Raw genomic sequence first — 55,745 nt, 5'->3', positions numbered from 1 at the left:
CATCGTGAGTCTGGCGTGGCGTACGCCAAGACCATGGCGCTGTGCCTGGGGGGCGGCATTACCGAGGCGGTGGCGCCCGATGCAATGCCTGCGGCTGGTACCAGTGAAACGCTCTGGCTGAAATGGCTGCAAGACCCCGATAGCCCCCCTTATCGCGCGTTGCTGATGCGCGACCGCGCGTTGCTGGCCGGGCTGCTCCCCAGCTTCTCCGCTGCCGACCCGATCAACTGGAACGACAGCGACAAACTCTACGCCATGCTGAGCAAGATCATCGCCAGCGACGACGCCGGCTTGCGCATGCGCAACACACTCAAGCAGGCCATCGCTGAAACCCAGGGTGCCCTCAACGCCGCCAGCCAGCGCCTGGCACCTCGCTTGCCAGCGGGCATCCAGAACGCTGTGCGGCACCTGAACAGCGCGACGCAGTATCTCTACAACGGCGTGCACCTGATCGAACTGGAAGTGAAGATGAAGCTGGGCGAGTACTACGCCCTGCAAAGTGCGCACTTGCGCGAGTTGCAGCACAAGGCCAATGCCTCGATTGCCGAAGCGCGGGACCGGATGCATCGCAATATCGATGACATAGACATTCATTCAACGAAGGCCTGGAACAAGGTACGGCCGATCATGCAGCACGGGCTGATGAGCCTGGCCGTGCTTGATCCGCGGTTTACCAACACCATGATCAGTGTGTCGGTGTGGGTCGAGGGCACAGCTGAGGAGGTGCGTGGCCGTTTGCTGGATGAAGCCAGTATCAAGGTGACCCAAGCGAGCAGCCTGGCGCAGCGGACCTTGGTGGATATCTCGGTGGCGGCGGGGACGCTGGAGGCGGATGCGCGAAAAGTGTTGAAGGACATGCGCATTACTTTGCAGCAGGCGGCGCAGTTGGTGCGAACCGGCTTTGGCGGGTTGCGAGGTGTGGCGGGAAGTTGGGAAGTATTGCTGGCGATTGGAGGGTTGTACTTGCAATCCGACAGCCTGGCCAGGAATCAGGAAAAAGCGGAAGTGGAAATTGGGCCCAAGGCACATGAGGCCAAGCTGGCGTTGCAAGGTTCGTTGTTGGGGATACTGGGCGGGCAGATTGAGTTGGTCGGACTGGCAATGCGATCCGGCGCCAAGTATACAAAGGCTCCTTGGACCCAGGGTGCGGCAGCAGTTGGAACAGCACTGGTTAAATTCGGCGCCTTATTCAGTGCAATAGCCGGAATTTTTGATACCGCACAAGCGATATCTGCTGCTAAGCGAGCTTCTGCTGGGGGAGATACTACAGCGTGGGTTTTTCACGTTACATCTGCAGTCTTTTACGGAGTAGGTGCTGCAGCGTTTGCTGGCGCTGTTTTCAAATCAATGATTTTAGGACCATTAGGCTTGGCTGTATTATTGAGCCTGACGGCGTATGCATTGAGCAAGCACGCTGAAAATAATGAGTCTTCAGCGTTAGAACGCTGGGTAAGGCGATGTTTTTTTGGAAGGGCCAATGAAACACCGGCAGTGCATTGGAATGCTCCTGAATACTCTGATATAGCGTTTGCAGAGCTGAATGCGGCAGTCCTTGGCGTTCAAGCAAAGTTCAATTTTGAGTCAAGCATCGTGACAGACCCGGCAGCGCCGAGGATTGGAGGACTAGTCGGTGTGATGACAGAACAGAAGCTAAGATTTCATGTGGCTTTGCCAAGTTATAGGGATGACACTTCTGCTTTTCGCTGGGAACTGACTCTTCATCGCTTCGGCGATGGAGAGTTTCCTGAGTACGAGGGTGGCGAGACCATTATTGTCGATGATTTTCACGCTATTACTGCAAGCGCTTTGTCGAATTCAGCTAGGTTTTCTAGTTTCGCCCCACCACGGATACCCGACTATAAAACTGACTTTACAATCTTAAAAAGCCGAAAAGAAGGAAGTCAGGAAGGTGTTAGTTGGTTGGATATCTCTGGAGTAGTAGAACTCATGCCTGCTATCGGCAGGCACTCCATAGTCGGAGCAACGCTGTTGGTTATGTATTGGCCAGATCGGACAGTTCCGAGTGCATATGTAGAGGTGTTAGAGCGAGGAAATAATGAATAAACGTGAATCAAAAGCCCAGTGGCAGCGAGGGCTCGGGTGGAGCTACGACTTGCCACATGTTAGCGAAAGGCCTGATCTCTGGTGTGGGGTGGGAACTGTAAAGCCTTCGCCAAATTATTACGACGACGTGTATCTAGAGTTGCCAAGGTCAACGTTCCTCTTAAGAGGAACGACGGCTTTGCTGATTGCCCCGATTTTGCTTTTTTGCGCTGGGCTAGTAGTGTGGCTATATTGGATATTATTTGTTGAGGGATTGTTGCGGGATTGGCTGATGAACGTGTTTTTGATACTAGGACCTCCGGCGGCTATCTGGTCTGTTCTTTCTTATGTGAAGTTAGACTTAGTAACCCCTAGAGACGAGCCAATCCGCTTTAATCGCCTGCGTCGAAAAATCTACATCTACGAGTTCAGGTACGACCGCATCTTCATTTTCAGCCGCAAACGCTGGGGCGTTAGGCCCGTCGCCTATAACTGGGATGATGTTACCGCTGAGGTCTACCGCGTCTACGCCCCTGGCCACGGCGGCCTGATCGAGAACGTCATGCTGTCAGTCCGTAATCCCGAAACCAACGAAGTCATCGACCGTGTCTTCTTCACTCATACCCTGGATCAGGGCGAAGCCTACTGGGCCATCGCCCGGCTGTTCATGCAACAAGGCCCCGAAGCGCTGCCAACATTCGTGCACCCACCCCGCGACTGGAACGATGACGATGGCCTTAGCCACATGCATTGCCTGGCGCCGAAAGTTCACTGGCCATTGGCGATTGATCTTGAATCCCGAACTGCACCGTCTGAAGGAGAAACCCTATGAGCCCGGTTGTGCTTGTAGGCCATCAACACCAATGTCCGCTGCATGGGGTTAACCAGGTGGAGAGCGGCAGTGCTACCTATACGTTCAACGGCAGGGCCGTTGCCAGGGTGGGCGACCGGACCACGTGTGGTGCGGTGATCGAGAGTGGGGCCGAGCATTTCCTGATCGAAGGTGCGGCGGTGGCGCGTAAAGGAGACCGGACGGATCATGGTGGTGTGCTGGAGGAGGGGGATGCTGGGTGGTTGCTGTGAGGGGGGTTGTAGAGAGGATATTGAAGTGGATGGCCCGGCAACGATGCCATCCACAACGCAGTATGCGTCATCACCCCAAGGCTCATTCACAGACGTTTCCTACAAGGTTTTAGGACGCCCCATGAACCTCCGGCAAGCGATTCCTCGTTAGTGTTCAGGGACCATCACGTTCCCTTTCCAAGCGAGGTCGCTTTTGACAATCAGCCAAACCATCGCCATTGCGCTTGCCGAAGCTGCGCTGCCGTACGACCAGTGCATGGCCTGCGAACGGCAAGGCCTGCCGATCCTGCCCCTGCGCCGCGCCCTGGTGCCGGACACCCGACCGCAGTGCCTCACCACCGTGGCCGGCAGCCTGCATATCTCGGCCAAACTGGGCGTGCGCACGTTGCGCATGGGGTATCTGTATGTGCTGCTCGACCAGAAGGTCTGGCATGCCTACGAAGTGAGTGAGCAGGGCCACCTGCGCCGCTTCAATCCCTACGAGCCGTCAGATGGCCTGCCTGCATCACTGCCGGAAAAGTGCACGAATGAAAACCACGACATTCCCTCGTCCTTCCTGAACATCGATACCGATCAATATGGCAGTGCCTGGCTGGCCTTCTCCAGCGACCCTTGGCCGGTGAGTGTGCTGAATGCCTACAAGAAGGGCCAGGCGCCTGCGCACCGCTTCGAAGGGGTGGACCTGACCCAGGCACGCAACAATCCTGAGTTGGTAGGCATCGCCATGACGCCTGACAATTTGCAGGTCGACAAGGAAGTGTTCGAGTACGCGCAGCACGGGTGTTCGCCGTTCGACAGTGCGCATGGGTTTCACACCCGCTGGCTGCGCCGGTTTGCCCTGAAGGGGTACCTGGTCAATGCGATGAATCGGCACAAGCTGGAGAATGGCGTGCTGGCGGTGGTGCTGGACGATACCGTTGGTTTGATTCAGGAGTTCAATCACCAGCGCTTGAGCTGGGTGGTGAAGCGCCAGGTCTGGCGCGAAGACCCGATGCGGGCCTATCAGTTACAGACCTCGCAGATCCTGCAGGTCATTCGCGCCACGCTCCGGGAGTGGGCCGCGCAGGATGTGCCTTCGTTGGAGCCGATGGCGGGCAGAGGGCCTTTTGTGCCGATTGATCCGGTGGTCGAGCGCCAGCGTATGGTCGAGCAAGCGTTGAAGGACAGTGACGATAAACTCGAACAGCGCTACCACGAACCGCAGCGCGCGGCGTTCCAGGCCGAGTACGACCAGCAAGAAATCGAGTTTCAGGGTTACATTGACAAGGATGCGCGCGCCTATGCTGCGATGTTCGACACGCCCATGTTCAAGGTGGCCGAGCAGTACGACTACGATGGCGGTCACCGTGAGTCCGGGGTGGCGTATGCCAAGACCATGGCGCTGTGCCTGGGCGGCGGTATCACCGAAGCTGTGGCACTCGATGCGGCTCCCGCAGCCGGCACGAGCGAAACGCTCTGGATGAAATGGCTGCAAGACCCCGATAGCCCCCCTTATCGCGCGTTGCTGATGCGCGACCGCGCGTTGCTGGCGGGGCTGCTCCACAGTTTCTCCGCTGCCGACGCGATCAACTGGAACGACAGCGACAAACTCTACGGCATGCTGAGCAAGGTCATCGCCAGCGACGACGCCGGCTTGCGCATGCGCAACACGCTCAAGCAGGCCATCGCTGAAACCCAGGGTGCCCTCAACGCCGCCAGTCAGCGCTTGGCACTCCGCTTGCCGTCAGGCATTCAGAACGCCGTGCGGCACCTGAACAGCGCGACGCAGTATCTCTATAACGGCGTGCACCTGATTGAACTGGAAGTGAAGATGAAGCTGGGCGAGTACTACGCCCTGCAAAGTGCGCACTTGCGCGAGTTGCAGCACAAGGCCAATGCCTCGATTGCCGAAGCGCGGGACCGGATGCATCGCAATATCGATGACATAGACATTCATTCAACGAAGGCCTGGAACAAGGTACGGCCGATCATGCAGCACGGGCTGATGAGCCTGGCCGTGCTTGATCCGCGGTTTACCCACACCATGATCAGTGTGTCGGTGTGGGTCGAGGGCACAGCTGAGGAAGTGCGTGGCCGTTTGCTGGATGAAGCCAGCATGAAGGTGACCCAAGCGAGCAGCTTGGCGCAGCGGACCTTGGTGGATATCTCGGTGGCGGCGGGGACGCTGGAGGCGGATGCGCGAAAAGTGTTGAAGGACATGCGCATTACTTCGCAGCAGGCGGCGCAGTTGGTGCGAACCGGCTTTGGCGGGTTGCGGGGTGTGGCAGGCAGTTGGGAGCTGCTATTGGCGATAGGTGGGTTGTACTTGCAGCATGACAGTTTGACCAGAAATCAGAAAAAAGCGGAAGCGGAGATTGGGCCAAAGGCTCATGAAGCACAGTTGGCGTTGCAAGGCTCAACGCTGGGAGTGCTTGGGGGGAATATCGAGGTGATTGGGCTAATCATGCGATCTGGTGTTGCTCACGTAAACATGCCGTGGACTAGAGGCTTCGCAATTGCTGGAGAGGTCTTGATAAAAGTCGGTGCGGTTATAAGTTCTGCGGCTGGCATTTTCGACATGGCTCAGGCAGTCGCTGCTGGTCAACGGGCTAAAGCATTTGGCGATAGTACGGCGCAAAAGCAGCATATGCTGGCTGCGACACTTTATGGTTCTGGATCTGTGGCCTTTGCAGTGGCGGTTATTAAAACGTCTTTGCTTGGCCCATTAGGTCTGGCTTTACTGCTGATGCTGGGAGCATACGCGCTAAGCAAGCATGCTGAAAAAAACGAATCTTCCCCGTTAGAGCGTTGGGCAAGGCGATGCTGCTTTGGAAGGGCGGGTGAAATGCCAGTTGTCCATTGGAAAACTCCTGAATACGCGGACATTGCGTTTGCAGAGCTCAACGCAGCCACGTTGGGTGTAACGGCTGCCTTGCATTTCGAGTCGACTATCAGTACCGATCCTACAGCGCCACGGATAGGAGGACTGATCGGCCTGGAAAGAGAGCAGAAACTGAAGTTTCAAATAATTTTACCCGGTTATAAAGAAGATATTTCAGCTTACCGTTGGAGTTTGATTTTACATCGGCGCGGAGATGGCGAGTTCCCTGAGTTCACGGGTGGGGAGCACATTCTTGCTGACGAGTATCATGCTTCATCTGTAGATCCTTTAACCAAGTTTGTTAATTTTTCAGGCTTCGCAGTTCCGCGGTTTCCTGACTATAAAAGCGGTTTTGGTTTTGATAAAAAAAATTCATGTTGCGGCAATGGATGAGGGTGGGGTCGTTAACTTAGAGGTGTCTGGAGTTGTGGGCCTTATGTCGACAATAGGAAGTCACTCCATTGTTGCATCTACATTACTGCTAATGTATTGGCCTGATCGAAATATTGATAGTGCATATGTCGAGGTGTGTAGTCGGGGGCTAAATGATTAATCGTGAACCAAAAGCATTATGGGAGCGAGCGATAGGCTGGAGCTACGACCTTCCGCACGTTGACGAGGTGCCAACACCGCGCTTCAGTGTAGGGGACATCAAGCCGCCGCCAAACCATATTGACGAGGTGTATCTGGAACTGCCTCGGTCCAGTATCGTTTTGCGTGGTGTTATAGCTTTGATCAGTATTCCTATTTTGATGTTTCAGATTTGTTTGATGTTATGGATGTACTGGGATTTTTTTAGTGGCGGTTGGTCGCATGATTGGTTGACTAGCGCTCTTGGTTTTTTAGTGCCGATTGTTTCGCTTTGGGCCATTATCCCATTTGCTAAATTGGACTTAGTGCTTCCAAGGGACGAACCAATCCGCTTCAATCGTCTACGACGAAAAATTTATATCTATCAATACCGATACCACTACTTTTACTTGTTCAGTCGTAAGCATTGGGGTGTAAAACCTGTCGCCTATAACTGGGATGACGTAACCGCCGAGGTCCACCGAATCTACGCCCCCGGCCACGGCGGCGTTATCGAAAACGTCAAGCTGTCTGTCCGCAACCCGGAAACCAAAGAAGTCATTGATCGCGTGGAATTCGCCTCCAACCTATATAAGGGCGAAGCCTACTGGGCCATCGCCCGGCTGTTCATGCAACAAGGCCCCGAAGCGCTGCCAACATTCGTGCACCCACCCCGTGACTGGAACGATGACGATGGCCTTAGCCACATGCATTGCCTGGCGCCGAAGGTTCACTGGCCAGTGGCGATTGATCTTGAATCCCGAACTGCACCGTCTGAAGGAGAAACCCTATGAGCCCGGTTGTACTTGTAGGCCACCAACACAAATGTCCGCTGCATGGGGTTAACCAAGTGGAGAGCGGCAGTGCTGCCTACACATTCAATGGCAGGCCGGTTGCCAGGGTAGGGGACCGGACAACCTGTGGTGCAGTGATTGAGGGTGGGGCTGAGCATTTCCTGATCGAAGGTGCGGCGGTCGCGCGTAAAGGAGACCGGACGGATCATGGTGGTGTGCTGGAGGAGGGGGATGCTGGTTGGTTGCTTTAACGGACAGGCATTGAAGTGGATGGCCCCGGCTACGCCGGTGTTCGCGGCTAAAGCCGCACAGGTACCGCGTTAGCGCAAAGCCAGCGCAGTACCTGTGGGAGCGGGCATGTCGAGGCGTCGAACCGCCGCGAAGCAGGCGACGCGGAGGATGGCACGGGCTTCGCCCGTGTTCGCGGGCGCGCCCGCTCCCACAGAGTAATCGCGTCAACTTTTAGATATTGCACGAGCCAATTGTTAGGTCAGTCACCTGCTGGTGCGTTGATCTGTTTGCCTGGTTTGGCGGCCACTTCCAGCGCCTGACCGTCCCGCTGCTTGCCTTGCCGGGCGAGGCCTTCCAGCTGCGGTATCAACATACCCTCCGGCAAATGCCGCCAGAACCGCCCGGGCATGTGCAGGCGCAGGGCATCGGGGTTGAGGCGGGCGGGGTTGAAGATGTGGCGGTAATAGGTGCGCCACAGTTCAGCGCCGGGGTCGTCGGCGTTGCGGGCCCATTGCTGCCAGTGCTCGGGGCACTGGCGTTGGTAATCGAAAACCTGGCCATCGAAGCGAATGCCATCCTGTGGCGTGGCGATCAACCAGCGCAAACGCCCCAGGCGGTCCGCAAAATGTGGGCTGGCACTTTCCAGAATGTCATGCGCGGGTTCGTGGTAAGCCACCAGATCCAGTTGCAGGCGCTCGGCCACCGCTTCTGGCAGCGGCACAAACCGCACAAAGGCATGCAGGTGATGCGCCTCGCGGGTGACTTGCTTGATGCGCCGGTGCAACTCACTGCCTAACCGGTCACCTGCCAGCATGGCCGTGCGGTCGCCATGAGCCACACGCCAGAGCACTTCGTACAACAGGTTCCAGCGCTGCTCGCCACGATAACGTGCAGCCTGTTCCAGCTGGCTCAGCAGCGCCGCCGGGACCTTTGCTCGAAAGGGCGCGGGGCCTTGTGGAAGCGGTGTCGGGACTGCCAGCAGGTCTGCCATCGGTCCTTGCGTCCATGTCACCTCTGACGGGTCGATACCATGCCCCAGTAGCGCCCGGGCCTGATCCCGCCAGATGGCAAACTGGTCATCGCAGTCAAGCGCAATCATCCCCACAACCCCATCTGCACCGGCGCCTGCGGTTCGCGCAAGCGCGCCCGCAGCAGGCCGCTGCGCAGCTCAGCCTGGGCCGGGCGGTAGTCGCTGGTGACGATGAACGGCCGTGCCTTGTCCAGCACGCAGCGCAGCTGGATGAGGTCGTCATAACGAATACGACGTTCCCGGCGTAATGCAACCAGGCGCTGCACGCTGCGCAGGCCGATGCCAGGGATGCGCGCCAACAGCGCCGGCTCGGCGCGGTTCACGTCCAGCGGGAAAACGTCGCGGTTGGCCAGTGCCCAAGCCAGCTTGGGGTCGATGTCCAGCGCCAGGTTACCGCTCTGGCCCAGCAGCTCACCCGCCTTGTAGCCGTAGCCGCGTAGCAGGAAATCGGCCTGGTACAGGCGGTGCTCGCGCAAAAGCGGAGGGGCAGCCAGGGGCACGCTGCCCGGGCTGTCGGGGATCGGGCTGAAGGCGGAGTAGTACACGCGCTTGAGGCCGTAGCCGTGGTACAGCGATTCGGCATTGCGTAGCAAGGTGCTGTCGTCGGTGCTGTCAGCACCAACGATGACCTGGGTGCTTTGCCCTGCGGGCGTGAAACGTGGGGCCTTGGGTTCGTTGGCCACGGCTTGCTGGCCCTGATGGATTACCCCCATGGCCTGGCGGATGGTATGCGCTTGTTTTTCCGGGGCCAGGCGCTTGAGGCTGGCGTCGGTGGGCAACTCGATGTTGACGCTGAGGCGGTCGGCCAGGCGGCCGGCTTCTTCGATCAGCAGCGGGTCGGCATCCGGGATGGTCTTGAGGTGAATGTAGCCGCGAAAGCCATGTTCTTCGCGCAGCAATCGGGCGACGCGAATCAACTGCTCCATGGTGTAGTCCGCCGAGCGGATGATGCCAGAGCTGAGGAACAGCCCGCTGATGCAGTTGCGCCGGTAGAAATCCAGCGTCAGGCGGACCACTTCCTCGGGCGTGAAGCGCGCGCGGGGTACGTTGCTGGAGCGGCGGTTGACGCAGTACTGGCAGTCGTACAGGCAGAAATTGGTCAGCAGCACCTTGAGCAGCGAAACGCAGCGGCCGTCGGGGGTGTAGCTGTGACAGATGCCCATGCCGTTGGTGGCGCCCAGGCCGTCCCCGCCGCGTGAATTGCGCTTGGGTGCACCGCTGCTGGCGCACGACGCGTCGTACTTGGCGGCGTCGGCCAGGATGCCGAGTTTGGCAATGAGTTGCATGGGACTGACTCGCTATACTGAATATTCGTACAGTATTTTGAGAATTCATGAATTGCAAGGGGCATGAAGCCCTGGATTGGACATACCCGAGTAAATCCGTCAGCTAAGCTTGTGCTGGACTTACGGACAGCAACGAGGCATGGGAGAGGTTATGAAAATCACCATCAAACCGGAACTGGCCCTGGCAGGGTTGGCCCTGGCATTCAGCATGCTCAACGCCCAGGCTGCGGAAACCAGAAAGGTAGATGTGATGCTGGTGGGCGGTGGCATCATGAGTTCTACCCTGGCCATCTGGCTCAACGAACTGGAGCCCGGCTGGTCGATGGAGATGGTCGAGCGCCTAGACAAGGTGGCCGAGGAAAGCTCCAACGGTTGGAACAACGCGGGCACCGGCCACTCGGCCCTGGCTGAACTCAACTACACGCCGGAAAAAGACGGCAAGATCGACATCAGCAAGGCCGTGGAGATCAACGAGTCATTCCAGATCACCCGCCAGTTCCTGGCCTGGCAGGTAAAGCAGGGCGTGCTGAAGAACCCGCATTCCTTCATCAACACCACCCCGCACATGAGTTTTGTCTGGGGCGACGACAACATCCGCTTCCTGAAAAAACGCTACGAGGCGCTACAGGCCAGCCCGTTGTTCAAGCCCATGCAGTATTCCGAAGACCACGAACAGATCCGCAAGTGGGTCCCTTTGATGATGGAGGGGCGCGACCCCAACCAGAAGCTGGCCGTGACCTGGACGCCGATCGGTACCGACGTCAACTTTGGCGAGATCACCCGGCAATACGTGGGTTACCTGCAGACACAGCCCAACTTCGACCTCAAGTTGTCGAGCGAGGTGCAGGACATTACCCGTAATGGTGACGGCTCCTGGCATGTCGAGTACAAGAACCTGAAGGATGGCAGCAAGTCAGCGACCGACGCCAAATTCCTGTTCATTGGTGCTGGCGGTGCGGCGTTGCCACTGCTGCAGAAGTCGGGCATCGACGAAGCCAAGGACTATGCCGGCTTCCCGGTTGGCGGTTCGTTCCTGGTCACCGATAACCCGGCCATCGCCCAGCGCCACATGGCCAAGGCCTACGGCATTGCCGCCACCGGTGCGCCGCCGATGTCGGTGCCGCACCTGGGCACCCGGGTGCTCGATGGTAAGCGCATGATCCTGTTCGGGCCGTTTGCCACCTTCTCGACCAAGTTCCTCAAACAAGGCTCGCTGCTCGACCTGCTTGCCAGCACCAGCGTGCACAACGCCTGGCCGATGGTGCGGGTGGGGGTACGCGAGTTCGACCTGGTGCAGTACCTGATTGGTCAGGTGCTGCAATCCGACAATGACCGTTTCGAAGCGCTGCGCACCTACTTCCCCGAGGCCAAGAAGGAAGACTGGCGGCTGTGGCAGGCCGGCCAGCGCGTGCAAATAATCAAGAAGGACGAGGCGTTGGGTGGCGTGCTCAAGCTCGGCACTGAAGTGGTCACATCCAGGGACGGCAGCATCGCCGGGTTGCTGGGGGCCTCGCCGGGTGCATCAACTGCACCTCCGATCATGCTCGATGTGCTGAACAAGGTGTTCAAGGACAAGGTGGCAACGCCGCAGTGGCAGGCCAAGTTCAAGCAGATCATCCCGTCCTATGGCATACGCCTGAATGACCACCCGGACCAGGTACAGAAGGAGTGGGCCTACACCAACGAGGTGTTGCAGCTTGATCCACCTGTGAGCGCCGTTACACCTTGACGATGTCAGTTGAGGCCGGTGAGGCCTCTGTGCGGCCCTTCGCGGGCACGCCCGCTCCCACAGGTGTAGCGCTGAGCCCAGAAAAGGCGCGATTCCTGTGGGAGCGGGCGTGCCCGCGAAGGGCTGCAGAGCAGCCCCAGTAAAGCCGGCAAACCTCGCTGGACCGTGTCAAGGCGTATTCGCCCAGGCGAAGTGGTAGACGTGGCTGGGAGCAGTAGCCGGGCACTGGCCGTTGTCGGCACCGGCACCCACCACATACCACTCGGCCCGTGAAGTCTCACCCAGCCTGCGCGCCTTGTCGGCACTGAAGCAGCGGCCCAGCTCGGAGGCTGGAATCAGGGCGAAGGCGCTGGGGTTGTGGCGCAGCCAGTAGGCCGCCCCATCCGCCTTGGATTGGCCGGTAAAACCGAAGTGCACGATGGGTTGTCGGGCGAACAGCCAGTGGCCCTCGCGCCAGTTGACCAGTACCAGCTGGGCACCGCCGGTGGCGCGCGCAGCTTCGCTCATCAAGGTGTCGTGCGGGTTGCGTCCTTCCTTGAGCGGCTCGACAAAGCCACGTGCAAACCACAGGGCAAACCACACCACTGCCACGGCGTTAAATGCGTTGCGCCAGCCCAGCCGGCGCTGAAACCAGTGTTTGAGCAACCATGGTACAAGCGGGGCGATGGCCAGCACCAGGCCAGGCAAGGCCGGGAAGATATACAGCTTGCGCTTGCCGCTGCTGAGGCTGAAAAACAGCAGCACCAGCGCTACCCAGCCGAGCAGCAGCAGGAAGCGCCCATCGTGCTTTTGCAACTGCCGGCGCCAGGCAGGCACCAGCCACGGCAGGGCCAGTACCAGCGGTAGCCAGTACTTGGGGATGACCTTGACGAAAAAGTACCAGAACGGTTCGCGATGGTCCCAGGCATTGGCATAGCGGCTGGCGGTCTGGCGCAGCAGGATTTCCTTCAGGTAGGCCAGCTCCGCCGCGCCACCGCCGTGGGCAATCGACACCAGCAGCGGCAGTAGCCACACAGCACAACCGGCCAGTAGGCACAGCAGCCCCAGGCTCCAGCGCCTCCCTTGGCCAGGCATGGCGACAACGCCGTGCCAGCGCTGGCGTACTGCCCAGGCATAAGGCAACAGCATCAGCGCCGGGACAAAGCCCACGCCCTTGCTGATGATGCCCAGGCCCATGGCCGCACAGGCCAGGTAGAACCACCCCCACGCAGGCCCTAGCAGCAGGTGGCGCACCATGCCGTAAAAACCCAGCGCCACCCACAGGCACAGGAAACTGTCGATCTGCCCGGTGCGCAAGATGCTGTAGCTCTGGTAAGTGGCCAGGAACAGCAGGGCGGCAATCATGCCGACACGCCGGTTCCACAGGCGCCGCCCCAGATCATGCAGCACCCAGGTAATGGTCGCCGCCGACAGCAGCCCCGGGATGTAGAGGGCGACCTTGGGCGAGCCGGTCAGCTGGCTGAACAGGGCCACGGTCCACATGAACAGCGGTGGTTTGTCGCCGTAGATTTCCGCAGCCCGGTGCGGGATGAACCAGTTGCCGCTTTGCAGCATTTCCAGGGCCACGCCCAGAAAGCGCTCTTCATCCACATTCATCGGCTGACGCCAGCCGATTCCTGCGCCTACCAGCAATACCGCGAGGGCGATCAGGGCCAGGCGCTCGGCCCCAGGCGTCTTGAAGCTTGGCAAGGGCTATTCCTTCTGTTCCTGGTGGCGGGCGATCAGCTGCAGGTTGCGCAGGTAAACCAGAAAGCCGAAGCTCTGGCCGATGATGAACACCGGGTCCTGGCGGTAGATGGCGTAGGTCAGCAGCAACGCGCTGCCAAGCATGCTGAGGTACCAGAAACCTACCGGGATCACGCTGCGGCGCTTGAACTCGCTGTACAGCCATTGCAGCACGAAGCGCCCGGTGAACACCGCCTGGCCGGCGAAGCCGATGATAAGCCACAGGGTTTCGCGGGTCATCCCTCAAGCTCCTGGGGTTGGCTGCCCAGGCGGGTGCGGCGGATCAGCCACCACACCCCGAACAGGTCGACGATGCCGACCAGCGCACGGTCCAGGTTGCCGTAATTGGACACCCCGGCATGGCGCGGCCGGTGGTTGACCGGGTGCACCAGCATGCGGCCGTTGTGGCGCAGGATCAGCGCCGGGATGAAACGGTGCATATGGTCGAAGTAGGGCAGGCGCAGGAAGGCGGTGCGTTCGATCAGCTTCAGCCCACAGCCGGTGTCTGGCGTGGCGTCCTTGAGCAAGCGGCTGCGCAGCCCGTTGGCAAAGCGTGAAGCCCAGCGCTTGCTGGCGCTGTCGCGGCGGTTGACCCGGTGCCCGGCCACCAGCTTCACGCCGCCCGCCAGGTCCTGATTGGCACGCACCAGGGCCAGCATGCCGGGGATGTCGGCGGGGTCGTTCTGGCCGTCGCCGTCGAGGGTGGCCAGCCATTGGCCGCGGGCTGCCTGCGCGGCATGCCACAGGGCGGTACTCTGGCCCAACGATCGGTCGTGTCGCAGTATGCGCAGTTGTGTGTAACCCTGGCTTTTCAGTTGCTGCAGCACGCCCAGGGTGCGGTCGCTGCTACCGTCATCGACCACCAGTACTTCATGGTTTACGGCCGCCAGAGCGGTGCGGATTTCCATCAACAGTGACGGCAGGTTGTCGACCTCGTTCCGGGCGGGGATCAGTACCGAGAGGTCAAGTGGGTCTGTCATGAGGCTACCTGTGATCTTGTTGTGATTGCGTGGCTCAAACCCGGTAGAAATCCCGGTACCAGCCAACGAAAGCGTTAACGCCGTGTTCCAGCGACGTGCCCGGGGTGAAGTCGATCCAGCGTGCCAGTGAGCTCACATCGGCCCAGGTTTCAAGCGCGTCGCCTGCTTGCAGCGGCAGGTACTCGCGCCGGGCCTTGATGCCCAATGCATCCTCCAGGCATTCGACGAAGTGCAGCAGCCGTACCGGTTGGCCGCGGCCGATGTTGAACAACTGGCAGGGCGGTTGCCCGTGGGCAGGCTGTGGCGGCTTCAGGCGCAGGCGCAGGATGCTTTCGACAATGTCGTCGATGTAGGTGAAATCACGCCCCATCAAACCGTTGTTGTAGATTTCGATCGGGCGGCCTTCGAGCATGGCGCGGGTAAACTTGAACAGCGCCATGTCGGGGCGCCCCCAAGGCCCGTAAACGGTGAAAAAGCGCAAGCCGGTGGCGGGTAACCGGTACAAGTGCGCGTAGCTGTGCGCCATCAGTTCGTTGGCGCGCTTGCTGGCAGCGTACAGCGACACCGGTTGCTCGACCGGGTCGTCGACGCTGAATGGCAGCTTGGTGTTGGCGCCGTACACTGAGCTGCTGGAGGCGTAGATCAGGTGGCGTGGTGGTTGCTGGCGGCAGGCTTCGAGCACATTGAGGAAGCCGACCAGGTTGGCCTGGCCGTACGCGCCGGGGTTGTCCAGCGAATAGCGCACCCCGGCCTGGGCCGCCAGGTGGATCACTTCGCTGAATGCCTGCCCGCTGAACAGCTGTTGCAGGTCGCTGGCGTTGGCGATATCGAGGTGCTGGAAGCGGAAATGGGGGAAGCCGGTCAACTGCTGCAGACGCGCCTGTTTCAGCTCGACGCTGTAGTAGGCATTGAGGTTGTCGATACCAACCACCTCGATGCCCGCCTCGCACAGCCGGCGTGCGAGATGGAAACCGATGAAACCGGCCACGCCGGTAATCAGTACGGGCATGCTGGCTGCACCTGGCCACGGCCGATACCGTAGTAAGTCAGGCCGGCAGCGGCCATGTGCTCGGGCTCGAACAGGTTGCGCCCGTCGAACACAACGCGGTCTGCCAGCAGGTGCGGCACCTTGTCCAGGTTGAGTACGCGGTAGTCCTGCCACTCGGTGACGATCACCAACGCGTCGGCACCCTCCAGTGCATCGTCCTTGCACGGTACCAGTTGCAGGTCGGTACGCGGGCCGTAGTGCTGCTGTATTGCTTCCATCGCCTGCGGGTCGTGGGCCTGTACCCGCGCGCCAGCGGCCCACAGCGCTTCCAGCAAGACCCGGCTGGAGGCCTCGCGGATGTCATTGGTGTTGGGTTTGAACGACAGCCCCCACAAGGCAAATACCTTGCCCCGCAGGCCATCGGGGTAGTGCCGCTGGATCTTGCTGAACAGCCGGCCCTTCTGCTGCTCGTTGACCGACTCCACCGCGCGCAGCAGTTGCGCCTCGAAGCCTTCTGCCTCGGCGCTACGGCGCAGGGCTTGCAGGTCCTTGGGGAAGCACGAGCCGCCAAAGCCGCAGCCGGCGTAGATGAAGTCGTAGCCGATGCGCGGGTCGGAACCGATGCCGCGGCGCACCATCTCGATGTCGGCCCCCAGGTGCTCGGCCAGGTTGGCGATTTCGTTGATGAAGGATATCTTGGTCGCCAGCATGCAGTTGGCCGCGTACTTGGTCAGTTCGGCGCTGCGGGCATCCATCACCATGAGTTTTTCGCGGTTGCGGCTGAAGGGCAGGTACAGCTCACGCAGCAGTTCCACTTCTGCCGGTTCTGCGCCGCCGATGATGATGCGCTCCGGGCGCATGCAATCATCCACGGCAGAGCCTTCCTTGAGAAACTCCGGGTTGCTGATGACCTGGAAGTGGCTGGCGTCGGCGCCAGCCTGGGCGATATGTGCCTTGATGCGATGCACCGTGCCGACCGGCACGGTGGATTTGTTGACGATCACTTTAGGCCCATCGGCATGCTCGAGGATGCTGTCGACCACGGCAAACACATGCTTGAGGTCGGCGCTGCCATCGGCTTGTGGTGGGGTACCGACAGCGATGAACTGCAACCTGGCGTAGCTGGCTGCTTTGCCGGCATCGGTGGTAAAACGCAGGCGACCGCAGGCCAGGTTTTTCTCCAGCATTGGCGCAAGGCCGGGCTCGAAGATCGGGCAGTGGCCTTCATTGAGGGTGGCAACCCGCTCGGCGTCGACGTCCATGCACAACACGGAGTGGCCCACCTGGGCCAGGCACACTGCCTGGGTCAGGCCGACATAGCCGGTACCGAAAACCGTGACCTTCATCGTTCAGCTCCTTGATAAGAAAGCTGAAAAAAAATGTCACATCGTTGTTTAGGTATTGTTACTTGAGCAGGCTGGTTTTGACCGCCGGGAGGAGGGTATAGCCTGTACCGGCCCTTTCGCGGGCACGCCCGCTCCCACAGGTTCCGCACAGGCTTTGGGCATTGTGTGATCCCTGTGGGAGCGGGCGAGCCCGCGAAAGGGCCGGGCCTGGAAAAGCAGAAAGGGCGCCACGTGGCGCCCCTTCTGTTTACCGCTTAGGCTTCAGCGTCCCAAGGACGATCGCCTTTTTCATCTTTCACGCGGGTCGGCAGGCCCATCACGTCCAGTGCCTTGAGGAACGGCTCGGCTGGCAGCTCCTCGACGTTGACCATGCGCTTGGCATCCCACTCGCCACGGGCAACCAGCAGGGCAGCAGCCACCGGCGGTACGCCGGCAGTGTAGGAAATGCCCTGGCTGTCGGTCTCGGCGTAGGCTTCTTCGTGGTCGGCCACGTTGTAGATGAAGACTTCGCGCGGCTGGCCATCCTTGGTGCCCTTGACCAGGTCACCAATGCAGGTCTTGCCGGTGTAGCCAGGCGCCAGCGAGGCTGGATCTGGCAGTACGGCCTTCACCACCTTCAGCGGCACCACTTCCAGGCCTTCGGCGGTTTTCACCGGCTGCTCGCTGAGCAGGCCCAGGTTTTTCAGCACGGTGAACACGTTGATGTAGTGTTCGCCGAAGCTCATCCAGAAACGCACGTTCGGCACGTTGAGGTTCTTCGAAATCGAGTGAACTTCGTCGTGACCCGTCAGGTACAGGTTTTGCGAACCTACCACGGGCAGGTCGTCGGTACGCTTGACTTCGAACATGGTGTTGCTGGTCCACTGGCTGTTCTGCCAGCTCCATACTTGCCCGGTGAACTCGCGGAAGTTGATTTCCGGGTCGAAGTTGGTGGCAAAGTACTTGCCATGCGAACCGGCATTGACGTCGAGAATGTCGATCGAATCAATGCTGTCGAAATACTGCTGCTGCGCAAGTTTTGCGTAGCTGTTCACCACACCCGGGTCGAAACCGACGCCGAGAATGGCGGTAATGTCCTTTTGTTGGCACTCTTCGAGGTGTTTCCACTCGTAGTTGCCGTACCACGGCGGGGTTTCGCAGATCTTGCCCGGCTCTTCGTGGATGGCGGTGTCCAGGTAGGCGACACCGGTATCGATGCAGGCACGCAGCACCGACATGTTGAGGAACGCTGAACCGACGTTGATCACGATCTGCGATTCGGTCTCGCGGATCAGTGCCTTGGTCGCCTCGACATCGAGGGCGTTGAGCGAGAAGGCCTGGATGTCGGCGGGTACCTTGAGGCTACCCTTGGCCTTGACGCTGTCGATGATGGCCTGGCATTTGGAGATGTTCCGTGACGCGATAGCGATACGACCCAGTTCGTCGTTATGCTGCGCGCACTTGTGGGCCACCACCTTGGCGACACCTCCTGCACCAATGATAAGAACGTTCTTCTTCAATTTACCTTTTGCTCCTTACTTGGATGGCCAGTCTTACGACAGGCTGGAAACGTAGTCTTCGAAACCGAACTCGCGAACAACCTCGACACTGCCGTCGAGTTGCTTGACCACGATGGAAGGCATCTTCAGACCGTTGAACCAGTTTTTCTTGACCATGGTGTAGCCCGCCGTGTCGATGAACGACAGGCGATCGCCAATGGCCAACGGGCGGTCGAATTGGTACTCGCCGAAGATGTCACCGGCCAGGCACGACTTGCCGCAGACCATGTAGGTGTGCTCGCCGTCGTTGGGGGCCATCTTGGCATTGAGGCGGTAGATCAGCAGGTCGAGCAGGTGCGCTTCGATGGAGCTGTCGACCACGGCGAGGTGCTTGCCGTTGTACAGGGTGTCGAGCACGGTCACTTCCAGCGAAGCACTGTTGGTGATGGCTGCTTCGCCCGGCTCCAGGTACACCTGCACGCCGTAGGTTTGCGAGAAGGCCTTGAGGCGCGCGCAGAAGGCGTCTACCGCATAGTCTTCACCGGTGAAGTGGATGCCGCCACCCAGGCTGACCCACTCGACCTTGTGCAGCAGGTGGCCGAAGCGTTCTTCAATGTGCGTGAGCATCTTGTCGAACAGGCCGAAGTCGCCGTTCTCGCAATTGTTGTGGAACATGAAGCCGGAGATCTGCTCGATCACCTGTTCGATCTTTTCCGGGTCCCATTCGCCCAGGCGGCTGAACGGGCGGGCCGGGTCGGCCAGCAGGTAGTCGGAACTGCTGACCTGCGGGTTGACGCGCAGGCCACGTACCTTGCCTTCGGACTGTTCGGCAAAGCGCTGCAGCTGGCCGATCGAGTTGAAGATGATCTTGTCGCAGTTCTCGAGCATCTCCTCGACCTCGTCGTCGGCCCAGGCCACGCTGTAGGCGTGGGTTTCGCCGGCGAACTTCTGGCGGCCGAGCTTGAGCTCGAACAGGGAGGACGAGGTGGTGCCGTCCATGTACTGCTGCATCAGGTCGAACACCGACCAGGTAGCGAAGCACTTGAGGGCAAGCAGCGCCTTGGCACCGGAGTGTTCACGCACGTAGGCGATCTTCTCCATGTTGCTGAGCAGCTTGGTTTTGTCGATGAGGTAATACGGCGTCTTGATCATTTAAAGGCCCCCGGCAAGGCCGGCCAAAAAAAGGACACGCATTGTGCCTTCACTTGCCGCTGACCGAAAGGGTGCGATACGCATTTCGTCAGGGTTGACGCCGTTGCGAAGGCATTTTTCCGGTTGCGGCGGGCTCAGTAGATCAGGCGCATGTGACTATCGTAATCAGCACCGACAAGTGGCAGGCCTCAATCGGCCTGCTGCAACCACGCCTGGATCTGTTCCAGCGTGGCCGTAGCGCCGCCGCAAACCACCACCAGCACGTTCTGGTATTGCGCCAGGGTGGCCGGTGCATAGGCCAGTGCCAACGCCGCTCCGCAGGCCGGCTCCACCAGCACGCGATGGTCCAGCAGGAACCGCTCGCAGGCCTGCAGCGCTGCGCGATCGCTGACCAGGTGGCTGTGCACCGGGTGCTGCTGTGCGCAGACCAGCGCCTGGTTTGCGACGCGCTTTGCCCCCAGCGACGTTGCCACTGAAGCGATACGCTCCAGCTCGACCGAATGCCCCGCCTGTATGGCCGCATGCAGAGATGCTGCGCCGTTGGTTTCCACTGCCAGCACCGGTACATCAGCCCAACCATTGCGCTGCAATCCTTCGACCACGCCGCTGAGCAAACCGCCACCGCCTACCGACAACACCACCGCGTCGGGCTTCACGCCGGCTTCGGCCACTTCATCGATCAGGCTGGCATGCCCGGTCCACAGCAGCGGGTCGTCAAACGGGTGGATAAAGGCGTCATCCGGGCCGATGAGGGTCTGTGCCAGGGCGTTGGCTTCTTGCCAGGAGCTGCCATGTACCACCACCTTGGCGTCTTCCAGGCGCAGCAATTGCCTGGCCCGTTCAGTGGTGGTTTCGGGCACTACCACGGTTACCGGCACGCCCAGCTTGCGCCCAGCGTATGCCACCGCCAGGCCGGCGTTGCCACCCGAGGACGAGATGAACTGTTTGGCGCCGCGGGCCTGATGCACTTCGCAGGCATGGCCCACCCCGCGCAGCTTGAATGAGCCGCAAGGTTGCAGGGCATCGAGCTTGAGCCAGACATTGCAGCCGGCGGCCAACGACAGCGGGCGCGATTCGATCAGGGGGGTGTGGATATGCAAGGTCATTGGCTGGCTCCGCGCAATTGTTCAAGGTAGTTGTAAATGGTGTAACGGGTCACGCCCAGGGCACTGGCAGCCCTCTCGACGCCGCCTTTGACGATGAACAGGCCGCGTTCCTGCATGACTCGAACAGCCTCGACTTTGGCCTGTTTGTTCATTCGCCCCTGGCCGGTACGCTGCAGCGAGGCCTGGATGATTTCACTCATCAGCAGTTCCATGTCGGCAGGTTCGCTGACGGCAGGTGTGGCCCCCAACGGCTGTAGCTGCTGGAGAAAACTCATGGCAGCGTCCAGGCCGGTGACGTCGGTGTTGACGCACAGGCTGGCGAAGGGGTGGCCGGTGCTGTCGCGGAAGATGGCGGTGGCACTGCGCAGGCTGCGGCCCTTGAGCGTGGTGGGGTAGTCGGGGAGTACCACGGGCTCGCAGCCGCGCTGATCGGCCGAGGCCTGCATCAATGCCTTGAACCCTTGGTCCTGTTCCGGGGCAGCGAGAATCGGGCTGCCGACGCTACGGCCGGAAAGGTGGCCGTTGACGATCGCCACCACGGAGTGCTCCGGGTGGTCCAGGTCGTGCAGGAGGATTTCCATGTTGCGTGCAGCAACGCTACCCAGGGCCTGGATGGCGGCCTTGAGTACGGTGAGGGTGAGCTGGCGTTCTTCGCTGGGGGTGATAGGCATGGCAGATCAATAAATCAACATTTTGTGTATTTTTACACATTGGGTTGAATTATGCGATTTGCTTTTACAGGCCCATTCGCGGGTAAACCCGCTCCCACAGGTACTGCACCGCCCTTGAATGCGGTGCAGTACCTGTGGGAGCGGGTTTACCCGCGAATGGGCCGCAAAGCGGCCCCCTTGAGTGTTTAGCGCAGGGCCGGGGTCCGTGGTGGGATCATGCGGCGCGAGCCGGTCGCTTCGAAGGCTGCGCCAAAGCTCAACAGCGCATTATCGCTGTAAGCCCGCCCGGCAAAGGTCAGGCCCACCGGCATGCCGATATCGGCCATCACACCCATCGGCACGGTGACAGTCGGCACGCCAAGATGACGAATTGCCAGGTTGCCGTTGGCCACCCAGATGCCGTTGCTCCAGGCGATGTCTGCCGAGGCCGGGTTGACGTCGGCATCCGCCGGGCCCACGTCGGCCACGGTCGGGAACAGCACCGCATCCAGGCCCAACCTGTCCATCCAGTCTTCCAGGTCCGTCTTGCGGGTCAGTTCCAGGCCGCGCAGGCCGTCAGGCAGGGTTTCGATCTGGTCCCAGGTCTTCAGCCCGCGCTTGGCCATGTTGACGTATTCGTCCATGCCGGCAGCCAGGTCGTCCTCGCGGTTGGGCAGGGTGCCAGGGTCGTGCGGGAAGATCCGTGGGCCGTCGACATCGGCCAGGCGGTTGAGCTTGGGGTCACCGTTGGCACGCAGGAAGTCGTCAAAGCCCCAGCCGGACAGTTCCCACAGTTCATCATGCAGGAACTCCTTGCTGACGATGCCGCGGTTGTAGACAGTCGGGGCGCCCGGGCGGTCGCCCTCGCAGTTGGAAACCAGCGGGAAGTCCACTTCCAGCACTTCGGCGCCGGCCGCTTCCAGGGCCTGGCGTGCCTGTTGCCACAGGTCGATCACGGTGGCGCGGGTGTTGATGCGCTGGCCGGTCGGGCCACCGATGCCTGGCTTCTCACTGGTGCCTGCCTCGGTGTCGGCATTGATATACATGCGCGGCACGCCAAAGCGCTTGCCATTGAGTGCGCCGGCATCCACTGCCAGGTCCAGATAAGACGCAGGGCGCACAGCCGATGCTGCCGGGATCGGCACCCAAGGCTGCAAGCGCCACAGGTCGCCACGCGGGTCAGCGTCATCGGCTACCACCACGTCGAGGATTTCCAGCAAGTCGGCCATGGTGCGGGCGTAAGGCACTACCACATCCATGGTCGGGGTCAGCGGCCAGTTGCCACGTACCGATATCACCCCACGCGATGGGGTGTAGGCGCACAAGCCGTTGTTGGAGGCCGGGCCACGGCCGCTGGACCAGGTTTCTTCGGCAAGGCCGAAGGCGCTGAAGCTGGCAGCGGTGGCGGTACCGGCACCGTTGGAAGAGCCCGAGGCAAAGGGTGCGGTCAGGTAATTGGCGTTGTACGGGCTTTCGGCGCGGCCATACACGCCGCGCTGCATGCCACCGTTGGCCATAGGGGGCATGTTGGTCTTGCCCAGGCACACGGCACCGGCGGCGCGCAGGCGCTCGATGGTGAAAGCGTCGCGCTGGGCGACCAGGTCCTTGAAGGCAGGGCTGCCGGAAGCAGCCGTCAGGCCTTTGACCAGGTAGCTGTCCTTGGCGGTGTAGGGGATGCCGTCCAGCGGGCTCAGCACCTGGCCATTGGCGCGGCGGGCGTCGGAGGCCTCGGCTTCTTTCAGCGCCTCTGGGTTGCGCACTACCACGGCGTTCAAGGCCGTGGCGGTGTCGGCGCCATCGTAGGCGTCGATACGCGCCAGGTAGGCCTTGACCAGCTCGACCGCCGTCGTGCGGCCCGACTCGAGCGCGTCGCGCAGCTCGGCAATGGAAACCTCGGTTACCTCGATCATGCGTTCACCAAAAAATGTGCAGGTGGGGGCTAATGCGAGGAGTGTACAAGAAGGACCTGGCGGGCGCAGGTTTGCGCAGGAGCAAATGGATTCGTGCAAGCGGGCATTGTTGGCGGGGCAGGGTCTTCCCGCCTTGGGAAGACCGGGGCCGATCAATCCTTTTGCTGCACTTGAAGTACAGAGCCTTTGTCGTCCGTAACCAGCAACCCGCTGCCTTGCGGTTGTTGTTCTGCAAGCGGCATGTCTGCATTTCGAAAGATGCTTTGGCCTTGTTCTCCAGTCTTGAGCGTGATCAGTTTTCCGTTCTGGTAGAAAAACTGCGTGGTGTTGGCATTCTTTTGCATGGCGTGATGTTCCTTACAGGGTCGTGGTTGGTTGCCACTTGGCTGTTTCACTTTCCCAGCATTTACCAACCCATGCCACTGGCAGAATTATCAGGTGCTATTGCGCACGGCGCCTGTAACAAGACCTTGGTTGATTAGTAACTTCCCGCAACTATCGATAGAATGCAGCGTATCCTCAACGGCCAATTGCAAATGCCTACTTTTCGTATTTTGATCGGCGCTTTGTTAGTCGCCAACCTTGCCGGCTGCGCAACGCCCGGCAACCCCACTGCCAGCAAACTGACCAAGAAGTCACCGCAGCAGTATGCCGCCTGTGTCCTGCCCAAGTGGCAAGCGTTGGCGCCCCAGGCCACACAGAAGTCCATCGCTCATGGTTATCGGCTGACGGCTCCCAGCGCGGTAGCCTCCGACGACGTGCTGGATGTAGTCGATGCTCGCGAGGGCAGCCGCGCAACGTTCTACAAAGGCAGCTTCCTGTCTGGCGACAAGTTGCGCCAGGCGGCCAGGGAATGCCTGGACTGACCTCAGTAGCCCGAGCCGCTTGAACCGCCCTCACCCTTGGTTCGCTCGGCCTTTCATCATACGCCTGTACTGCCGTACCCGCAGTAAGGTGCAGCCCTGTTCCAACAACAAGGCCCGTAACGGCGATGCGTGTGCTTTTGGGCTGTTGCCGGCCGCCAGCCGGCGCATCTGCAACTTCACCAGGGCCATGTAAGCCAACGCCGCGAACGCCTTGCGCTTCCAGCGAATCGGCTGCAATGCAGCGGTGGCTGCAGGTTCCCCTCGCTGCCAGCGCCGGGGCAGGGCGGGCTCCACGGCCAGCGCCGTGGCAATACCGGCCATTGCCACACCACTGACCAGTACCTGCTCGACCACCGGCAGGCGGCGAATGCCCCCGGTGACCATAACCGGCATGGTCGCAATGCGCGCAATTTCCTGGGCAAACTCCAGAAAGTAAGCCTCGCGGGCCAGGGTACGGCCGTCTCGCGCATCGCCCTGCATCGCGGGGGCCTCGTAACTGCCGCCCGAGAGCTCCACCAGGTCCACCGGCAATTCATTCAGCCACAGCACCACCTGGCGGGCATCGGCAGGTTCGAAGCCGCCGCGTTGGAAGTCTGCCGAATTGAGCTTGACGGCCACACTGAAACCGGGCGAAACCACTTCGCGCACGGCTTTGACCACTTCCAGCAACAGCCGTGCGCGGTTTTCCAGGCTGCCACCCCAGCGGTCCTGACGCTGGTTGCTCAACGGCGACAGAAACTGGCTCAGCAGATAGCCGTGGGCGGCGTGGATCTGCACACCGTTGAAACCTGCTTCTTCGGCCAGCGCTGCGGTACGGGCGAAGCGCTGGATCAGTGCGGCGATCTCGGCTTCATCCAGTGGCTTGGGCACGGGGAACAAGCTGGACAGGCCGCCCATGTCCAGGGCGACAGCCGACGGTGCCACGGTGGGCTGGCCCAGGTTGGCCTGCATCTGCCGCCCGGGGTGGTTGATCTGCATCCAGAACTGCGCGCCATGGGCCCGACCTGTGCGGGCCCAGTCGCGAAAGGGTTGTAGCGGCTGGCTGTTGTCCAGCATCACGCCGCCGGGCCCCGTCATTGCTCCGGGGTCAATCATCACGTTGCCTGTCAGCAACAACCCGGCACCACCTTCGGCCCAGGCCTGGTAAAGGCGTAGCAATTTGGCGGAAGGGGTCTGGTCCGCGTTAGCCAGGTTTTCTTCCATCGCGGCCTTGGCGATACGGTTGGGAATGATGCTGCCATTGGGCAGGTGCAGCGGCTGGAATGGCGTCATGGCGATCTCCGAGATGGCTACCACGCATCGATTTGCGCAGGCGTGGGCTAGGTTCCCGAAAAGGCTAAGGTTAAAGTCAACTTTAAGGTCAATAGGGGAATGATGCCGAAATGAAAATTGGTGAATTGGCGCGACGTACGGGGCTCAGTGCCTCGCGGATCCGCTTTTATGAAGCCAGCGGGTTGATTGCCGCCCGGCGCCTGGGTAATGGATACCGGGATTACCCGGAGCAGGTAGTTCGGGCGCTGGAGATCATCACCTGTGGCCAGCAGGCCGGGTTCAGCCTTGAGGAAATGCGCAAGCTGGGCGACGCCTCAGGGGCAACGGAGAGGGGCCATGGCCTGTTGTTGGCGAGCCTCAAGCGCAAGGTGACGGAAATCGAAGCCATGCAACAGCGCCTGGCGCAGAACCGCGCCCAGTTGCTGGCGGTTATTGCCGGTATCGAAGACAAGCCACAAGGGATGGATTGCGAAACGAATGCCCAGCGTCTGCTTGCAGATTGGCAAACGGGCAATGACTAACTTGCCTGCCATGGGCATCGAGCCGTCTGTCGTGTCGGCAGCGGCAATTACTATTCCTCACGCAAAGTAGGGGAACTACCCTTGGTACAGGTGGTCCATGCAGGGCTGCACAGCAACCTGAACCCCGCCAATCATGGACTCGGCGGTCGACTACTGTTCAGTTGGGTAAAGTTAGGTAAAAGCGGCCACGGCACATACACGGATCAGTATTGTGGTTTGTACTGTCCAGTCATAGATGCCATTGATGAACACACTTCCGTCGCAGCCAAGCGCTGAACGCGGGGCGTTCTCCAGTTTCGAGGCGTGTCGCAATACCCGGCAGGGCCCCGTGGTGATTCTTGCCTCCGGCGCCTCTGCCAGGCATTTTCCACTGGGCGAATTCGCGCATTTGCCCATCATCGCCATGAACGGCTCGGTCGCCATGACTGCCGAACATGGCATCAAGCCTTTCTTCTACGTGTGCACGGACAAAAGCTTCCGGCAGCAACAGCCGGCCCTGTTCGCCACCGCCCTGCGCGACAGCGAACGCCTGGCGCTCTGGCCCGAGCAATACACCGGTGCCAAGTTGCCAGCCAGCACCGAACGCTACGCCCTGCGCAAGGCCGATACCCCAGGCCTGCTGGACGGTTTGCGTGGTCACGGTGACAACTGCGTGTGCAACCGTGCACTGTGGAGCAAACGGACCCGATCGATCGCCTTCAGCAAAGACCTGGCATACGGGTTCTTTGATGCCCGGACTGTGGCCTATGTGGCGTTGCAACTGGCGTATCACCTGGGCTTTGAAGAAGTGTTGCTGGTTGGGGTAGACCTGGACCAGACCGTGGGGCGCTTCTACGAAAATGGCCAGGGCCCGTGCTCGCCGTGCGGGCTCGACCAGCACTGGGACAGCCGCATCCTGCCGTCGCTGACGCTGATGGCGCGGGAGGTGGTGAACGAGCACTTCCACGTCTACAACCTGTCGGCCAACTCGCGCATACCCGCCGAGTTGATCCCCAAGGTCAACCTCAACGAGGCGCGGCAGATTGCCGGTTGTGCAATTACCTGAGCAAGAAAGCGGGTGCGTGCAGGGCTGTGGATGCGTACAGTACGCCCATCGCAAACAGGCAGGTAAACGCTTATGTCCAGCGCATTCACGCTCATGCAGTCGCCCGTCGGCACCTTGACCCTGGTGGCGCGTGGCGAGTGTTTGGCCGCCGTACTGTGGGAAAACGAACGGGAAAACCGCGTGCGCCTCGGCGCCTTGCACCGCGACGACCAGTGCCCGGTGCTGCGGGAAACCGCTCGGCAACTCGGCGAGTATTTTGCCGGCAAACGCCAGTGTTTCGAGTTGGCGCTGGACTTTGCCGGCACCGCGTTCCAGCGTCAGGTATGGGCCGCGTTGCTGGCGATACCGTTTGGTGAAACCCGCAGCTACAGCGACATTGCCCGGCAAATCGGCAACCCCAGTGCAGTGCGGGCGGTAGGCGCCGCCAACGGCCGCAACCCGATCTCCATCATCGCCCCGTGCCACCGCGTGATCGGTGCTTCGGGCAGCCTCACCGGCTTTGCCGGCGGCCTGGCGGCCAAGCAGTACTTGCTGGCGCTGGAAGGTCGGCAGAGCTTGGCACTGGACCTGTAAGGCGTCAGGTGAACCAGCTGGCGAGCAGGCAGGCCAGTATGGCCACCACCGACCCGGCCATCAGGGTGTAGTGCCGGTGGGCCCTGCGTGCATGGGACCTGACCTCGCGCAGGTACTCGCCGGGTGTCGGCGCATCGGGCCGATGGCGCAACCCTTCGGCCACATCGGCAAGCTGGCCCTGAATCAGCAAGCCGACCAGGTAATACGTGCCGCTGTAACTCGCAAGCGCGATAAGCAGGTAGATCATGACGGATGTGGGTCCAGGGGCAGGGCGATTGCGCTGGCGTTGCCAGTGTCCAGCAGGATCAGCCCTTCACTGTGGTCATCCAGGCTGGCCAGCAAGCGCCCTTGGCTGTCCCATGCGGCCGAACCGCCGGCACCGATGAAGGTGTCGGCCGGGCCCACGCAGTTGGCCATCAACACCGGCATGCCCAGCTCACGCGCTACATCGGGGTAATGCGCGTATCCCTCGCTGATGCCCTTGGTGGTTTTCGCCACACTGACCAGATACAGGTCGGCGCCAAGCTCGCGGGCAGCGGCCGCGTGCGCCATGAACATCGATTCGTAGCAGATTGCCGGTGCCACCCGGTGTTCACCCACCTGCAGCAACAATGCCTGGTCGCCCGGGATGAAATAAGGCAACTCGTCTTCATGCAGGCGCCGTTTGGCATAGGCCTGGCGGGCAGCCATGGGGCTGAACACCGGCATGCCGATACGAATGCCCTCGGGTGCCGGCAACGGCAGGCCTGCGGCCACGGTGATGCCAAGCCGGTCACAGGCCGCTTGCAACGGGTCCAGCCTTGCAGAGCTGACCGGCAGGGCGGTCTGGCGTGCCAGGGCAGGTTCATAGCCTGTCAGCGAAAGTTCGGGGAATACCACCAGCTCGGCGCCAAGGGCCGCGGCTTGCCCGATGCAGGCAAGGTGGCGCTGGAGGTTGCCTGGCAAATCACCCTTGAGCGATGCCAGTTGTACGGCGCACAGTTTCATCTAAACCATTCCCTGGTACAGGTTGAAAGGCCGAGCATACTACCGGCACCAACGCCTGTACCAGTGAAGGGTTTTTCAGGTTGCCGGGTGCGCGGCGAAGCGCTGGCGGAACCAGTCGTTGAGCATGGCTTTCTCGGCATACAGGCGGTCGCTGCTGCTGGCGACCCTGCCCGGGCGGCTCAGGTACATCTTGTCGCTGACCCGCTCTTGCACTTGTCGGGCGGGCTTGCCCGCTTGGCTGAGGGTGTAGGTCAGGTCGATGGTCGGCCAGGTGATCTCGCGCATGTAGCGCACATCGTAAGCCTGGCTGTGCCAAGGCTCGAAGCGCCCGGCCAGGTCGATATCGCGGATATCAATGACCAGTTGCTGGCCTGGTTGCAGGTAGCGCTGGCCGAGTTTCTGCAGGTACTGGGTGAGGGTTTTCATCACATAGTCATCGGCGCCACGCTCATAGCCATGGCTGTCCAGGCTGGCATCGCGGAATTTTTCCGGATGGTCGAAACGCACCTCGACCTGCGCGGCCGGGGCACCTTGTGCCATGCTGTCCAGTGACAGCGCCATGAGCACGGCACACATGAGGGCAGTACGCATGATGCACCTCCGGGGTAGTTGGGGAGTGCTTCCATTTTACGCCTGCCATGGCGCCACCAGCAGAGGAAGATTGTAATGGGACGGTTTCGGCGGTTACTCGCCAACATCCGCGGACGGGACCTGGCGGTGGGCGATATCCATGGCCACTTCCAGCGCCTGGAGCAGTGCCTGGAAGCGGTGGGGTTCGACCCGGCCGTGGACCGCCTGTTCAGCGTGGGTGACCTGGTCGATCGCGGGCCGCACAGCGAGGCAGCGTTGGAGTGGCTTGCGCGGCCTTGGTTTCATGCGGTGCAAGGCAACCATGAAGCGCTGGCAATCACGCGCGTGCGGGGTGGGCGGCTTGACCTGGACATGTACCGTGCAGCGGGCGGAAGCTGGTTCCTCGACCTGCCGCGGGCCGAGCAATTACGCTACGTGGAACGCTTCGAGCAGCTGCCGATTGCGATCGAAGTGGAAAGTGCGGATGGTTTGGTGGGCCTTCTACACGCCGACAGCCCGTTTGCCGATTGGGCAGCATTACGGAGTTGGCTGGAACTGGAGCTGGACGACGACCCCAAAGTGCGGGAAGTGTGCCAGTGGTCGCGCCGCCGGCTGAAGGAAGGCGATACCCAGCCAGTGCAAGGCCTGCGCGCCTTGCTGGTCGGGCACACCCCGGTGCTGGAGCCCAAGCTGCTGGGCAATGTGTGGCACCTGGACACCGGTGGTTGGGCCAGTGGCCACTTCAGTTTGATGGACATGCGCACGCTGAAACTGCTCAGCGCCGCGCCAGATGTATCACCAACACCAGCGCCAATGCCACCAGCATGACGCCCGAGGCTCGCTCCAGCCACGGCAGGCTACGGGCGAAACGTCGCAATACCCGCTGGTTGCCGATGGCCACGGCAACCAGCAAGTCCCACAGCAGCACAATGCTGAACATCCACAGGGCGTAGGCCGTTTTCCAGCCGGCGCTGGCGCTGGCAACCATGCTCGCCAGGCTGGCATAGAACAGTGCATTCTTGGGGTTGAGGATGCCAGACAACAAACCCATGCCCAAACCACGCCACCAGCCTTGCACCTGCGGATTGCCCGCGACCATGCTCAGTTGGGTTTGCCCGGCATGGCGCAGGAACAGCATGCCGATGTACAGCAGGTAACAGGCACCGGCCAGTTGCAGGGTAATGAACAGCAGGCTGCCTTCCTGCAGTACGGCCAGGCCGGTGAAGGCCATGGCAATGAACGCGCCATTGGCCAGGGCGATCCCCAGGCAGGCGCCACTGGCAAGCCGCCAGCCGCTGTTGATCGAGCTGCGTGCGACCAGGAAGAAGTCCGGGCCGGGTGATAGCAGGGCGAGGAAATGGGCGAGGGCGATGATCAGGAATTGTTGCATCGGGGCTGCTCAGGCGTAAAAACCGCACTTTGCCCCGCCCGGGCCACGCCGTATTGAACAATATTGCAGGCTATCAACGTCCCCGGTATTGCCCCGGTGTCACCCCCACATGGGCCTTGAACACCCGCTGGAAATGGCTCTGGTCCGCAAACCCGAGCTGGTAGGCCACTTCTGCCAGCGCTTGCCCTTCACCGAGCAACTGCCGCCCACGGTTGACCCGGGCATTGAGCAGGTAGGCATGCGGGGTAAAGCCGGTGGCCGTGCGGAACGTACGAATCAGCTGGTAGCGGCCAAGCCCGGCCTCGCGGGCCAGCACCTCCAGGCTCAGTTGCGCAGGGTCCTGGCGTTCTAGGTGCGCGATCAACCCGCTCAATGCTGTGGCGCCCAAGGCAGGGGCCGCTGCCAGAGGTGCATGAGCGGCAACGTCCAGATCACCGAGAAAGGTAATCAATGCGGCATCTTTCTCGCTGTTGCTGGCGCTGGAAAACAGCAAGCTGTTGAGCTCGCAGAACTGCCCATACACCGCCGCCTCCCGGCAGATACGCGCCGGCTCACAAGCACCGGCACCGCCCAGCCCTGACTCTTGGCGCAGCTGCATCAGCCACCCGGCATCCACATGCAGCATCTGGTAACTCCAGGGCTGCCCAGGCTCGGGGTTGCAGGCATGTACGCGGTGGGCTGGCACCAGCACCAGCGTACCGGGCGTCAGGCGTTCCTGCCCGTGTGCGGCGCCGGTGAAATGGCTGTGGCCGGCATCCACCGCGCCGATGGAAAACGTCGGGTGGCTGTGGGCCTTGTAACAGGCCCGGCTATGGCAGGCACGGCGGCTTTCTACATGCGGGAGAGCCGGGTCGCGCCATAGCGCGGTTTGCGAACGGAGCATCTCAAGGTCCTCGGTGGCACCGCCAGCGTAACAGGTGGCGTGTACCCGTACAGTTTTTATCGCTGGCTGTAACTTGACCGCAAGGCCCCGCAACCGCCGAAATAGACAGCAGTTGCCAAAGGAAAACAACAATGGATCTTTCAAGCCTGCTGCTCTTCATTCCCGCCTGCTTCGCTTTGAACATGGCGCCGGGGCCCAACAACCTGCTGTCGTTGCACAATGCCAGCCGCTATGGCCTGCGCACCGCCTGCGTGGCCGGTGGCGGGCGCATTATCGCATTCAGCGGCATGATCGCCCTGGCGGCCATGGGCCTGGCCGTAGTGCTGCACACCAGCGAATACCTGTTCCTGACCATCAAGGTGGTGGGTGCGGCGTACCTGTTCTATATCGCCTGGCAACTGTGGCGGGCACCGGTGGGCGAGGCCGTGGTGGCAACGGATCACCCGCGTGGCACCTGGCGCCTGGCACGGCAGGAGTTCTGGGTGGCGGCCGGTAACCCCAAGGCCATTCTGATCTTCACCGCTTTCCTGCCGCAGTTCGTATCGGTCGGCAGCGCCACCCCGGTGAGCGAGCAGTTCCTGTGGCTGGGCGTGCTGTTCCTGCTGCTTGAGTGGGCGGCGATTGCCATCTACGCAGGCTTGGGCACCTACATGCAGCGCTGGTTCAGCCAGCCCGGCCCACGCCGCCTGTTCAACCGGGTCAGCGCCTCCCTGCTGGGCTGCGCTGGCCTCGGCTTGCTGGCAGCGCGCCGCTAGAACTGCCAGCGCACCCCTAGGTTCACGCCGCTGGCTTCTTGCTGGCGGCTGTCCAGGTTGGCGGTGTACTGCACGCCGCCGTGCAGGCTCAGTGCTTCACTGACCTGTGCTACCACGCCGGCTTCCAGTTGTGCGGAGGTGTAGCGGTAGTCGGTCTTGATCTTGTCGACATCATCGAAGGTCAAGGTATCGCGGCCACCATCACTGTGCCACAAGTTGAGCTGTGCGTAGGGTTGCAACAGGCGCCCGCTACTGCCCGTGAACGCACCTTCCAGGCGCACTCCCAACCGCCCGGTCAACTCTACCTGGGCGTCATGACTGATTCTCGAGACACTGTCGCTTGCGCTGTCGAGCGATACTTTTTGCGCAATCAGCTGGGCTTGTGGCTCCAGGGTCCAGCGTTCGGACAGGGCGATGGGGTAGCCGGACTCCAGCGAAGCGGTCCAGGCGTGGCCGTCGATGTCGAGCTTGTCGCCGCGATCCGAGCGGGCGCGGCCATCGAGGCGGGTGTACTGCAACACGGTATCCAGATACGCGCCCTGCGGCCCGACCAGTGTCCAGTAGGCGCCCACGCTGTCGCCGTCGAGTTTCAGGTCGCCGACGCTGCGGTCCTGTACGGCCAGGGCAAAGCCTTTTACGTCGGCGTCCAGGCGACTGTGGCTGACGTAGAACCCGACATGCTGGCGATAGCCGTTGTCACCCACCTTGGCGTACAGGTCCTGGCCGACTTTGAATCCGTACAGGTCGCCATCCAGGCTCGGGCTGACCGTACCGCTCCATTGCTGGCGCAATGTGCCGCCGTAGGCCTGGCCCCAACTGGCGGGCAGGCCGCCTTCACCTTTGAGCAACTGTTGGTCGCCCTGGCGTTGGTGGAAGGTGCCCAAGGCCTGGCGGGCGATGATCGCGGCGCCCCTTGGGGCTGCGGCGTAAACCGGAACTTCCGGGCGATACAGGGGCAAACTTTCGCCTTGCACGGGGGCGGGCAGTTCGACCTGGCCGGGTGCCGGGGCCGCTACCGGTAGCGTTTGCGCCGGGGCGATCACTGGGGGCTCCCCCGGCTCTGTTGGCTCTGTAGGCTGGGTTGGCGTTTCCGGTACAGGGGCTGGAGCGACCACGGTCGAGCGCAGGTACCAGCTGTTTTCGCTACCGGCGGTTACCCCGCCTTTGAACAGGCGGTAATCGTATGCACCAACCGACAGCGTCTGTGTCTGCACGAAGGCAGTGGCAGTACTGGTGGCGCCGTCACGGGCTTCAACGACCTGGATGCCGTTCTGCGCAGTCGCTGCACCCGTGCCATTGAGGTTGTTGATGAGTAGTTGGGTAGAGCCGCTGATGGCACCCCGGCTGACCACCAAACGGTCGGAGGCGGCGTCATCGCCTGCCAGCACGCTGTTCAGGCGCAGGGTGCCGTTGTTGCCGGTGTAGTCACCCTGAATGGTCAGCTGGCCCTGGGCGTCATTGCCACGGCTCAGGTCGATGGTGCCAGCGTTTACAACCGCTACCTTGTTATCCGTCTGGGCACTGGTGATGCTGCCCTGGCGGCTGATCAGCGAGCTGTCTGCATCGATCAGCAAGGTGCCGGTGCCCGTGGCGGGGATCACGCGTGGCTGGTCGGCGCCCAAGTCGCCCAGGGTAAGGGTGTCGTCAAGGGTCAGCTGGCTGCCTTGGGTGAGGCTGATGGATTCCCAGTTGACGTACAAGGCACCTTTGCCGACCTTGCTCTGCTCGAACGAAAGCGTGTCCGTACCCGTGCCGCCGTCCAGGGTAACGGTCGAGTTGCTGAGATCGAGGGTGCGGACGGTAGCTGTGTCGTTACCATTTTCCAGAATGACCCGTTTGCCGATTTGACCCCCAGTCCAGGTAAACACATCATCATCGTTGCCAGTGCGTATTTCGCCTTTGAGCGTGCCGCCGCTGATGGTGATCTTGTCTACGCCGCTACTGGTGCTGATATCACCGCCGATGGTGCCGCCGGTCATGATGATCGTGTCGTTGCCAAGGCCGCTGACGACGTTGCCCACCACAACCGTTTCAACCCCGAGGTCCTGGGATATCTCAAGGAAGTTGTCCGCCAGCTTGAGGTCGATCCGGCCAATGCTGCCACCTTTGAACCAACCAGTGTCACCATCTTCGAACGCGCCGGTGATGGTGCCACCGGTCATGGTGAACGTGTCCATGTCACCGCCCTGGTTCAACGACCCTAGCGTACCGCCAGACATGGTGAAGGTGTCCTCGCCATCGCCTTGTTGCAACGACTGCACCGTACCGCCACTGATGGTGAAATCGTCTGCAGCCGAAGTTTGCACAAGCGCGCCAAGGTTCTCACCGGGCGTAACCGTCAGGGATTGGGAATGGGCCAGCAATGGCAGTGCCAGCAGGGGAAGGGTAACAGGCAGTAGCAAGCGAATGCATCGCATAGGCAGGTCTCCAGATCCGTTGAAGGGTCCACTACCTGAAGCGGCGCCGGTCGCACGGCTTCGGCCCTGCCTGTGTTGTATGTAATGTGCAGTGACGGGACAACTGGCAAAAATGTCAGGTGGCCTGCTGATATCAATCGCGGTAGAACGTTTGCACCAGGTGGTAGCCGAACTTGCTCTTGATCGGCCCATGTACCACGCGCAGCGGCTTCTTGAATATCACCTGGTCGATGGCACCGACCATCTGGCCCGGGCGAATTTCGCCCAAGTCACCACCACGCTTGCCCGAAGGGCAAATGGAGAACTTCCTGGCGAGTACGTCGAAAGCCTCGCCGTTGGCGATGCGCTGCTTGAGCTTTTCGGCTTCGTCAGCGGTCTTGACCAGGATGTGGCGGGCTTGGGCTTTCATGGGGTACCTGTGCTTCGTGGCGCAAAAAAGGGGCGCATTATGCCTGATTCATTTGCCTTGAAGCGATTGCGTACTCTTTGTAGGAGCGGCCTTGTGTCGCGATGGGCCGCAAAGCGGCCCCGGGAGTCTGGACTGCGAAGCTGAAAATCTGGGGCCGCTTTGCGGCCCATCGCGACACCAGGCCGCTCCTACAGGGACCGTGTAGCTTCCAGCGCTTACTCTACTTTGGCCTTTTGCACATCCTGCGACGCCGACCAGACGCGGTAGCGCACTTCGACATCCTTGGGTACGTAAACCACCACCGGCAGCTTGCTGTTGTAGCGCAGCAGGAAGCCGTCACCCACCACTGGCACGAAGGCTTCGGTCTTCTTGCCGTCCGGGCAGGCCATCATCGTGCTGACCGGGCCGCTGACTTTGCCCAGGCGGTAGTAGTTGTAGCCCCAGCCTTCGAGAGTGCGCTCTTGCAGGCTGGCGACCAGGTGCTGGCGATTGCAGTCAACCTGCAACGTCTTGCCAGCGAGGATTTCCAGTTTGAAAGCCGACTCATCGGCCTGTGCCGGCAGGTGGATCACCTGCCGGGTGAAGCCTTTTTCTGCCTTGGGGTAGGGCGCGACGTCCTTCAGGCTGGCAGCCATTGCAGGCGCGGCGGCAGCCAGGGTCAGGGCCAGGATCGCGGTGATCGGGGTTGGGCGCATAGGGCCTCCTTGCAGATAAACGAATGCAACGCCGCTGCCAGGCCCACGCCCCCCGTCACTGGGCCAACCAGCCACCATCGACATTCCAGGCGGCGCCGCGAACCTGGCTTGCGGCCTCGCTGCACAGGAATAGTACCAGTTCACCCAGGTGCTCGGGGGTGACGAATGCCAGCGACGGTTGCTTCTCGGCAAGCAGGTCGTGCTGTGCTTGCAGTGGATCGCCACCGTTGGCAGCACGATCGTCGATCTGCTTTTGCACCAGCGGTGTCAGCACCCAGCCGGGGCAGATGGCGTTGCAGGTGACATTGCTGGTGGCGGTTTCCAGGCCCACCACCTTGGTCAGGCCGACCACGCCATGCTTGGCCGCCACGTAGGCCGCTTTGCCTGATGAGCCGACCAGGCCATGCACCGAGGCAATGTTGATGATGCGCCCCCAGTTGCGCGAGCGCATGCCCGGTAGCGCCAGGCGCGTACCATGGAACACGGCTGACAGGTTGAGGGCGATGATCTTGTCCCAGCTTTCCACCGGGAACTGCTCCACCGGCGCTACGTGCTGGATACCGGCGTTGTTGACCAGGATGTCGACGCCACCGAATTCGCGTTCGGCCAGGGCGAACAACGCTTCAATCTGGCTTGCGTCCGACAGGTCTGCCGGGTGGTGAACAGCCTTCACCCCGTGGCGGGTGATCTCGGCCAGCGCCGCTGCCGGGTCGCCAAAACCGTTGAGCACGATGTTGGCGCCGGCACGGGCCAGCACCTGGGCAACGCCTAAACCGATGCCACTGGTGGAACCGGTGACGAGTGCAGTCTTGCCTTTGACGGTCATGCAAAGCTCCTTTCAACAAGGTGTCTCAGCCCCTGGGATCGAACGCCTCCCGTAAGCCATCGCCGATAAACACCAGCAGCGACAAGATCACTGCCAGCGCAAAGAATGCAGTAAAGCCCAGCCACGGTGCCTCCAGGTGCTGCTTGCCCTGGGTCACCAGTTCGCCAAGCGAGGCGGTGCCGGCCGGCATGCCAAACCCGAGAAAATCCAGTGCAGTGAGGGTGGTGATTGCCCCGGTCAGAATGAACGGTATGTAGGTCAGCGTGGCATTCATCGCATTGGGCAGGATATGCCGCAGCATTACCTGGCTGTCCGGCAAACCCAGCGCCCGGGCGGCTTTCACATACTCAAGGTTGCGCCCGCGCAGGAACTCGGCGCGTACCACGTCGACCAGGGTCAACCAGGAGAACAGCGCCATGATCCCCAGCAGCCACCAGAAATCCGGCTCGACAAAACCACTGAGGATGATCAGCAGGTACAGCACCGGCAACCCCGACCACACCTCCAGCAGCCGCTGGCCCAGCAGGTCGACCCAGCCGCCGTGGTACCCCTGAAGCGCGCCAGCCAGCAAACCGATAAACACGCTGACCACGGTCAGGGCGAACGCGAACAGCAGCGATACCCGCGTGCCATACAGCACTCGCGCCAACACATCGCGGCCCTGGTCGTCGGTACCCAGCCAGTTGCTTGCACTTGGCGGGCTGGGGGTAGGTACTTGCAGGTCGTAATTGGGGGTGTCGGCACTGAACGGGATGGGCGCAAACAGCATCCAGCCGCCTTGATCTGCTATCAGTTGGCGCACATAGGCGCTGCGGTAGTCAGGCTGGAATGGCAGCTGGCCGCCAAACTGCTGTTCGGTGTAGCGCTTGAGCGCCGGTACGTACAGCTCGCCTTTGTAGCCCAGCAGCAGGGGCTTGTCGTTGGCCACCAGCTCAGCGGCCATGCTCAGCAGCAACAGGCCGGCGAACAGCCACAGCGAGACCCAGCCCAGGCGGTTGCGACGAAAGCGTTGCAGGCGACGGCGCGAGATGGGCGAAAGCATCAGTGCGCCCTCGTGTCAAAGTCGATGCGCGGGTCGAGCAGGGTGTACGACAGGTCACCTATCAGGCGGATCAGCAAGCCCGCCAGCGTGAAGATGAACAACGTGCCGAACACCACCGGGTAATCCCGCGATACAGCGGCCTCGTAACTCATGCGGCCCAGGCCATCGAGCGAGAAGATCACCTCGATCAGCAAGGAGCCGGCAAAGAACACGGTAATGAGCGCCTGCGGCAACCCAGCCACCACCAGCAGCATGGCATTGCGCAGGACATGGCCATACAGCACCCGGCGTTCACTCAGGCCCTTGGCCCGGGCGGTGACCACGTATTGGCGGGAAACCTCGTCGAGGAAGGCGTTCTTGGTCAGCAGTGTGAGGGTTGCAAAACCACCGATCACCAAGGCCCCGACCGGCAGCACAAGGTGCCAGAAGTAGTCGGCGACCTTGCCCAGCAGGCTGAGTTCGTCGAAGTTGTCCGACACCAGGCCACGCACCGGGAACCAGTTGAGCGAGGTGCCACCGGCAAACAGCACGATCAGCAGCAGCGCGAACAGGAACGAGGGCAGGGCGTAGCCGACCACGATCAGTGCGCTGCTCCAGGCATCGAAACGGCTGCCATGGCGCACCGCCTTGCGGATGCCCAGCGGGATCGACACCAGGTAGGTGATCAGCGTGGCCCAGAGGCCCAACGACAGGGTCACTGGCAATTTGTCGAGGATCAGGTCGGTGACCTTGGCCCCGCGAAAGAAGCTGTTGCCGAAGTCCAGCCGGGCGTACTGGCCCAGCATCAGCCACAAGCGCTCGGGGGCGGACTTGTCGAAGCCGTACTGGCGTTTGATCTCTTCGATCAGCTTCGGGTCCAGGCCCCGCGTAGCACGCGACTCGCCGTGCATTACTTCGGCCCGTGCGCCGGGTGCGCCGCCACCCAGGCCTTGCAGGCGCGCCACCGCCTGCTCCACCGGGCCACCTGGCGCGGCCTGAACGATAGCAAAGTTGACCAGCAGGATCGCCAGCAGGGTCGGGATAATCAGCAGCAGCCGGCGCAGGATGTAGGTGGTCATGGCAAGGCCTTCTTGCGTTCGGCCATTTGTGCATTGGTCAGCGGTGTGGGGCTGATTTCCCACCAGGTGTCCAGGCCTTCGTCATAGGCGGCTTGCACCTTTGGCAGGCCGAAGCGGTTCCACCAGGCGGTGGAACTACCCGGTGGGTAGTAGTTGGGGATCCAGTAGTAGTTCCATTGCAGCACCCGGTCCAGGGCGCGGGCATGGTGCAGCATGTCGGCCTGGGTATCGGCGCGTACCAGGCCGTCGATCAGGCGGTCCACGGCCGGGTCCTGCAACACCATGAGGTTGTTCGAACCGGGGTCGTGTGCGGCTGCCGAGCCGAAGTAGTTGTACAGCTCTGCGCCCGGCGACAGGGTGACCGGGTAACCGGTGACGATCATGTCGTAGTCCCGTGCCATCAGGCGGTTCACGTACTGGGCCGAGTCGACGTTGCGGATGTTCAGGATGACGCCGATCTGTGCCAGGTTGCGCTTCCACGGCAGTAGCAGGCGTTCCATGCCCGACTGGCCATTGAGAAAGGTGAACGCCAGGGGTGTGCCCTGGCTGTTGACCAGGCGGTCGCCCTCAGGGTGCCAGCCGGCGTGCTCAAGCAGGGCCAGGGCCTGCAACTGCTGCTTGCGGATGATGCCCGACCCGTCGCTGACCGGGGCGGTGAAGACGGTGCTGAAGACTTCGTTCGGTACCTTGCCACGCAGCGGCTCGAGCAACCTGAGTTCGCCGGCATCGGGCAGGTTGCGTGCCGCCAGCGGGGTATTGGAAAACACGCTTTGCTGGCGGATGTACATATTGCGCATCATCTGCCGGTTGCTCCATTCGTAGTCCCACAGCATGCCCAGTGCCTGGCGCACGCGGCGGTCCTTGAACTGCGGCTGGTCGAGGTTGAACACGAAGCCTTGGGCAACCTGCGGCTTGGCCGGGCCGAGGTGGGCGCGCTGCAGGCGGCCGTCGTCCAGCTGGGCGCCGCTGTAACCCAGGGTGTAGGCGGTGGCGGAGAACTCCCGGTTGTAGTCGTAGCCACCGCCCTTGAGTACTTGCCGGGCTACTTCGGTGTCGCCAAAGTACTCGATGCGCAGCTTGTCGAAATTATAGCGGCCACGGCTGGCCGGCAGGTTACGTGCCCACCAGCCGGGGTCGCGTTCGAAGGTAATGCTGCGGCCGTTGTCGATGCGCCCGATGCGGTACGGGCCGCTGCCGACCGGCTTGTCGAAGCCCGCGCCATTGGCAAAGTCGCGCTGCCCCCAGTCGTGTTCGGGCAGCACCGGCAGGCTGGCGAGGTCCAGGGCCAGGGTGCGGCCGTGCTCTGGCTTGAAGTCGAAACGCACGCGCTGCGGGCCTTCCACGGTAACCCCGGTCACGTCGGCGAATTCGGTGCGGTACTTGAGGCTGCCCTTGCTCATCAACAGCTCGAAGGTGAAACGGACATCCTCGGCACGCACCGGCTTGCCATCGGCAAATGTAGCGCGCGGGTCTATCTCGAAACGCAGCCAGGCATCATTCGGGCCGCGCTCCATGCTGCGGGCGATCAGGCCATAGACCGTGTAGGGCTCATCGAACGAGCGCACGGCCAGAGGTGCGTAGAGCAGGCCATCGACTTCGCTGACGCCGATGCCCTTGTCGATGTACGGCAGGATATGGTCGAACTGGCCGATCTCGATGGCCGAGCGGCGCAGGATGCCGCCCTTTGGGGCGTTCGGGTTTACGTAGTCGAAATGCTGGAAGCTGGCGTTGTAGCGGGGGGCTTCGCCGTAGACGGTCAGGGCGTGGGTGGGGGCGGCGTGGATCGTGAGGGTGGTGCAGGTCACAACAAGCGCCAATAAAACCTGTGGGAGCGGGCGTGCCCGCGAATGCGTCGGCTCAGGCAACGAGGTTGTCTGGTCTGGCCTATTCGCGGGCTCGCCCGCTCCCACAGGGACTTTCATCGGCTGCGAGGGCTTAGTCCTGGCGGCTGGTCACTTCCAGCAGGTGGTAGCCGAACTGGGTCTTCACCGGGCCTTGCACGGTGTTGACCGGAGCGCTGAACACCACGGTGTCGAATTCCTTGACCATCTGGCCTGGGCCGAACGAACCCAGGTCACCACCTTGGCGGCTGGACGGGCAGGTGGAGTTGGCTTTGGCGATTTCAGCGAAGTCGGCGCCTGCTTCGATCTGGGCTTTCAGTTCGTTGCACTTCTCTTCGCTGCTGACCAGGATGTGGCGGGCGGTTGCACGGGCCATGGGTACTGCTCCTTGGGGTAAAAAGGCAAGCCTAGCGCACTTGCTTGGGGTATGTCTCGCCAGGCTTGCAACCTTCGCTTACAGTTTTTGTGCCGCTTCACGCAACAGGGTTTCAGTCGAAGCCCAGCCCAGGCAGCCGTCGGTGATCGACACGCCATATTTCAGTGCGCCCTTGCCCAGCGCCTGACAGCCATCGAACAGGTGCCCCTCGATCATCACACCTACGATCGAGCGGTCGCCGGCCAGGCGCTGCCCCAGCACATCATTGAACACCGCTGGCTGGCGCGCCGGGTCCTTGCCGCTGTTGGCGTGGCTGCAATCGACCATGATGCGTGCCTGTAACCCAACCTTGGCCAGTGCCTGACGGGCCATGGCGATGCTGTTGGCATCGTAGTTCGGGCCTTTGTGCCCACCGCGCAGTACCAGGTGGGTGTCGGGGTTGCCCAGGCTCTCGATGATGGCCGGGTGGCCCTGCGCATCCATGCCGAAGTGGCGGTGCGGGTGAGCGGCGCTGCGCATGGCGTCGCTGGCGATGGCGATGCCACCGTCGGTGCCGTTCTTGAAACCGACCGGCAGTTCCAGGCCGCTGACCATTTCCCGGTGAATCTGCGATTCGGTGGTGCGTGCGCCAATTGCGGCCCAGGCCAGCAGGTCGTCGAAGTAGCCGGCGGCCATCGGTTGCAGCAGCTCGGTGGCAACCGGCAGGCCACGTTCGATCATGCTGATCATCAGCCCGCGCGACAAGGCGATGCCCGAGTGCATGTCGTCGCTGCCATCAAGGTGCGGGTTGTAGGCGAGGCCTTTCCAGCCCACTGTGGTACGCGGTTTTTCGACGTAGGCGCGCATTACCAGCAGCAGCTTGTCGTCAACTTCGCGGCTGAGGGCGGCCAGGCGGTCGGCGTATTCCAGGGCCGAGCGGGGGTCGTGGATCGAGCAGGGGCCGACGATGACCAGCAGGCGCGGATCGCGGCCTTCGAGGATGTCACGAATGGCCTGGCGGTGAGCCTGTACTTGCTGGGTGAGTTCGCTGGTCAGCGGCATCTGCTGCTTGAGCAGGTGTGGGCTGGGCAGGCGCTTGCTGACGGTGGTGTTAGCCGCTTGCGGCTGGGTCAGGGGCAGGGCGAGGCTGGAAGCTTGCATGGCGTTTTTCCCTGGGCGGACGGCGGGTTCTGGCCCGCGTGGTCGGCCCTATCGAGGTGTTCGACAGATCGTTGAATTCGTATTGGCTGCTGCATTGCCACCTGTGGAAGACCGGTCGGAGGCGGCAGGCTGGCCCGAACGGGATTGGCTAAATCGCCAGGCATAGGTGTTTGCGTAGTAATAAGTGGCGTAGTTCATGAATCTGTCCTCAATGTGAATCGGTGTTGTTCAAAGGCCTGAAAAGCAAAACCCCCGGTCGGGGAGCCGACCGGGGGTTTGAGTATTCTCATGTTCGGCGGCCCCTCGAAGGTGGGCGCCGTGTGGGTATCGGCGCCTAGTGGCTAAACCAATACCCAAAGTAATAGCTGGCAGGTGCCACGCAGCCAGCAACAGCCAGCACAGGGCGCAGGTTGCGACCGGTGTGGTTGGCGTGGTTGCGGGTGTGTTTCGGCATGTTGCTCTCCAGTGAATGAGCCCGAGCTTACTTCAGTTCGCCCGGGCCATTCAATGGATAAATGCTATTGGTTCGATCATTTGTTTTTGTACTGGTTGGTTCAATGCCCGTAGCGCCCGACCAGGCTTTGCGCGCCCAGCGCGTGGCCTTGTAGCAGCTGCAACAGCCCGTTGCGGTCGAGCCCTTCGGGCAGGGTGCCCAGGGGCAGGTCGGTGGCGATCAAGGTCAGTGCGTAATGGTGCGGGTTGTCGCCAGCGGGCGGGCATGGGCCGCGATAGCTGAGTGTGCCCCGCGAGTTGCGGCCCACGGTCACATATTGCCCGCTCAGCCCGGCCGTACCCTCCTTGAGCCCATCCTGTTCCGGGTCGATGTTATAGGCGACCCAGTGCACCACACCTGTACCCTTGCCGCCGTCCGGATCGAACATGATCAATGCCAGCGACCGGGTACCTGCGGGCAGGTTGTCCCAGCTCAGTTGCGGGGTACGCTCCTCGCCGGCGCCGCAGGCCGGGTCCGGTCCGACCTGCTGAAGGGCAATTACGCCACCATCGGTAAACGAAGAGGAGCTGATCGACAACGCACCTTGGTTGCTGCTGTTGGCCAAGGCGGTGCAGGGTAGCAGGGCGGCGAGCAACAAGAGCTTCAGGTTCATGGCGAATCCTTGGCAGGGCTTTGGGGCGCAGCTTAGCCCACGCCTGTGTTAATGGCTGTCCTGGTCCTCGGCAGTGCCACCGCTATGCCCGGCGCCGGAGCCTGTTGCCTCGCCAGTGCTGTTGGAGCCACCACTGGCGCCGTCTGCAGCGTCGCTGTTGCTACCGGTATCGCTGCTGTCGTTGTCCTGGCCACTGCCGGGGCTGTTGACGCTGCTGCCTTCACCGGCAGTCTTGCCACCAGACTGGTCGGTTTGTGGGCGGCTGTCGGTGTTGGTGTCGGTGGCGGCGAAGGTGGTGCCGGTGACGCTGGCCAGCGCGAGTGCCAGGCACAGGGAGAGGGGGCGAATGCGGATCATGGGACGTCTCCTTTGCGGATGATCTGTCATTCGTTTGGTCAAGCGCGAGAGTAGGGGTGCCGCCCGGGCGACGGATGGTAGTCCTCAGTGGGAGCAGGCATGCCCGGCCCCACTGAGAAACAGCGATTGAGTCAGCTGGGCTCTGTGCGTGGCGCAGGGCTTTCCACAGGTTCCAACGGCGGATGCTCCTGCGCTGCGTGCATCAGGTCTTCGGTCACGCGCAGTTCAGCACCGGTTGGCGAGAAGGTGGTCGATGCGGTGAACGGTGCCGGGTGCTCTGCGGCCGGGCGCTTGCCGCGGCGCCACATGAAGAAGCACACCATGCCCAGGTTGACCACGGCAAACGCCCAGAACAAGCCGACCTCGCCAAACGAGGTCATCAGCGGCGAAATGGCCAGTGGCGCCATGGCCGAACCCAGCGAGTTGATCAGCAGCAAACCCTGGATCATCGGCACCAGAGCATCGGAGGGCGCACGGTCGGCGGCGTGGCTGACGGCTACCGGGTACAGGGTAAACACGCCCCCACCCAGCAGGAACAGCACCGCAGGCAGCAACAGCGAGTCTGATGCCAGGAACACCGTAATCAGTGACAGCACCACGCACAATGCGGCCAGGGCCAGCAGCACACTCAGGCGGTCCTTGCGGTCCGACCAGCGCCCGACCGGGTACTGCAACAACATCGCACCCAGGATCACCCAGGCCATCATCGTGCCGACTTCACCCACGTCCAGGCCGATGCGTTGCAAATACAGGGGTAGCAAGGAATAGATGCCGGCAATGATTACACCCGAGCCAAAGCAGCCTACCAGCCCCGACGGTGCAACACCGAGCAGTTGGCGTGGCTTGAGTGGTTCGACCTGTTCCAGCAGTGGCGATACTCGCGGCAGGATCACGATGGGCAGTACCGACAGGGCAGCCAGTACGCCAGCCAGCATGAAGGGTGCGGAGGCGCCAAGCTGGGTGATTTCGCCAAGGCCGGCCTGGGCAATCACCCCGGCGCCGTAGAAGGCGATCATGTACAGCGCCAGCAGGCGGCCACGGATCTTCGCGTCGCCGGCCAGCAGCAGCCAGCTTTCGATTACCAGGAACACGCCGACCGCGGCCCAGCCGTTGATCAGGCGCAGCACCGACCACCAGGTGACGTCGTAGAACAGCCCCTGCAGCAGGATGGTCGCGGCGATCAGCGAAGCAAAGCTTGTGTACGCGCGGATATGGCCGATGCGCAAGATCAGCCGGTCGTTGAAGACGGCACCCAGGGTCAGGCCGATGAAGTAGCTCGCCGAGACGATACCGATGGTGGTGGCCGACTCACCGGCTGCGCCCAGGCGCAGGGTGGTCAGGGAAGACATGAAGCCGTTGCCCAAGGCAATGATGAACAAGCCGAGCAGGGGCGCCAGCGCCATGGCCAGCAAACGCGGAGACATACGTACCTCTAGTTGGATGAGCGGAATGAGCGCCTTCTCGGACGCGCACATTGGCTCGACCCCAACAGGGGCGAGTGTCTACACGGATGCGACCTGGGCAAGACTCAACCGCTTTGCCTGGCAGGAGCAGGGCTGTGCGGGGAGGGTTGAGCCTATTTCACATGTGCGTTCATGTGTTCAGGCACGGACTCTGTCGTTGCTGACGGTTGCCACCGTTAAAGGCGACGGGCGAAAAGGAGGCGCGATTCTACGGGCTTGCGGGGTTTTGCCCAAGGGGCTTTGGTATGCGACGAGACGCCGCAGTCTGTGGGCGACATGAATGTGTCTGTGACAGACAAGCCGGGGCTGCAACGCAGCCCTGGCAACCCACTATTTGTCCTGCAACCGCCAACCTTGAGCGGTCAGCACCATCGCCCGGGTTTCCTTGAACGGTGTGTCGTTGCTGGCAACGGCCTTGCCAAGGTCGGCAATGCTGGCCTTGACCCCTTCATCATTGGCCCATGCCGGTAGCCCGGTAATCTTGTAGGCATACGTCACATTCGAGGTTTTCTGCCCTGTGGCCCCGCTTGGTTCACTGAACTGCTCGACGGCAGTTACCTGTGCCTTGCCAAAGCACAGGCCGTTGCCTGCCTTGTAGTACTTGCGCCCTTCGTCGGTAAGGTCATAGGCGTAGTAGATGTCGGTGCGTGCCGGCTGCCACAGCCGGGCAGGCACTTCGGTGCGCGAGACTTCCTTTTCACTGACCACGCCCACCCGGGCCAGGGCATGCAGCGCCTTGTTGGTGCCTTGGAGGTCGAAATCCTGGGTTCTGGTGGGGAACGTGCTGTTGATGAAACAGTGCGGGTAGCGGGTGTCGAGGTGGGCTTGGGCGGCCTTTTGGAAACTGGCCTTGCTGGTGTCCTCGCTGCCCGAGCAACCGGCCAGGGTTGCCAGCAGCGCCAGCGGCACGATCTTCCTGTACATGGTGACACTTCCTTGAAAACGGATCGGTCGGGATTAGAACCCACGGGCCAGAGCGGTGCAATCGTGGCACGACGGCATCTCGGCATGCTCTCGGCTGGCCACTTTCCTGTGGGAGATTGCCCAGCCCATTGGGCTGCGCTGTCACCCAGAGAACTGATGCCGGGCGCTGTGGGAGCGGGCGTGCCCGCGAAGCAGGCGACTCGGTGTATGGCACCGGCTGCGCCGGTGTTCGCGGGCTCGCCCGCTCCCACAGGTCCCTGCTAACTCACTGATGTAGCGATTGTCCTGTGGGAGTTCACCCGCGAAATGGCCAGCAACAACCTCAATCCTGGCTGTGGGTATCGATACTGACCACCACCGACATCCCTGGGCGCAGGCGCCTGGCTTGGTCCTGACCGGCATCCACGGTAATGCGCACCGGGATTCGCTGGGCAATCTTGACGAAGTTGCCGGTGGCGTTGTCCGCCTGCAACAAGGCGAACTCCGAACCGGTGGCCGGCGAAACCTGCTGCACGTGCCCCTTGAACTTGAGGTGGTTCAGCGCATCCACGGTGAACGTCACCGGCTGGCCGATGCGCACATTGGCCATCTGGGTTTCTTTCATGTTGGCGATCACCCACAAGGTGTCGGGCACCAGTGCCATCAACTGCGCGCCGGAATTCACGTAAGCCCCCAGACGCGTGCCAATCTGCCCCAGTTGGCCATCGCGCGGGGCGGTGACGCGGGTGTTGTCGAGGTCGATACGCGCCAGCGCCACGGCGGCCTTGGCATTTTCCACCGATGCCTCCAGCGCCGCCCGGTTGACCACCACTGTTTCCCGGTCCTGACGGGCGATTTCCAGTGCTGCCCTGGCCTGGGCCAGGCTGGCGACCGCTGCGGCTTCACTGGCACGGGCCAGGTCAAGGTCACGGCGGGACACCGAGCCGTCGTTGACCAGTGCCTGGTTGCGGCCCAGGTCGGCTTTGGCCTTGGCCGCCTGGGCCGCCGCATTACCGATGGCCGCCTGGCGCTGGGCAATGGTGGCTTCGGCGCTGTTGCGCTGTTGCAGGTTGTTGGCCAGGGCAGCCTGTTGCTGTTGCAGTTGGGCGATAGCCTGGGCCAGGCGCTGCTTGTAGATCCGGTCGTCCAGCTGCACCAGCAGGTCACCGGCCTTGACGAACTGGAAGTCGTGCACCGGCACATCGACGATGTAGCCACTGAGCTGCGGGCCGATGATCGTCACCTGGCCGCGCACCAGGGCATTTTCGGTGCTTTCAATGGCGCTGCTGAACGGCGGCAGGCGCCAGGCATACAGCACCAGCAGGATGCCAGCCAGGGCCACGCAGGCGAAGCTGATCGATGACAGCATGCGTACCCGCCGCGAGCGCACCGGGCTGGTCGGCTCGCTGGGCGGTGTAACGCCTTCCGGGGTGTCGGCGATGGCGGTGGTGGTTGTGGTGCGGGTGTCGTCGGTCATCGGGTGGGCGCGCCGGGGCTGGAGTCGGTGGGGGTGGCCTGGCGTCTTGCGTACCAGAGCCAGGTACTACGGATGCAGATCCAGACCATGGTCAGGATAGCGATGCTGCCGATCAGGACGAACACATCGTTGTAGGCCATGATATTCGCTTCGCGGGTGGCGGCGCTGGCCAGCAAGCGCATGCCGGCCTCGCTGCGCAGGGCCGGGTCGGCAAATATGCCGCCGTAGCCGGCGCCGCCACTCTGCACGCGGGCGCTCACCAGTGGCTCCAGGTAGCTGAGGCGGTCCATCAGGTGGCTGGAGTGAAATTTTTCCCGCCAGGTCTGGAACGTACCCAGCAGTGCTGCGCCAATCAGGCCGCCGAGGTTGTTGCAAATGCCGAACAGCACCGAAAAGCTCACCAGGTTGCGGGGTTTGGCGCGCACATGGCTGATGCCCAGGGCCATCGACGGGCCGAGGAAGAAGGTGCTGCCGAATGCCAGCAGGAACTGGCTGAAGTACATTTGCGCCGGGCGCGTGAGGTTGCTGGAACTGCTGTCCATGAAGGCGCCGGCCGCCATGGCCAGCAGCGAGACGAACAGCGGTATCACCAGGTGGTTGGGGCTGATGGTCAGGGTACTGCTGGCCAGGCCCGCCACCGCGCCCAGCAGCATCACCCAATACAGCGTGCGCATTTGCTCGCTGCCCATGTTCAGCGCCTGTAGAAAGCCGACTGCCCCCGTGGACTGTTCGGACGTGACCATACGGATCAGCACCACGCAGAGGGCCAGGCGAATCACGCTACCGCTGCCCAGCCAATGGGTCATCAACAGCGGGTTCTGGCGGTTGTGCTCGATGGCCAGGCCGCTGAAGATCAGGGCGATCGATGCCGCCAGCGCCACGCCGATCCACGGCGCCTCCAGCCACCAGTCGATACGGCCCAGCGACAGCGCGGCGCAGAGCAGGGCGGTGCCGCTGGCCATGAGGGTGAAGGTGAGGAAGTCCAGGGGTTCGAACGTCTTGAAACGGTCACCCGGTGGCAGCTTGAGCATCAGCACGCAGCCCAGTGCCGCCAGCGCCAGGCCGAGTTCGAACAGGTACAGGCCACGCCATTCAGCGATCTGCAGCAGGTCTTCGGAAAAAATCCGCGCCAGCGGCAGTGCCAGCTGCGAGGCCCCCAGGCCCAGCACCATTGCCTTGAGCCGCCATCGCGCCGGGAACGCCTGGATCATGTAGTACAGCCCCAGCGAACTGAGCGCGGCGCCGACCATGCCATGGGCAGCGCGCACGGCGATGGCCGAGTTGAGGTCGTTGACCAGCAGGTGGGCGAAGGTGACCAGGGCATACAGCACCAGGAACACTTCGGTGAATGCGCGCAGGCCGAACTGCTGGCGAAACTTGACCAGCAGCAGGTTGATGGACACGTTGGTCATGACGTACGCGGCAGGCAGCCAGGCCATTTCGGCCGTGGTTGCGCCCAGCGCGCCTTGCAGGAACACCAGGTTGGCGGTGACCAGCGCATTGCCCAGGCCACCGGTAATGGCCACCAGCAGGCCGACCACGCCGTAGGCCAGGCGCCTGGCAGGCGAATGCAGGGGCGTGGAGGGGGAGCCCGGCAGGCTGGGTTGCTCGTGGGGGAGCCATTGGCGGGGGGCGTACTTGTCCATGGGCAGACTGTACTTGAGCGGCGGTGGCAAAGAAAACAGTTGTGCCTGCGCCGCCCTCTTCGCGGGTAAACCCGCTCCCACAGGGATCGCATCAACCTTGAGGCTAGCGCTGTACCTGTGGGAGCGGGTTTACCCGCGAAGAGGCCGGATCAGGCTATGACAGCTGCTGGCTTCCAGCCTCAGAAATCAACACTGGCCGACAGGCGCAAAACGCGCGGAGTACCTTGGGTCAGGTAGTTGTTGGATGTCGACGCCGACGCCCAATACGCCTTGTTCGCCACGTTCTCCACATTGGCGCGCAACGTCACCTGCTTGTCATCGACCTTGAAGCGGTAACGCCCGCCAAGGTCTACCCGGGTCCAGGCCGGGATGCTCAGGCTGTTGGCCGCGTTCACAAACTGGCCCCCAGTGCGCAGCACCCGGGCGCTGAGCGCGGCGCCTTCAAGGCCAGGCACGTCCCAGTCGGCACCCAGGTTGTACTGGAAGCGCGGCACGCCGGCAGCGCGGTTGCCGTCGTTGCTGCCGTAGGCGGTGTTCTTCTGTTCGGTGTGCATGAACACTGCACCGGTCAACAGGCGCAGGCCGTCCACCGGCTCACCGAACAGGTTCAGCTCCACACCCTTGTTGACCTGCTCGCCGTCCATGCTGAAGGTGTCCAGCGTTGCACCTGGTGCGCGGTAGGTGACGCTGTTGGGCTGCTCGATGCGGTACACGCCCAGGGTGGCGCCGAAGCTGTTCCAGTCCAGCTTCACCCCGGCCTCGACCTGCTTGCTGCGCTTGGGCGGGAACACTTCGTTGGCGTTGGTCACGCTGGAAGGTGCAGTCGGGCCCTGGGCCAGGCCTTCGATGCGGTTGGCATAGAACGACACATGCTCCCAAGGCTTGATCACCAGGCCGTACACCGGGGTGGTGATGGACTCGTCATACGGCGTGTTGCGCGCACCGCTGGCGGTCGCCCAGCTGTCCACGCTGATCGACTGCCGGCGCACGCCAACGGTCAGCAGTATGCGGTCATCGAGAAAGCCCAGGGTGTCGGACAGCGCTACGCTTTTGTTGCGGTTCTTGCCGACAATGCGCGGGTCGTGCAAGTCGCTGCCAAAATAGGTGTCGGTCGGGCGCGGCACCTTCACCGGGTTGTACAGGTTGCTGTCATAGCGTTTGGCCGCGGCCAGCGCCTCATAGGCCGACCGCTGCTCGCCCCACATGCCCGACAGGCCGAAGTTGAAACGGTGGCTGACCGGGCCGGTGGCAAAGCGGCCATTCAGCCCGGCCACCGCGCTTTTGTTGTCTTCATCGTGGGGTGAATAGAGGAAGCCGCCACGGGCGGTACCGTTGGCGTCGCTGACGTACAGCGAGGAATACTCACCATTTTCGCGGGTGTGCTTGGCGCCGGCGCCGGCATACAGCATCCAGTTGTCGTTCAGGTCGTACTCGGCGTTGACCATGCCGTAGGTGTCTTCGAGCTGCGACCAGGTCCAGCTTTGCGAGTAGTTGTCACGTGCCGACGGGGCGTGGGGCACTTTACTGCCGGTGGGGTAGATCACCGCACGGCCCTGGTTGATGCGCTCTTTCTGGTAACCCAGGTCGGTGGACAGGCGCAGGCGCTCGCCACGGTAGTCCAGGGCTACGGCCACCAGGGTGGAGTGCTGGGCTTCGTCGTCGACGCCGGTGCCGCCGTCATGCTGGGCCAGGTTGATGCGGGCGCCGAAGCGGTTGTCTTCACCGAAGCGCTTGCCCAGGTCCAGGTGGCCGCCGATGTTGTCGCCGGTGGCGTAGTCGAGGGTGACATGCCGGGTGGGGGTGTCCTCTGCGCGCTTGGGCACCAGGTTGATTGCACCGCCAATGCCGCTGCCCTGCGGGGCAACGCCATTGAGGAAGGCGCTGGAACCTTTGAATACTTCGACCCGCTCGAGTGCTTCGGTGGTCACGATCTGCCGCGGCAGCACCCCGTACAGGCCGTTGTAGCTGATGTCATCGGTGTTCAGCGGCAGGCCACGAATCGTGAAGGCCTGCGAGAAGTTGCCGAAACCTGCCGACTGGCGCACCGAGGCGTCGTTGAGCAACACGTCACCCAGGGTGCGGGCCTGCTGGTCGGCAATGGTCTTGGCGGTATAGCTGGTAACGCTGAACGGCACGTCGCTGATTGCCTGGTCGCCAAGCACGCCCAGGCGGGCGCTGCGAGCTACCTGGCCGCCTTGCCAGGTATTGGCACTGGCGGCAAGGTCGCTGTTGATGGTGGTGGCGCCCAGTTCAAGGGCATTGCCCAGGTCGACCGTTGGCGCCAGCGTGAATCCGCCGCTGTCGGTGGCTATCAGGCTGTAGCCACTGCCGGCCAACAGGCGAGCGAAGCCTTCCTGTACGCTGTAACTGCCCTCCAACCCCGGGCTTTGCACGCCTTTGAGCAGCGCCGGGTCGAACGACAGCGGCACCCCGGCGCTGGCGGCAAAGCGCGCCAGTACGTCGGCCAGCGGCCCGGCAGCCAGGTGATAAGCACGCGCGGTGGCGTCGGCGGCCAGGGGTGCCTGAAGGGGCGCCAGGGCGCCGAGGGCGATGGCCAGGCTCAGGGCCTTGAGGCGGAAGCGGGGAGTCATGCGAGGGTCCTGTGCTGCAGAAAATGAAGGTTCTGCACTCATCACCGGACGACGCAGGAAAAGGTATCACTGAAAACCTGAAGCTGGGGCGGCCCCTGTGGGAGCGGGCGCGTCGAGGCGTCGAACCGTCGCGAAGCAGGCAACGCGGTGGATGGCACCGGCTTTGCCGGTGTTCGCGGGCAAGCCCGCTCCCACAGGGGGCCGCGCCAGCTTTTAGAAATTGAGTAAGACAGTTGCTCCCAAAGAAACCGAGCAGCTTTCTGGATTCGGGCAAGGCAACTGTTATTTAAAATCCTTCAGCGGCTCTTATACGCGTGGTTCTACGGTCACCCAGTAGCGGGTCAGGCCCTGGATAGCCACTGGCAGGGTGTCGCCCAGCAGCCGCAGGCTGGCATCGGTATCGGCCAGGGGAAAGGCGCCAGACACTCTCAGTTCGCGCACCTGTGGGTGGCAACGCAGTACACCGGGGCGATAGCGGCCCAGCTCCTGCAACAGGTCGGCCAGGCGCATGTCACGGGCCAGCAGCATGCCGTGCTCCCAGGCAAGATCGCCGGCTTCCAGCGCAGTGGTGGGCAAGACCCGGTTGCCATCGAAGGCGCCACGCTCGCCTGCCTTGAGCAACACGCCAGTGGCAGCATGCACGGGGCGGCTGCTGACTGCGCCTTCCAGCACGGCTACCCGGGTCAGCGGGCCGTCGATGCGCACGCTGAAACGGGTACCCAGCGCAATCGCCTGGCCATGCAGGGTGCGCACCAGAAGCGGGCGGGAAGGCGTAACCTGGTCTTTGGCGCTGGTGACCAGGATTTCGCCCGCCAGCAGGTCGATGCGTCGTTGTTGCCCATCGAAGGTGATATCAATCGCCGTGTCGGTGTTCAGCAACACCTGGCTGCCATCGGCAAGCGTCAGCGGCCGTTGTTCGCCGACTGCCGTACGGGCGTCTGCGGTCCACTGCTGCCAGGGTGTTTCTCGCCAAGCCAGCCAGGCCGCCGGTGCGGCCAGCAGCCACAACCCCAAGCGGTGCAGCGCCTGACGGCGGCTGAGTGCCCCGTTGCGGCTGAGGCGGCGCAGGGTTTCGCCGGTAACCGGGGTGGGCAGGCGGCGCAAGTCGCCCAGAAGCGCCTCGGCACGCTGCCACGCCTGGGCGTGCTGGGCGCTGCGCTGGCACCAGGCCTGCACCGCGCGGTGATCGTCCTCGGTGGCCGTGCCCGATTGCAGTTGCACCAGCCAATCGGCGGCTTCGCCAAGAATCAGCGGGTCGATGCGTGGGCTCATCAATCGATGCTCAGGCAGGCGAGGAATGCCGTACGCATGTCGCGCTTGATAGTGATCAGCGACACCTGCAACTGCTCGGCAATTTGTACATAGGTCAGCCCGTCCAGTTGCGACAGCAGGAACACCTGGCGCACCCGGGCTGGCAGGTCGCGCAGCATGGCGTCGATGCGATACAGGGTTTCGAGGATCAGCCAGCGCGTTTCCGGGGAGGGCACCTCGGGCTCCGGTAGATGGGCGATGGCTTCCAGATAGGCGCGCTCCACATCCTGGCGCCGCCAGCGGTCGACTACCAGGGCCTTGGCAATGTGGGTAAGCAAGGCCCTGGGCTCCGTGCCGAAACAGCTGCTGCCCTGGCGGCTGAGCAGGCGCACGAAGGTGTCATGGGCCAGGTCGGCGGCATCGCAGGCATTGCCCAGCTTGCGCCCCAACCAGCCTTGCAGCCAGCCATGGTGCTCGGTGTAAAGCGTCTGGACCTGCAGGTTGAGGGTGGGGTCGTTGGGCGGCATGACGGGCCAGGGGTGCAATTAAGAATGGATCGCATTCTAAACACCTGCCCGTCAACCTGGCAATCCGCGTTGCTTAGCGGCAGTTACCGGCTTTGCGATAGCCAGCTGCCTGCGCCTCGCCCTCGGTGGCGAAGCTGACCTGGTTTTTCGCCGCCACCTGGTTGTAGCCCGGGCAGCCTATGGACAGGTGATAGACATGGCTGTTGCGGTTGCCCAGCACCGCCCCCACAGCCCCGGCACTGGCCAGGCTCGGCTTGGCCTGCGCCTTGGGTGTTTCGCCCGGCACTGCCTGCACCACGCCACTGCCAACCGGCTTGTAGTCGGCGGTCCATTTGCGCTCCCCGCTCACGAACGGGTTGCCATGCCCCATGATCCCGGCAATGCGCCGGTCGCGCTCTTTTTCCCAGGCCGACACCGGGTGTTGCTTGTCCCAGGCCATCAGCAGCTGTTGCTGTTGGCGCGACATGCTCAGTTGGTAACGGTCGAACATGTAGAACGTGGTGCGAGCCACCAGGCCTTTCACTTCGTCACGCGGTTCGGCGGCGCGCTGGACGAAGTCGACCTTGGTGGTGCACTGGCCATATTCGCCGGCATTGCCAGCGACCATGCCGTAGTTGAAGTTGCTGCGGTCGCCGTTGACTTCACCCACCGACGGGTACAGGTTGAACAGGTCGGCTTCCATGGCGCGGAACACCGGGTCGTTGTCCACGCAATGCTCACGGCCGCCGTTTTTCCAGCACTGGCGCTGGTTGCCAAACGTGTAGGCGGGCACGATGTGTTCCCACTCGGTGCGCTCGGCGCGGTTCTGCTGTTTGCGTGTCTGATAGCCGCACGACGCGGCATCGATGCGCCCACCGGACTTGCCGACCCAGGTCCATTTGCAGCCGCAGTACAGCTCGCCCATGGCACTGCTGGCCTGGTCCATGTACACCTTCTGCTTGGCCACCACCTTGGCCTCGGTGAAGGTCGCGGGTGGGTTGGCAAAGGCAGGGAGAGTGAAGGAAAACACTAAGGTTACGGCGTAAAGCAGTGATTTCATGAGAAAAATATATTTCAGATTGGGGCGCGCATTGTAATGTTTTCGCCGTGGCTGACCAGCTCGCTGAGCCATACCAATGGTCGGCTCGGGTCGTCGCTGGCCATACGGCTGAACGTGGCCGAGTCGAGCATGTCCCTCACCTGGGTGGCCATGCGCAGCAGGCGCTCGATGAAGCCGGCGCCGACGTCGCCATAGTCCTCCAGTGAAACACCGCTCTGGTTATGCTGGATTGCCAAGTGGTAGTGGCTGACGCCGGCGCCATCGCCACTCCCGCCCAGTACCACCGTGAAGCGTGGGCCGAGCAGGCTGGCCAGGCGCTGCTGGACGAGGTCGAGGAGGGCGACCGGGACTTCATCGTGTCGCAGTGCAGTGGGGAAGCAAGGCGTGAAGGGGGGCATGGGCATGTCCTGCTGGGCGGGGGGTCGAATGCTGGCCAGCTTAGGCAAGGTGATTGTCAACTTGGGTTAAGCGGGAGTAAAAGCGGGTAATGCTCAAGCCCAACCGGGTGCTGCTTTATGCGGGGGATTCTGTCTTGCTCAAAAACTCGAAGCTTGCCCAATCCATGTGGGAGCGGGCGTGCCCGCGAACACCGGCAAAGCCGGTGTCATCGACAGCGTCGCCTGTTTCGCGGGCACGCCCGCTCCCACATGGACCGCATCAGCCTGGAGCCCTATGCGATGATCAGAACGTCTGCCCCAGCGAGAACTGGAAGATTTGCGTCTCGGCCTTGTCCGGCTTTTTCAGCGGTGCCGCCAGGCTGAAGCTGAGCGGCCCCATCGGGCTGTACCAGGTCACGCCAACCCCCAGCGACACGGCCATCTGCGCCAGGTCCACGCTGCCGCAGCCCTGGGTGGTCGACAGGTAGCAGGTGTCGGCATATACGTTGCCGGCGTCGACGAAGACCGAACTGCGCAGCTGGCTCTGGTCCTTCACGAACGGCAACGGGAAGATGTACTCGGCACCACCGGTAATCAGGATGTTGCCCCCCAGCACGTCGGTGTCGCGGTCGGAATAATAGGCTTGGCCAGCGCTGGCATAGGTGCCTGTGGCGGGGGTGTTGCGTGGGCCCAGGCCACCATCCTTGAAGCCGCGCACCGAACCCAGGCCGCCTGCGGTATAGCTTTCATAGAACGGCAGGCCGTCGGTGGAGCCGTAGCCGTTGCCATAGCCCAGGCTGGTGTGCAGCCGCAGCGAGGTTTTGGCGGTGACCGGCAGGTAGGTCTGGCCGTTGTAGTCCAGCTTGTAGAACGAAAGGTCGCTGCCGGGCGTGGTGGCCATCAGGGTCAGGCTTTGCGAGTGGCCTCGGGTGGCCAGCACGCCCTTGTTCAGGGTGGATTCGGACCAGCCGATCGACGCTTTGAGGTTGTTGAAGCTCTTGCCCTCGCGGGCGATGAAGTCGTAGATCTCGTCGGCGCTGTAGGTGCCGGGCGAAATGTCGTCGTGTTGCAGGGTCAGGCCGTAGGTCAGGCGCGAGGTTTCGTTGATCGGGTAGCCAAAGCTGACCCCGGCGCCGTAGCTGTTGATTGCATAGTACGAAACGCCATCGTCGTAGTAATCGCTGTAGTCGGTACTGCTGTAGAAGGCGTTGTAGCCCAGGCTGACGCCGTCAGCGGTGAAGTAGGGGTCGGTGAAGCCGAAGTTGTACTTGGTCTGGTACTCGCTGCGGGTCAGGCCGACGGACACCTTGTTACCGGTACCGAGGAAGTTGCTCTGGCTGATCGAACCACCCAGGATCAGGCCCGCGCTCTGGGCGAAGCC

General features: G+C 62.2%; 53 protein-coding genes (1 of these 53 running past the window's edge). 13 read left to right on the top strand and 40 right to left on the bottom strand.

The features are described 5' to 3' along the window. The 6 genes from ACIQUI_RS25065 to ACIQUI_RS25040 all read left to right on the top strand — a co-directional run. Positions 1 to 2,064 carry the 3' portion of a T6SS effector BTH_I2691 family protein gene (locus tag ACIQUI_RS25065; protein WP_403203339.1) on the top strand. Its footprint begins 1,149 nt before the window's first position, so 2,064 of the gene's 3,213 nt are visible here — the last part of the coding sequence; its start codon lies off the left edge, out of view; the stop codon is at positions 2,062 to 2,064. Next, on the top strand, positions 2,057 to 2,875 hold the full coding sequence (locus ACIQUI_RS25060) for a DUF6708 domain-containing protein (protein ID WP_403203338.1): 819 nt from the start codon (positions 2,057 to 2,059) through the stop codon (positions 2,873 to 2,875). Before ACIQUI_RS25065 ends, ACIQUI_RS25060 begins: the two co-directional genes overlap by 8 nt. After that, complete coding sequence (locus tag ACIQUI_RS25055; RefSeq protein ID WP_403203337.1) at positions 2,872 to 3,126, top strand: PAAR domain-containing protein; 255 nt, start codon at positions 2,872 to 2,874, stop codon at positions 3,124 to 3,126. The genes ACIQUI_RS25060 and ACIQUI_RS25055 overlap by 4 nt, the downstream gene beginning before the upstream one ends. A 193-nt stretch (positions 3,127 to 3,319) precedes the next feature. After that, the gene (locus ACIQUI_RS25050; protein ID WP_403203336.1) at positions 3,320 to 6,379 is read left to right on the top strand and encodes a T6SS effector BTH_I2691 family protein; all 3,060 of its coding nucleotides are present in this window, start codon (positions 3,320 to 3,322) and stop codon (positions 6,377 to 6,379) included. Between the two features lie 152 nt (positions 6,380 to 6,531). Continuing rightward, positions 6,532 to 7,350: a DUF6708 domain-containing protein gene (locus ACIQUI_RS25045; RefSeq protein WP_403203335.1), complete on the top strand. Its 819-nt coding sequence runs from the start codon at positions 6,532 to 6,534 to the stop codon at positions 7,348 to 7,350. Further along, positions 7,347 to 7,601, top strand: coding sequence for a PAAR domain-containing protein (locus tag ACIQUI_RS25040; protein WP_403203334.1), 255 nt, complete (start codon positions 7,347 to 7,349; stop codon positions 7,599 to 7,601). Before ACIQUI_RS25045 ends, ACIQUI_RS25040 begins: the two co-directional genes overlap by 4 nt. A gap of 239 nt (positions 7,602 to 7,840) precedes the next feature. Here the strand turns inward: ACIQUI_RS25040 and ACIQUI_RS25035 are convergent, their stop codons facing one another. Both ACIQUI_RS25035 and ACIQUI_RS25030 read right to left on the bottom strand, forming a co-directional pair. Then, positions 7,841 to 8,686 carry a TIGR03915 family putative DNA repair protein gene (locus tag ACIQUI_RS25035; RefSeq protein ID WP_403203333.1) on the bottom strand — a complete coding sequence of 282 codons (846 nt, stop codon included), beginning with the start codon at positions 8,684 to 8,686 and terminating at the stop codon, positions 7,841 to 7,843. Then, a complete protein-coding gene (locus ACIQUI_RS25030) occupies positions 8,677 to 9,897 on the bottom strand; it encodes a putative DNA modification/repair radical SAM protein (RefSeq protein ID WP_403203332.1) in 1,221 nt (406 codons plus the stop codon). Before ACIQUI_RS25030 ends, ACIQUI_RS25035 begins: the two co-directional genes overlap by 10 nt. Before the next feature lie 151 nt (positions 9,898 to 10,048). Between ACIQUI_RS25030 and mqo the strand changes: the two genes are divergently transcribed. After that, positions 10,049 to 11,626 carry a malate dehydrogenase (quinone) gene (mqo, locus tag ACIQUI_RS25025; protein WP_403203331.1) on the top strand — a complete coding sequence of 526 codons (1,578 nt, stop codon included), beginning with the start codon at positions 10,049 to 10,051 and terminating at the stop codon, positions 11,624 to 11,626. Positions 11,627 to 11,794: 168 nt separating this feature from the next. Here the strand turns inward: mqo and ACIQUI_RS25020 are convergent, their stop codons facing one another. From ACIQUI_RS25020 to ACIQUI_RS24970, 11 genes are all read right to left on the bottom strand, one after another. Next, positions 11,795 to 13,315: an ArnT family glycosyltransferase gene (locus ACIQUI_RS25020; protein WP_403203330.1), complete on the bottom strand. Its 1,521-nt coding sequence runs from the start codon at positions 13,313 to 13,315 to the stop codon at positions 11,795 to 11,797. A gap of 3 nt (positions 13,316 to 13,318) precedes the next feature. Then, entirely contained in the window at positions 13,319 to 13,591 is a 273-nt protein-coding gene (locus tag ACIQUI_RS25015) for a lipid-A-disaccharide synthase N-terminal domain-containing protein (RefSeq protein ID WP_016486575.1), read from the bottom strand. After that, a complete protein-coding gene (locus ACIQUI_RS25010; protein WP_403203329.1) occupies positions 13,588 to 14,331 on the bottom strand; it encodes a glycosyltransferase family 2 protein in 744 nt (247 codons plus the stop codon). Before ACIQUI_RS25010 ends, ACIQUI_RS25015 begins: the two co-directional genes overlap by 4 nt. Positions 14,332 to 14,365: 34 nt before the next feature. Next, a complete protein-coding gene (locus tag ACIQUI_RS25005) occupies positions 14,366 to 15,340 on the bottom strand; it encodes an NAD-dependent epimerase/dehydratase family protein (protein ID WP_403203328.1) in 975 nt (324 codons plus the stop codon). Beyond that, a complete protein-coding gene (locus tag ACIQUI_RS25000) occupies positions 15,328 to 16,665 on the bottom strand; it encodes a UDP-glucose dehydrogenase family protein (RefSeq protein ID WP_403203327.1) in 1,338 nt (445 codons plus the stop codon). The genes ACIQUI_RS25005 and ACIQUI_RS25000 overlap by 13 nt, the downstream gene beginning before the upstream one ends. 254 nt (positions 16,666 to 16,919) lie before the next feature. After that, positions 16,920 to 18,164, bottom strand: coding sequence for a saccharopine dehydrogenase family protein (locus tag ACIQUI_RS24995; protein ID WP_403203326.1), 1,245 nt, complete (start codon positions 18,162 to 18,164; stop codon positions 16,920 to 16,922). A 33-nt stretch (positions 18,165 to 18,197) separates the two neighbouring features. Then, on the bottom strand, positions 18,198 to 19,295 hold the full coding sequence (locus ACIQUI_RS24990; RefSeq protein WP_403203325.1) for a carboxynorspermidine decarboxylase: 1,098 nt from the start codon (positions 19,293 to 19,295) through the stop codon (positions 18,198 to 18,200). 188 nt (positions 19,296 to 19,483) lie between these two features. After that, on the bottom strand, positions 19,484 to 20,401 hold the full coding sequence (locus ACIQUI_RS24985) for a pyridoxal-phosphate dependent enzyme (protein ID WP_403203324.1): 918 nt from the start codon (positions 20,399 to 20,401) through the stop codon (positions 19,484 to 19,486). Then, positions 20,398 to 21,072 (bottom strand): transcriptional regulator, encoded by a 675-nt coding sequence (locus ACIQUI_RS24980; RefSeq protein WP_403203323.1) that lies wholly within the window; start codon positions 21,070 to 21,072, stop codon positions 20,398 to 20,400. Before ACIQUI_RS24980 ends, ACIQUI_RS24985 begins: the two co-directional genes overlap by 4 nt. Before the next feature lie 185 nt (positions 21,073 to 21,257). Beyond that, the gene (locus ACIQUI_RS24975) at positions 21,258 to 22,961 is read right to left on the bottom strand and encodes an amidase (protein WP_403203322.1); all 1,704 of its coding nucleotides are present in this window, start codon (positions 22,959 to 22,961) and stop codon (positions 21,258 to 21,260) included. 152 nt (positions 22,962 to 23,113) lie between these two features. Continuing rightward, a complete protein-coding gene (locus ACIQUI_RS24970) occupies positions 23,114 to 23,305 on the bottom strand; it encodes a hypothetical protein (RefSeq protein WP_403203321.1) in 192 nt (63 codons plus the stop codon). A gap of 162 nt (positions 23,306 to 23,467) precedes the next feature. On the opposite strand from ACIQUI_RS24970, the gene ACIQUI_RS24965 reads away from it, so the two are divergent. Beyond that, positions 23,468 to 23,827: a hypothetical protein gene (locus ACIQUI_RS24965; RefSeq protein WP_403203320.1), complete on the top strand. Its 360-nt coding sequence runs from the start codon at positions 23,468 to 23,470 to the stop codon at positions 23,825 to 23,827. A 30-nt stretch (positions 23,828 to 23,857) separates the two neighbouring features. Here ACIQUI_RS24965 and ACIQUI_RS24960 read toward each other — a convergent pair whose 3' ends face one another. Beyond that, positions 23,858 to 25,099, bottom strand: coding sequence for an NADH:flavin oxidoreductase/NADH oxidase family protein (locus ACIQUI_RS24960; protein ID WP_403203319.1), 1,242 nt, complete (start codon positions 25,097 to 25,099; stop codon positions 23,858 to 23,860). A 110-nt stretch (positions 25,100 to 25,209) separates the two neighbouring features. Here ACIQUI_RS24960 and ACIQUI_RS24955 point away from each other — a divergent pair, with 110 nt between their 5' ends. The 3 genes from ACIQUI_RS24955 to ACIQUI_RS24945 all read left to right on the top strand — a co-directional run bounded on the left by ACIQUI_RS24955 (position 25,210) and on the right by ACIQUI_RS24945 (position 27,238). Next, complete coding sequence (locus tag ACIQUI_RS24955) at positions 25,210 to 25,620, top strand: MerR family transcriptional regulator (protein WP_403203318.1); 411 nt, start codon at positions 25,210 to 25,212, stop codon at positions 25,618 to 25,620. Between the two features lie 244 nt (positions 25,621 to 25,864). After that, complete coding sequence (locus ACIQUI_RS24950) at positions 25,865 to 26,665, top strand: lipopolysaccharide biosynthesis protein (RefSeq protein WP_403203317.1); 801 nt, start codon at positions 25,865 to 25,867, stop codon at positions 26,663 to 26,665. Between the two features lie 72 nt (positions 26,666 to 26,737). Next, entirely contained in the window at positions 26,738 to 27,238 is a 501-nt protein-coding gene (locus ACIQUI_RS24945; RefSeq protein WP_403203316.1) for a methylated-DNA--[protein]-cysteine S-methyltransferase, read from the top strand. A 4-nt stretch (positions 27,239 to 27,242) separates the two neighbouring features. Here ACIQUI_RS24945 and ACIQUI_RS24940 read toward each other — a convergent pair whose 3' ends face one another. From ACIQUI_RS24940 to ACIQUI_RS24930, 3 genes are all read right to left on the bottom strand, one after another. Further along, positions 27,243 to 27,485, bottom strand: a complete 243-nt coding sequence (locus ACIQUI_RS24940; protein ID WP_403203315.1) for a hypothetical protein — start codon at positions 27,483 to 27,485, stop codon at positions 27,243 to 27,245. Beyond that, on the bottom strand, positions 27,482 to 28,225 hold the full coding sequence (locus ACIQUI_RS24935) for a carbon-nitrogen hydrolase family protein (protein WP_403203314.1): 744 nt from the start codon (positions 28,223 to 28,225) through the stop codon (positions 27,482 to 27,484). Before ACIQUI_RS24935 ends, ACIQUI_RS24940 begins: the two co-directional genes overlap by 4 nt. A gap of 75 nt (positions 28,226 to 28,300) precedes the next feature. After that, a complete protein-coding gene (locus ACIQUI_RS24930) occupies positions 28,301 to 28,816 on the bottom strand; it encodes a DUF3016 domain-containing protein (protein ID WP_403203313.1) in 516 nt (171 codons plus the stop codon). Positions 28,817 to 28,891: 75 nt separating this feature from the next. Here ACIQUI_RS24930 and ACIQUI_RS24925 point away from each other — a divergent pair, with 75 nt between their 5' ends. Beyond that, positions 28,892 to 29,623 (top strand): metallophosphoesterase, encoded by a 732-nt coding sequence (locus ACIQUI_RS24925; RefSeq protein ID WP_403203312.1) that lies wholly within the window; start codon positions 28,892 to 28,894, stop codon positions 29,621 to 29,623. On the opposite strand, the gene ACIQUI_RS24920 is transcribed toward ACIQUI_RS24925, so the two are convergent. After that, on the bottom strand, positions 29,571 to 30,185 hold the full coding sequence (locus ACIQUI_RS24920) for a LysE family translocator (RefSeq protein ID WP_403203311.1): 615 nt from the start codon (positions 30,183 to 30,185) through the stop codon (positions 29,571 to 29,573). The genes ACIQUI_RS24925 and ACIQUI_RS24920 overlap by 53 nt on opposite strands. Positions 30,186 to 30,258: 73 nt before the next feature. Next, a complete protein-coding gene (locus ACIQUI_RS24915; RefSeq protein WP_403203310.1) occupies positions 30,259 to 31,068 on the bottom strand; it encodes an AraC family transcriptional regulator in 810 nt (269 codons plus the stop codon). Between the two features lie 131 nt (positions 31,069 to 31,199). On the opposite strand from ACIQUI_RS24915, the gene ACIQUI_RS24910 reads away from it, so the two are divergent. After that, the gene (locus ACIQUI_RS24910) at positions 31,200 to 31,823 is read left to right on the top strand and encodes a LysE family translocator (protein ID WP_403203309.1); all 624 of its coding nucleotides are present in this window, start codon (positions 31,200 to 31,202) and stop codon (positions 31,821 to 31,823) included. Here the strand turns inward: ACIQUI_RS24910 and ACIQUI_RS24905 are convergent. From ACIQUI_RS24905 to bamA, 21 genes are all read right to left on the bottom strand, one after another. Further along, complete coding sequence (locus tag ACIQUI_RS24905) at positions 31,820 to 34,240, bottom strand: autotransporter outer membrane beta-barrel domain-containing protein (protein ID WP_403203308.1); 2,421 nt, start codon at positions 34,238 to 34,240, stop codon at positions 31,820 to 31,822. The two genes, ACIQUI_RS24910 and ACIQUI_RS24905, sit on opposite strands and share 4 nt — an antisense overlap. A gap of 133 nt (positions 34,241 to 34,373) precedes the next feature. Beyond that, positions 34,374 to 34,649 (bottom strand): peptidylprolyl isomerase, encoded by a 276-nt coding sequence (locus tag ACIQUI_RS24900; RefSeq protein ID WP_167061156.1) that lies wholly within the window; start codon positions 34,647 to 34,649, stop codon positions 34,374 to 34,376. Between the two features lie 215 nt (positions 34,650 to 34,864). Beyond that, positions 34,865 to 35,344 (bottom strand): serine protease inhibitor ecotin, encoded by a 480-nt coding sequence (gene eco / locus ACIQUI_RS24895; protein ID WP_403203307.1) that lies wholly within the window; start codon positions 35,342 to 35,344, stop codon positions 34,865 to 34,867. Between the two features lie 55 nt (positions 35,345 to 35,399). Further along, positions 35,400 to 36,170 carry a 3-hydroxybutyrate dehydrogenase gene (hbdH, locus tag ACIQUI_RS24890; RefSeq protein ID WP_403203306.1) on the bottom strand — a complete coding sequence of 257 codons (771 nt, stop codon included), beginning with the start codon at positions 36,168 to 36,170 and terminating at the stop codon, positions 35,400 to 35,402. A gap of 25 nt (positions 36,171 to 36,195) precedes the next feature. Next, a complete protein-coding gene (locus ACIQUI_RS24885) occupies positions 36,196 to 37,212 on the bottom strand; it encodes an ABC transporter permease (RefSeq protein ID WP_403203305.1) in 1,017 nt (338 codons plus the stop codon). Beyond that, complete coding sequence (locus ACIQUI_RS24880; protein ID WP_403203304.1) at positions 37,212 to 38,270, bottom strand: microcin C ABC transporter permease YejB; 1,059 nt, start codon at positions 38,268 to 38,270, stop codon at positions 37,212 to 37,214. The genes ACIQUI_RS24885 and ACIQUI_RS24880 overlap by 1 nt, the downstream gene beginning before the upstream one ends. Next, entirely contained in the window at positions 38,267 to 40,192 is a 1,926-nt protein-coding gene (locus ACIQUI_RS24875; RefSeq protein WP_403203303.1) for an extracellular solute-binding protein, read from the bottom strand. Before ACIQUI_RS24875 ends, ACIQUI_RS24880 begins: the two co-directional genes overlap by 4 nt. A gap of 13 nt (positions 40,193 to 40,205) precedes the next feature. After that, complete coding sequence (locus ACIQUI_RS24870) at positions 40,206 to 40,487, bottom strand: peptidylprolyl isomerase (RefSeq protein ID WP_003258780.1); 282 nt, start codon at positions 40,485 to 40,487, stop codon at positions 40,206 to 40,208. Between the two features lie 78 nt (positions 40,488 to 40,565). Then, positions 40,566 to 41,627: a 3-deoxy-7-phosphoheptulonate synthase gene (locus ACIQUI_RS24865; RefSeq protein WP_403203302.1), complete on the bottom strand. Its 1,062-nt coding sequence runs from the start codon at positions 41,625 to 41,627 to the stop codon at positions 40,566 to 40,568. Positions 41,628 to 42,181: 554 nt separating this feature from the next. Further along, complete coding sequence (locus tag ACIQUI_RS24860) at positions 42,182 to 42,733, bottom strand: YbhB/YbcL family Raf kinase inhibitor-like protein (protein ID WP_403203301.1); 552 nt, start codon at positions 42,731 to 42,733, stop codon at positions 42,182 to 42,184. Positions 42,734 to 42,781: 48 nt separating this feature from the next. Further along, complete coding sequence (locus tag ACIQUI_RS24855; protein WP_403203300.1) at positions 42,782 to 43,090, bottom strand: hypothetical protein; 309 nt, start codon at positions 43,088 to 43,090, stop codon at positions 42,782 to 42,784. 131 nt (positions 43,091 to 43,221) lie between these two features. Continuing rightward, positions 43,222 to 44,514: an MFS transporter gene (locus tag ACIQUI_RS24850; protein WP_403203299.1), complete on the bottom strand. Its 1,293-nt coding sequence runs from the start codon at positions 44,512 to 44,514 to the stop codon at positions 43,222 to 43,224. A 369-nt stretch (positions 44,515 to 44,883) separates the two neighbouring features. Continuing rightward, complete coding sequence (locus ACIQUI_RS24845; protein WP_403203298.1) at positions 44,884 to 45,477, bottom strand: hypothetical protein; 594 nt, start codon at positions 45,475 to 45,477, stop codon at positions 44,884 to 44,886. 322 nt (positions 45,478 to 45,799) lie between these two features. Further along, the gene (locus ACIQUI_RS24840; protein WP_403203297.1) at positions 45,800 to 46,933 is read right to left on the bottom strand and encodes an HlyD family secretion protein; all 1,134 of its coding nucleotides are present in this window, start codon (positions 46,931 to 46,933) and stop codon (positions 45,800 to 45,802) included. Next, on the bottom strand, positions 46,930 to 48,579 hold the full coding sequence (locus ACIQUI_RS24835) for an MFS transporter (RefSeq protein WP_403203296.1): 1,650 nt from the start codon (positions 48,577 to 48,579) through the stop codon (positions 46,930 to 46,932). The genes ACIQUI_RS24840 and ACIQUI_RS24835 overlap by 4 nt, the downstream gene beginning before the upstream one ends. A gap of 179 nt (positions 48,580 to 48,758) precedes the next feature. Beyond that, positions 48,759 to 51,170, bottom strand: coding sequence for a TonB-dependent siderophore receptor (locus tag ACIQUI_RS24830; protein ID WP_403203295.1), 2,412 nt, complete (start codon positions 51,168 to 51,170; stop codon positions 48,759 to 48,761). A gap of 306 nt (positions 51,171 to 51,476) precedes the next feature. Further along, positions 51,477 to 52,442, bottom strand: coding sequence for a FecR domain-containing protein (locus tag ACIQUI_RS24825; RefSeq protein WP_403203294.1), 966 nt, complete (start codon positions 52,440 to 52,442; stop codon positions 51,477 to 51,479). Beyond that, entirely contained in the window at positions 52,442 to 52,948 is a 507-nt protein-coding gene (locus ACIQUI_RS24820) for a sigma-70 family RNA polymerase sigma factor (RefSeq protein WP_403203293.1), read from the bottom strand. Before ACIQUI_RS24820 ends, ACIQUI_RS24825 begins: the two co-directional genes overlap by 1 nt. 73 nt (positions 52,949 to 53,021) lie before the next feature. Then, positions 53,022 to 53,987 carry an endonuclease gene (locus ACIQUI_RS24815; RefSeq protein WP_403203292.1) on the bottom strand — a complete coding sequence of 322 codons (966 nt, stop codon included), beginning with the start codon at positions 53,985 to 53,987 and terminating at the stop codon, positions 53,022 to 53,024. 14 nt (positions 53,988 to 54,001) lie between these two features. Next, complete coding sequence (locus tag ACIQUI_RS24810; protein ID WP_403203291.1) at positions 54,002 to 54,385, bottom strand: hypothetical protein; 384 nt, start codon at positions 54,383 to 54,385, stop codon at positions 54,002 to 54,004. Positions 54,386 to 54,668: 283 nt separating this feature from the next. Beyond that, the coding region (gene bamA / locus ACIQUI_RS24805) for an outer membrane protein assembly factor BamA (RefSeq protein ID WP_403203290.1) at positions 54,669 to 55,745 on the bottom strand (1,077 nt) is incomplete at its 5' end.

The sequence above is a fragment of the Pseudomonas sp. NPDC090592 genome, from assembly GCF_044769185.1.
Lineage (GTDB): Bacteria > Pseudomonadota > Gammaproteobacteria > Pseudomonadales > Pseudomonadaceae > Aquipseudomonas.
This window is presented reverse-complemented; position numbering and strand designations above follow the sequence as displayed.

Excerpts from the sequence above, each read along its gene's own strand:
- ACIQUI_RS24820 (WP_403203293.1), bottom strand. The coding sequence starts at position 52,948 with ATGCCGCCCAACGACCCCACCCTCAACCTGCAGGTCCAGACGCTTTAC.
- ACIQUI_RS24900 (WP_167061156.1), bottom strand. The coding sequence starts at position 34,649 with ATGAAAGCCCAAGCCCGCCACATCCTGGTCAAGACCGCTGACGAAGCC.
- ACIQUI_RS24815 (WP_403203292.1), bottom strand. The coding sequence starts at position 53,987 with ATGAAATCACTGCTTTACGCCGTAACCTTAGTGTTTTCCTTCACTCTC.
- ACIQUI_RS24825 (WP_403203294.1), bottom strand. The coding sequence starts at position 52,442 with ATGAGCCCACGCATCGACCCGCTGATTCTTGGCGAAGCCGCCGATTGG.
- ACIQUI_RS24915 (WP_403203310.1), bottom strand. The coding sequence starts at position 31,068 with ATGCTCCGTTCGCAAACCGCGCTATGGCGCGACCCGGCTCTCCCGCAT.
- ACIQUI_RS24920 (WP_403203311.1), bottom strand. The coding sequence starts at position 30,185 with ATGCAACAATTCCTGATCATCGCCCTCGCCCATTTCCTCGCCCTGCTA.
- ACIQUI_RS24970 (WP_403203321.1), bottom strand. The coding sequence starts at position 23,305 with ATGCAAAAGAATGCCAACACCACGCAGTTTTTCTACCAGAACGGAAAA.
- ACIQUI_RS25010 (WP_403203329.1), bottom strand. The coding sequence starts at position 14,331 with ATGACAGACCCACTTGACCTCTCGGTACTGATCCCCGCCCGGAACGAG.
- mqo (WP_403203331.1), top strand. The coding sequence starts at position 10,049 with ATGAAAATCACCATCAAACCGGAACTGGCCCTGGCAGGGTTGGCCCTG.
- ACIQUI_RS24860 (WP_403203301.1), bottom strand. The coding sequence starts at position 42,733 with ATGAACCTGAAGCTCTTGTTGCTCGCCGCCCTGCTACCCTGCACCGCC.
- ACIQUI_RS24935 (WP_403203314.1), bottom strand. The coding sequence starts at position 28,225 with ATGAAACTGTGCGCCGTACAACTGGCATCGCTCAAGGGTGATTTGCCA.
- ACIQUI_RS25055 (WP_403203337.1), top strand. The coding sequence starts at position 2,872 with ATGAGCCCGGTTGTGCTTGTAGGCCATCAACACCAATGTCCGCTGCAT.
- ACIQUI_RS24975 (WP_403203322.1), bottom strand. The coding sequence starts at position 22,961 with ATGATCGAGGTAACCGAGGTTTCCATTGCCGAGCTGCGCGACGCGCTC.
- ACIQUI_RS24880 (WP_403203304.1), bottom strand. The coding sequence starts at position 38,270 with ATGACCACCTACATCCTGCGCCGGCTGCTGCTGATTATCCCGACCCTG.
- ACIQUI_RS24940 (WP_403203315.1), bottom strand. The coding sequence starts at position 27,485 with ATGATCTACCTGCTTATCGCGCTTGCGAGTTACAGCGGCACGTATTAC.
- ACIQUI_RS24990 (WP_403203325.1), bottom strand. The coding sequence starts at position 19,295 with ATGATCAAGACGCCGTATTACCTCATCGACAAAACCAAGCTGCTCAGC.
- hbdH (WP_403203306.1), bottom strand. The coding sequence starts at position 36,170 with ATGACCGTCAAAGGCAAGACTGCACTCGTCACCGGTTCCACCAGTGGC.
- ACIQUI_RS24870 (WP_003258780.1), bottom strand. The coding sequence starts at position 40,487 with ATGGCCCGTGCAACCGCCCGCCACATCCTGGTCAGCAGCGAAGAGAAG.
- ACIQUI_RS24985 (WP_403203324.1), bottom strand. The coding sequence starts at position 20,401 with ATGACCTTGCATATCCACACCCCCCTGATCGAATCGCGCCCGCTGTCG.
- ACIQUI_RS24830 (WP_403203295.1), bottom strand. The coding sequence starts at position 51,170 with ATGACTCCCCGCTTCCGCCTCAAGGCCCTGAGCCTGGCCATCGCCCTC.
- ACIQUI_RS24875 (WP_403203303.1), bottom strand. The coding sequence starts at position 40,192 with ATGAAAGTCCCTGTGGGAGCGGGCGAGCCCGCGAATAGGCCAGACCAG.
- ACIQUI_RS24945 (WP_403203316.1), top strand. The coding sequence starts at position 26,738 with ATGTCCAGCGCATTCACGCTCATGCAGTCGCCCGTCGGCACCTTGACC.
- ACIQUI_RS24950 (WP_403203317.1), top strand. The coding sequence starts at position 25,865 with ATGAACACACTTCCGTCGCAGCCAAGCGCTGAACGCGGGGCGTTCTCC.
- ACIQUI_RS25060 (WP_403203338.1), top strand. The coding sequence starts at position 2,057 with ATGAATAAACGTGAATCAAAAGCCCAGTGGCAGCGAGGGCTCGGGTGG.
- ACIQUI_RS24905 (WP_403203308.1), bottom strand. The coding sequence starts at position 34,240 with ATGCGATGCATTCGCTTGCTACTGCCTGTTACCCTTCCCCTGCTGGCA.
- ACIQUI_RS24925 (WP_403203312.1), top strand. The coding sequence starts at position 28,892 with ATGGGACGGTTTCGGCGGTTACTCGCCAACATCCGCGGACGGGACCTG.
- ACIQUI_RS25030 (WP_403203332.1), bottom strand. The coding sequence starts at position 9,897 with ATGCAACTCATTGCCAAACTCGGCATCCTGGCCGACGCCGCCAAGTAC.
- ACIQUI_RS24965 (WP_403203320.1), top strand. The coding sequence starts at position 23,468 with ATGCAGCGTATCCTCAACGGCCAATTGCAAATGCCTACTTTTCGTATT.
- ACIQUI_RS24840 (WP_403203297.1), bottom strand. The coding sequence starts at position 46,933 with ATGACCGACGACACCCGCACCACAACCACCACCGCCATCGCCGACACC.
- ACIQUI_RS24865 (WP_403203302.1), bottom strand. The coding sequence starts at position 41,627 with ATGCAAGCTTCCAGCCTCGCCCTGCCCCTGACCCAGCCGCAAGCGGCT.
- ACIQUI_RS24845 (WP_403203298.1), bottom strand. The coding sequence starts at position 45,477 with ATGTACAGGAAGATCGTGCCGCTGGCGCTGCTGGCAACCCTGGCCGGT.
- ACIQUI_RS25005 (WP_403203328.1), bottom strand. The coding sequence starts at position 15,340 with ATGCCCGTACTGATTACCGGCGTGGCCGGTTTCATCGGTTTCCATCTC.
- eco (WP_403203307.1), bottom strand. The coding sequence starts at position 35,344 with ATGCGCCCAACCCCGATCACCGCGATCCTGGCCCTGACCCTGGCTGCC.
- ACIQUI_RS24910 (WP_403203309.1), top strand. The coding sequence starts at position 31,200 with ATGGATCTTTCAAGCCTGCTGCTCTTCATTCCCGCCTGCTTCGCTTTG.
- ACIQUI_RS25045 (WP_403203335.1), top strand. The coding sequence starts at position 6,532 with ATGATTAATCGTGAACCAAAAGCATTATGGGAGCGAGCGATAGGCTGG.
- ACIQUI_RS25000 (WP_403203327.1), bottom strand. The coding sequence starts at position 16,665 with ATGAAGGTCACGGTTTTCGGTACCGGCTATGTCGGCCTGACCCAGGCA.
- ACIQUI_RS25015 (WP_016486575.1), bottom strand. The coding sequence starts at position 13,591 with ATGACCCGCGAAACCCTGTGGCTTATCATCGGCTTCGCCGGCCAGGCG.
- ACIQUI_RS24955 (WP_403203318.1), top strand. The coding sequence starts at position 25,210 with ATGAAAATTGGTGAATTGGCGCGACGTACGGGGCTCAGTGCCTCGCGG.
- ACIQUI_RS24960 (WP_403203319.1), bottom strand. The coding sequence starts at position 25,099 with ATGACGCCATTCCAGCCGCTGCACCTGCCCAATGGCAGCATCATTCCC.
- ACIQUI_RS24850 (WP_403203299.1), bottom strand. The coding sequence starts at position 44,514 with ATGTCTCCGCGTTTGCTGGCCATGGCGCTGGCGCCCCTGCTCGGCTTG.
- ACIQUI_RS24980 (WP_403203323.1), bottom strand. The coding sequence starts at position 21,072 with ATGCCTATCACCCCCAGCGAAGAACGCCAGCTCACCCTCACCGTACTC.
- ACIQUI_RS24930 (WP_403203313.1), bottom strand. The coding sequence starts at position 28,816 with ATGCGTACTGCCCTCATGTGTGCCGTGCTCATGGCGCTGTCACTGGAC.
- ACIQUI_RS24810 (WP_403203291.1), bottom strand. The coding sequence starts at position 54,385 with ATGCCCCCCTTCACGCCTTGCTTCCCCACTGCACTGCGACACGATGAA.
- ACIQUI_RS25040 (WP_403203334.1), top strand. The coding sequence starts at position 7,347 with ATGAGCCCGGTTGTACTTGTAGGCCACCAACACAAATGTCCGCTGCAT.
- ACIQUI_RS24835 (WP_403203296.1), bottom strand. The coding sequence starts at position 48,579 with ATGGACAAGTACGCCCCCCGCCAATGGCTCCCCCACGAGCAACCCAGC.
- ACIQUI_RS24855 (WP_403203300.1), bottom strand. The coding sequence starts at position 43,090 with ATGATCCGCATTCGCCCCCTCTCCCTGTGCCTGGCACTCGCGCTGGCC.
- ACIQUI_RS24885 (WP_403203305.1), bottom strand. The coding sequence starts at position 37,212 with ATGCTTTCGCCCATCTCGCGCCGTCGCCTGCAACGCTTTCGTCGCAAC.